Consider the following 57,541-nt stretch of genomic DNA (forward strand, 5'->3'; position numbering starts at 1 on the left):
TGAAAAAACATGGCTTAGGGAGCACTGGTCATCAACGTTATCGCTGCCAAGACTGCCGCCGAAGCTTCCAACTCGACTATGAGTATCGAGCCTGCCAGCCCGGTACCAAAGATAAAATTATCGACCTCACGATGAATAATGCCGGTATTCGTGATACCGCTAGAGCCCTTCATATCAGCATTAATGCGGTTGTTCGCACTTTAAAAAACTCTCGCCGAGGCAGGTAACCTCTTTACCTCTTGATAATCTGCACATTGAACTCCTTTGCAAAGTCGATGAACAGTGGTCTTTTGTAGCTAATAAGAAGCAACAACGCTGGCTTTGGTATGCGTGGGAGCCCCGCCTAAAACGGATTATTGCTCATACGCTTGGTCGTCGAAACAAAAGGACTCTTCGCCAGTTACTGGCTTTACTGTCTCGGTTTAATGTGGCTTTTTGGTGCACGGATAAGTTCAGTACTTATGAGATATTGCCTAAACAAAAACACGTAGCAAGTAAGTTTTATACCCAACGAATAGAAAGAGAGAATCTGAACTTAAGAAATCGCTTAAAGCGTCTTAACCGTAAGACGTTAGGTTACTCTAAGTCGCCCGAAATGCATGACAAAATCATCGGCACATTCATCGAGAGGGAGCATTACCTATTGTGATGATCTCTATATTGAATACACGACCCACTGTTATTACATGGAAAAATATTTTTAAAACAAGTACTCATTGTGGTGCTAGATGTACTTTGGCGGACATCATCGGCGAAGTTATTGTTCTGTTTATTCCTGTAATCATATTTGGAAGTTTTATCTATGGAAGCTGGCTTTTAGTTTTGTTTTGACCCTGATCATTGGCATTTATTTTCAATACTTACCAGGCCGTGAAATGGGATTAGGAAAAATAGAAACTTTAAAAAAGCCATTCAAGCAGATTTGCTATCCGTTATTGCATGGCAAGTAGGAATGTACATTTGGATGGGATTAGTTTTCTTTGTCTTTTTTACACCTTAAATAAGCAGAATGACTGCAGCATATTGATTTATGATGCAAATAGCCATGATATGTGGATTCATGACGACATACCCTATGAATTGGTATTTAGCTAAAAAAGGTATTAAACATGTAATGTAACCTGATATCAATTTAAGCCATTACTTGAATTTCTGTTTTTTCAGCATTTGAGATACTCAGTGATGGCTTTTCTGGTTTTAACCCAGAAACCCTCAATTCTCCAGTAAATTCAACATAAAACTCTGTCGGTTAAGCATTCAATGTATTGATGTTTATCAAATATTTTAATGAAAGTTTCCATATTTTTGTCATGCATTTCAGCAGCCTCTTTATTCAGTTTCTTAAATTAGGATTTTGACGTTCTATTCCCTGCGTAAATCGTTTACTCATCAAGTGCTTCTCCTTTGGTAATAACGGGTAAGCTCGGTAATATCGATACACCAAAACAGAATATCAAGCTTAGAAAGCATCCTTAATAATTTTTGCAGACTCTTGAGACTCCGTGCGCCCAGTATACGCTATTCTAGGTTTTAACTGAGATGACCAGTCATACCATAACTGTTGTCGATTTTTGTTACCGACAAGCGCTCAGATCCCGTCCATTTTTCTAAAAATGTAAACCTGTAAATTCTGCAAAGACAGTATTATTATCTGACAAGACTTGAGTTTTTAAAGTGCGCATGACCCTATCAATGCTGATATGCAAAATCCAAACCGTGTAACGGATGACCACATTATTCATCGTCAGTACAACTACTTACTCTCTGATACTGGACTAAAAGGTACGCCAACGGCGTCTGACAGCGGCAACTGGGATAACCGACATTGCCGGAGCCATGCTTTTTAACAGCCTCAATTAATCCTTCAGTGAAACGAGAGCAGCACCGAACCTCAACAAAAATGTATGGAATACTCGACCAGTTCAGAGGCTTTTAGGTTGTCATATATAAAATAATTAACATCCCCTCTGAGTTCAGCAATCATTGTTTAATATTAATCATTTTTTGTAGAATAAATCATTCAACCTATTAGAACATAAAGAGAATTGGCTATGAAAAAAACATTTTTAATGTCTATTTTTTGCATTGCAGCACTATCATTAAGCGCATTTGCAGTAAAAAATGACTCAACAGAATTCAAAGGTCTTGGCTTTACATATAACTCCAATATTGAAAAAACAGATGATGGCAACTATGTAGCTTCAGTAGAAGCCGCACCAGATGCAGGTCGAGAAAATGGCGCAGTAGCTTATGCAACTACAAACGCATCCAATTACTGCCAGAAACAAAATAAAGCACTAAAAGTGCTAAGTGATGAAAGAAGCTCAAATTAGAGAGATTGACCGATAATGGTTCAGCATATCTAACCCATGAAATGCGGTGGTTCGCTAAACAAGTTGGTTTATCCCCTAGACATACGGCGGTACATAGTCCCCAAAGTAACAGTATTTCAGAACTCTTTGTAAAAATCATGAAGCAAGACTACGTAAGTTTAATGCCAAAACCTAAGGAAGCTGCGATTAAGTGGTCCGCAGCTCCCGATATGACGCCCCAAACCGTCCTTTATCGACGTCCTGTGGCTCAATTTTCCAATTTTCAGCCCAAAATCGTCTCTTCGTGGCTGATTTTGGCCCTGTTTCAGGCCAATTTCCTCATTTCAGGTAGATCTCGCCTGTGCCCGTATCAATTGGTCAACTCGAACCAGGTTCGCCAGGGTGAATAACATCGCCAGTTGACTGTCATTTTTAGCCAGCCCCTTGTACCTGGCTTTGACGAAACCAAACTGACATTTTACTATCCGAAATGGATGCTCAACCTTCGCTCGGATACTCGCTTTCAGGTATTCGTAACGGATGGCCAGCTTGTTCTTGCGCGGGTGTTGCTTCAATGCATTCACTTTGCCGGGACGCTTGGCGATAAGCCAGTCTGCGCTGACATCGCTGAGCTCATCGCGCTTTTCGGCCCCCTGATAACCAGCATCGGCTGAGATAAACTCTTCATCGCCATGCAGTAACTTGCCAACCTGATTGAGGTCGTGCTCGTTAGCCGCCGTGGTCACCAGACTGTGGGTCAGGCCACTTTTGGCGTCCACGCCAATGTGCGCTTTCATGCCGAAGTACCACTGGTTACCTTTCTTGGTCTGGTGCATGTCTTCATCACGGCTGTTGTGTTTGTTTTTGGTAGAGCTGGGGGCTTGAATGATGGTGGCATCCACCAAGGTGCCCTGGGTCATTAGAACGCCACACTCTGCTAGCCAGTGATTAACGGTACTGAAGATTTTGCGGGCCAGTTCATGCTGCTCCAGCAAATGCCGGAAATTCATGATGGTAGTGCGGTCTGGAATGGCTTTATCCAGTGACAGGCGAGCAAATTGGCGCATGGAGGCGATTTCATAGAGGGCATCTTCCATGGCCTCATCGCTCAGGTTGTACCATTGCTGCATGCAGTGAATACGCAGCATGGTTTCCAGCGGATAGGGCCTGCGACCATTACCGGCCTTGGGATACACAGGCTCGATAACGCCAAGTAATTTGTCCCAGGGAAGCAAGTCATCCATTCTGCCAAGGAAAACTTCTTTGCGGGTCTGGCGGCGTTTACTGGAAAACTCACTATCGGCAAAAGTCAGTTGCTGGCTCATCCGGTTACTCATTCTGGGTTCAGGTTACAATACGATGATCTCACATCTCGGACTTATTCGCACCTTCCCTAGGGCCATTTGCTGCGAACCACGCCTTGCATCCAAGCCAGTAAGCCGACGCAGACCACACATGGGACTTGTTCGCACCTTCCCTAACCAGTGTGGTAAAGCGATTGATGATAATATTAAAAGAATACCGACTAAAAGGTATTGAAAAACATGAAGCATACGGATAAATAACTCTTTTAATATCATAGAGCGTCCCCCTTATTGCTAATGTTATTTTATTATCAAAATGAATAGCACCACCTAAAATATAGCAGCTCTTTTTAATTTGTCAGATATCATATCTCACTAAAGCACTTAGCTATTGCTTATAATCATCTATCACGTTACGCGGGTAGGATCACATATCGTTCCAATAAACAATCAAATTATTCTGCTATAATGAAAGACGACCTTTGTAGCTTATAACCTCACACAATGTAAGGAAGGAAGTATGATTAAAAAATTCAGTTTCCTCATATGCTCACTAGTTATCGTTATGAACTTGGCTGCCTGCAATACGACTAAAGGCGTAGGTAAAGATATAAAAGCTGGTGGAGAAGCAATACAAAGGGCTGCAGAGTAAAATCTTACTTTTACCCAACCCTTGAGGCTTAGATACAACCTCTTATGCCTCAATTTTCAAAAAATAAAATACCATGGCTAGCGTTAATTGATAAAATCAAATATTTCACTTAAGATGGATAGTTGAACTTATCATAGTGCGTTATTATTAACTGACTCTAACTTACAAGGGATATTACATATGAAAAGAAAAATAATTACAGCAATATTAATAACATTATTTATTCCAGTCATTGCGAGTGCTTCGTGCGAAAGCGTTGTTGAAGAAATTACGCAAAAAATTATTAACAATGGTGTCCCAAGCGATAGCTTTACCATTACTGTCGTTTCAAATGAAGAAGCAGCTTCACAACAAGGTACTGTTGTAGGTAACTGTTCTAATGAAACACAAAAGATTATTTATACAAAAAAATAATTTGCCCCAAAAGGGCTCGTCACGGAGCCCTTCCATTTTAAACGTAAAACATGGGCGTCTCAAATTATAGCTTAATAGAATTAGCTGAAAATCCCAACCAAAGTCACCCTTCTTGTTCTTGCTTCTGCATTATTCGCATTGATATCAATACAATTCTAGTTACCGCAAAAATATTCTGAAACCTCAAAAATACCTTTAAGACGGTCAAAATTATAATATCTGATTGAGATTACTACTTTTTTTATGTAGTAGTCACTTATAGTTAATGTATAGTGACGCTCTATTCATAAGCAGTTATTTTCTATTTTTCCCCGATATTTGGGGCTTTTCTTTGTTGTTCAATTTCTCGTATTGCTTTCCTATTGAAAATATACTTATACTATTAGATTAAACTTTCATTACATAAGAGAACTGTATCAATATATATATGTATAATCGCTATCAATGCGACAATAAATAACAATACGCTGACTTTATTCATGGCGATTACCATAAAGACGTTTAAAAATTAACTTGCCGACCTTTGTAATGCTCGATAGCTTTTTGGCAACGCTTCTCTAAACTTACCTTGTCAGTGCCACCACAAGTGTCGTCTCGAAGTGCGTATACACCAATTGCCCAGTAGATGGGTAGACAGATAATAAAGGAGGATACGCATAAGCAAACTCGCCAAGCCACACGGTTTTTTCTACCTCTCGTCTCGTCATTAGCCCTTTCCACGCCTTCCCCCTGCATATATCCAGCGTTTTAGTTCATGACATGCGCCAGCTTGGTCACCAGCATTAAGTTTTTTAAGTAATGTTGAGCGCGAGAAAGCACCTATTCCCACGTTATAAGTAAATGAATAAAGTCCCGCCCTGGTGTAATCAGGAATATTGATTTTAATTAAGGGATTTACTGCTTTAGCGACGATTGCTAAGTCTTTTTCCAGTAACTCGTCACACTCGACTTTTGTATAGGTTTTCGTCGGAATAATGTCAGAACCTGTATGCCCATAACACACAGTAAGAACACCGCCTACATCACGGTAGGGTTTGGGCGCATATCCCTCAAAATTAGTCACCATTGCAACAGTTAATGCCATCAGCCCACCTGTCACAGCGGCTATTTTTATTTTATTTGGTATCTTTGCCACTGTTATCCTCTCTTAATTTGAATTCTTTCCGTTTGTAGTACCAATTCACCAAGAAGGTAGCGACAGTACAGATAATCCCGATGAGCACCGCCCACTGGTCTAGTGATAACGCCCCAGCTGCAGTAGTGATAACTCCAAGAGCATAAGAAAAGGGGCTTGAGTATTTTTCGTGCATACACATATCCACCCCTGCGGAGTGTTCCAATATTTGGTTAATAGAAGTCCACCTGCTATAAAAACTAGAAGGTGTTAATGAAGTCAGTTGAAATTTAGGCAATAAAAAAGGTCACCGAAGTGACCTTAGTAAATTCTAGATAATTAATTTTTTTTCTTACCAGTTATAGCATCATAAACAACACTTAAACCATAAATAATAATGGCTAGAGGCAACCCCCACTTCACATCTCCGGAGATGACACCATAATTTTCGAGTAATGTAATTATGCCCGCGAAGACAATAAATATACCAAAAAACATAAATACCTCATTCATGTATATGTGAGGACACCATTATACATAAAGATTAATTTAGCTTACATCTTGAATAGAGATAGCCGCACACAATCACCATTCGTCAAATGAATTAGATTGATTAAAATATTGAGGTAATCGCGTATTTAGCGCACCAAAAAAGACTTAAATCTAAACAGTACAATTATGATTTACTAACTTTAGCTTTGAACGACGAATTCAAACAAAAAACTGCACTAGGTAGGATATTTTCATCGTATTACCTCGCACTTCTACTGGTGCAACATGCACATATTTTAATAAGGTTATATCCTGAAGCTTTAGCTGCTGCTATTGCATGTATAGCATTAAATAGGTTACCTAGGTAGAAACGATTTGAAGTCATCGGCATTTGTTTACAGCCAACTTTGTGTATTTTGTAATTACCTTTTGGTCCCATCGTCGTCTGAATGTAATAGTTCATACATCTCCGCATTTATATTGTACAAAAGATTTATAACTTATGGACCGCCATCGAGGTATCGAACCCCGACTCTTAGTTTTGCTAAGACTAAATACTCTTCCAATTGAGTTAATGGCGGAATGATTTTACATCCAGTAGACCAATGCAAGAGAGGCTAAAAGCAGCCCTAAAATAGTTAGTGCATTTTGCGTTAGTGACAAAATTCGTTGATAAAAGGTAGGTAAGTTCATAGGTGATCCCTTAGGAAATGAATCCTTTGGATACCGCATCTATTTTTAAAATAAAAACTCGCAACTGCAAGATTTGCTTTTATAGCAATGAGGTATGATGTCACAGCTATTGTAACACATAACTCTCTCACTGGGGGGATTGTAATGATATATAAAACAAAAAACCCCACTTTTGAGGGGTTTTATAATCTATATGTTATTTAAGCTGGCTTCATATTGGATTTACAAAAAATACATTTAGCGCCATATGGATTGCTTTTTGATACATCAAAGTGATAGCGTCTATATTGAGATCCCTTACAACAAGGGCATCTCATATTAATGTTGTCTTAAAGTGCCACCACATTAGCAGCCGCTGGACCTTTTGCGCCATTTTCTACCGAAAAGCTGACTTTTTGTCCATCATATAATGTTTTGAAATCATCGCTTTGAATCGCAGAGAAGTGAACAAATACATCTTTGCTCCCATCTTCAGGAGAGATGAAACCAAAACCTTTAGATTCGTTAAACCACTTTACTAAACCTGTCATTGTATTAGACATAGAATTTCCTTTAATTTTTTGATTGCCATAAGGCATAGATGAGGTTTGATTTTTATTTTTACTTATGGGAATTAATTATAAGGAATTCGCAATGAAGGGGTATCTTAGATAACGCTAAATGGTGAACAACTTTAAACTGACTAGCATAAATAGGCCTGTACTTCCAAACCGATGACTTGATTAAGCCATACAAACACTGGGATAGCAAATTTAATTTTCACTCTCACCATAAAAGCGTTGATTTTGCTTAAGACACCACACATTCATCATCAATAACTTTTCCAAACAAATCATATTGATAGCAAACTTATTATCAATCCAATTATTTTTGCAATAGTATTGATTTGATTAACTGAGGTTACATATGAAAAATCCTCGCTAGGTGACTTATGTAAATATGAATGATTTCGTTCATCCCGACAGTTATACGCTAACATAGCTTTTATGTTCAATATTCATATGACTGGAAGAACCAATCATATGAATAACTTTGAAATTCTGAGAATTATTTTTAATATCATAACCCATATCGCAGTCTTAATGACTGAGGATAAGGATGGAAATATTTTTGATTATTCAAATAGTTATCAGGGTACTCAGATAAATAGTGCGTAATTAATGTTAATGGAGCCAATAAAGGCTGTGTTCCTTGGCGGTATTCGAGGATTAACTTACTCAATGCTTGCCTTTGGTTTGATGTCAGATAGCGTTTAAAGTAACCTTGGATATGCATAAGCACATTAGTGTGATTGCGCCTAGTCGCTTGGTGTTGTAATAAATTCATAAACTTATTTCGATACTCATCAAAATAAGAGTCGATTGAATCCCATTCATTGTTACTAGCAACAAAACGACCAAGTTCTCGATAAAGAGGTTGTGAATGAGCCAATAAAAGGAGCTTATATCGAGTATGAAAGTCGATTAATGAGTGACGATTGAAGGCGTTTTTCTTTAGTTCATTTAGCTCATGAAGAGCAAATACCCGTATAATAAAATTTTCTCGAATATGAGGATCGCTTAACCTGCCATCTTCCTCAACAGGCAACCAAGGCATTGCTTTGAATAATTGTTCAGTAAAAAGCCCCATTCCAGACTTTTTATTACCATTGCCAACTGAATCATATACTCGAACCCTTTCCAAGCCACAGCTAGGTGAGTTTTTACATACAATATAACCACTTAAATCTGAAAGCCTACTCAAATAGTCAGTCGAAAACTGAAGCATCTCTTCAGTTAAATCGCCTTCACGACCATCGCTGAATTTGAGTCTAACGCTATTTTCGTCAGATTTAACTAGCCTCAATGCAGGTCTAGGTGTTGGTAAACCAATCGCCATTTCCGGGCATGCTTGTTGGTATTCGAAATAATCTGATAACTCATCTACAGCAAAGTGAAAGCGCTTATGACCACCATCAAATCTAACGCTATCACCCAATAAGCATGAGCTAATACCTACAGTGATTTTTTTATCTGATGTATTGCTTATATCACTAGAGGTAAGAAGATTAACCATTATTGCCACCTTATATGAAATCACTTATATACGAAATTGATTTATAATAATAATTGAATTCATATTAGTAACATTGCACTTTATTTACTAGCTTTATAAATCACTACTCCACACTCTAATAAAACAAACAAAAAAGCCCCTCTGAAGTGAGACTCATAAACTGCTGACGTTGTAGTCATTCTTAGGCTATTCTAGAGCTAATGAAACCACTCAGTAGTCATCGGGAGTTTATCTTCCCAAGCCGTATCAAGCCTACCCAACCAATGAACAGTCAAACCGTCAATGCGGCTTTAAAGCGTGCCGAATTCTGTGGTGTGTTGGTAGACTGGAGATCTAAGGGTCCAGTCTAAAAAGCAACCAATCGGGAATATAAATAATAATATTATCATCAAAAACTTAGCGCCTATTGTGTATCTCATTTTCTCTGCTCTACCTGAATAGAAAATATTAAATCGAGTGAACATCCCGCTGATAATCTGAAAACAAATATCAGTCGAACTAATATTCAAAGATAATCTTTTTCTGACGGAAATAGAGTAACCATTAACTCTTTTGGCGATATATCCAACACCTTGCAATAACGAAGTATTGTTTCAATTGAAAGACAGCATACCCCTCTTTCATATCGGGATATTTGTTGTTGGCTGACGCTCATTTTTTTCGCAACTTCTATTCCCGTCAATGATTCAGAAATACGTTTACTCCTAAAAAACTCACCTAATACAGCATTAATATTTCTCATATCATTTAAACCTATCTATATGACATTAAATGTTTTATGTATATTCTAAATTACCAAGGTTATTTTTGGTTGTGACTTTCAGTCTGTATGATAGCATAGTACACATTTTAGGTGTACCATTAATTGCAAATAAGGTGTATCAACTCGGACTATTCCAACCCAATAACCGCTTAAAAATGGCAACCCGCAATGATCTCTAACAAAACAAATAATTTTTTTGAAAGCCCTTTTAAGGGGATCCCTTTAGACAAACAATAACCAATAAAAATATCATCGTTGGTCGATACAGTTATTACTCCGGTTACTACCACGCCCATGACTTCAATGATTGTGTTCGCTATCTGCTGCCTGATACCGAAGTGGATAAATTAATCATAGTCAGTTTTTGCTCTATTGGATCGTGAGCTTCTTTTATCATGGCGGGAAACCAAGGTCATCAGCATGATTGAGTAAGCACATTCCCTTTTAACTGGCTAGAGGGTTATCCTGAGTTTGAATCTGCGAATAATGTTTACATCCCCTCTGGAGATACTGTCATCGGCAAGGATGTTTGGATAGTTACGGAATCGATGATAATGCTGGGTGTACATATCGGTGATGGTGCAATCATTGGTAGTAGGGCACTTATCACACACGATGTTCTGATCTGCTTTAATCAAACAGGACACTTTAATAATGGAATATAATCCAATTATTGAGGTGTTAAATAAAAAAACGAACAAATAGATTTTATACCGTTGAGTTTAAGCAAGAGGCGGTCGCATTAGTCACCGAGCAAGGTTATAGCTTGCCAAAAGCGGCAGATTCTTTAGGGATCACCGATCAATTACTTTATAACTGAAAAGCAAAATTTGATTCTGAGCAATCTGGTAGCAGCATGAATTCTGATGAGAGAGCTGAGCTATTAAGGCTTCGAAAGAAAAATAAAGAACTTAGGATGGAGAAAGAGATCTTAAAAAAAGCCTGCGCCCTCCTGCTAAAGGAAACCAAGAGCGTTTAAAACGATTAAGCAATTATCATCACAATTTCCCGTGATGAAGCTCTGCAAGTTAATGACAATAAGTCGTTCTGCCTACTATACGTGGCTTAAACGCCCAGCAAAGTTGATCACCGCAGAACAACTTAGTCTGTACCGTAAAGCCAAAGCCATCTTTGGAGAGAGTCGAAATAGCTTAGGTTATAGAACGTTACGTAAACGGGTCATGTATTCAATCCGGTGAATAGTCTGTAATATAGGGTCATTTACTGGAGAATATTCATGGCTAAAGTTGATGTAAGGTGCCCATTTTGTCAACAAACTCCCTCAGTGAAAAAACATGGCTTAGGGAGTACTGGCCATCAACGTTATCGTTGCCAAGATTGTTGCCGAAGCTTCCAAATTGATTATGAATATCGCACTTGCCAACCCGGTACTAAAGATAAAATTATCGACCTCACGATGAATAATGCAGGTATTCGAGATACCGCTAGAGCCCTTCATATCAGTATTAATGCGGTTGTTCGTACTTTAAAAAACTCTCACCGAGGCAAGTAACTTCTTTACCCTTAGATAATTTGCACATTGAACTCCTTTGCGAAGTCGATGAACAGTGGTCTTTTGTGGCTAACAAGAAGCAACAACGCTGGCTATGGTATGCTTGGGAGCCTCGACTAAAACAGGTTATTGCGCATATTTTTGGTTGTCGAAACAAGAAGATGCTACGCCAGTTACTGGGTTTACTCTCTCGGTTTAATGTGGCTTTTTGAAGTTGTCAACTAATATTGGGCACGCCATTAGACTGTTTGTAGGAGAGCATAAAAATGTGTGGGGTATTTACGCAGCCATTGTATCTAACTTAGTGCTACTTAGTTTAGGATACCAACGGTAAAAGATGTCCTCTAATTCATCATTTAAAACGGCCACTCGGGTTTGTAAAAGATAATGTGCGCCTTCTTGGCTCCACTGCATTTGCTGTTTTTTTTGCCATTCGTTTTGCAATAACTTCATTTACTGTTGATTCCACAAATGCCGTTGAAATGGATTCACCATAGTGATACCGTTCCACATAATTTGGGGTCATAGCTTGGTTATTATCAATATAAGTTATCATTTCCCCTAAATACCGTACCATTTTTTGTACACAAGACAGTCTTAGTTTGGGTTATTTTCCGTTTTCCAAGCGGCCCCCTTGATCGCCCGGAGCTGGGACGTTTATTGATGGACAGTCACAGCAATGATATTTTTGGTCGAGCAAATAGACCGCCTGACACGTCTTAGTAACAGCGACTGGATGACGCTGAAAAAGCAGATAGAACAACACGAGCTGCGGATTGTAAGCCTAGATGTGCCCACCTCATGGCAGACGCTGTCAGATAAAGGTCCTTCGCAGTCTGATCCGATCACCCGTGCCGTAATAACCGCCATCAATAACATGCTTATCGACCTGATGGCCGCAATGTCGCATAAGGACTGGCTGAGTCGCCGGCAACGTCAAAAACAGGGAATTAACGGGCACATACGCTGGGAAAATACCGGGGCAAACAGACCGATCAGGAACAACATAAGAAAGTCCTATATTACCGACAGGTCAAGAAACTTAGCATAAGAGAAACTGCTGAAGCCACCGGTTACAGCACATCTCAGGTCTGCAGAATTAAGGCCCTGTTCAGGCCTGAAAATTAAGCACATTTTCTGAGACTAGAAATCAACTCATGCTGACAACCGGAGCCTTTTGGCATGGTAAGCAATGTGCTCACCAATAAAGCTAGAAATGAAATAATAGCTGTGGTCGTAGCCAGTATGATATCGGAATGACGTGTTGATGTTCATTTCTTTGCACACTCTTTCAAGACTTTTAGTGCGTAACTGCTCTTCATAAAAGGCGTCACTTAATCCCTGGTCAATAAAAATTTCTGGTAATTTCGCACCCTGTAAAATAAGACTGACGGGATCGTAGTGCTCCCACGTTTTTTTATTTTCACCCAGGTATGCGGTGAATGCCTGTTGTCCCCATGGCACCTGAGAAGGTGATACTATTGGTGAAAATGCCGATACACTCACATATTCATCAGGGTTTCGCAGCGACAGAACCAACGCTCCCAGTCCCCCCATGGAGTGACCGAATATTGATTTCCTTGATGTTACAGGTAAATTCTTCATGACAACATCCGGAAGCTCATGGAGAATATAGTCATACATCCTGTAATGCGTATTCCACGGATGTTCCGTCGCGTTCAGATAAAATCCGGCACCCTGGCCCAGATCGTAGCTGTCAGCATCTGCGACATGCTCTCCACGGGGACTGGTATCAGGAACAACGACGATGATGTTGTTCTTGGCAGCATAATGCTGCATACCCGATTTGGTGATGAAATTCTGCTCCGTACAGGTCAGACCCGAGAGCCAGTATAGCACCGGTAGTTTTTCTGTTACTGCTTTGGGCGGAAGATAAACACCGAAATTCATCTCACAATTAAGTGTTTGTGAATTATGGCGGTATACGTTTTGCCAGCCGCCAACGCTGGCATGGTGCTCGATGAGTTCCATCAGTCTCTGTCTCATGGTTATTTCCCCTGACAGGAAGTCAGAGGAGGTATCTTTATAGCCAGACGTCAGATGAACGTATAAGCCGTGATTTTGTTACCCGCAGGGTCTCGCAGGTAGGCTGCATAAGCTCCAAGGAGATGGCTGCGCTGGCCAGGCTGACCTTCTTCTTTCCCTCCGGCGGCAAGGCCCGCGGCGTGGAAATCATCAACTTTTTCGGGACTTGCAGCTGCAAAGCCGACAGTTACGCCGTTGGCCAATGGCGCTTCACCATTGCCCGGACGTGCAATAATAAAGGCTGGCTTTTCGCGACCATAAAGTACCCAGCCATTACCAAACGGGCCGAAGTTATTGATGCCAAGCGTACCGAGGACAGCATCGTAAAAATCAGCGGATTTTTCAACATCGGATGCACCGATGAAGACGTGGGAAAAAACGTCATTACCAGAAATTACAGGTGTTGCCATGATCCATTTCCTTCAATTGGTTTGACTCAGTTAAGACGCTATCAGTAACGGATTACCGTACGGATTGATTTACCTTCATGCATAAGATCGAAGGCCTCATTTATTTCATCCAGCGTCATCGTATGGGTCACAAATGGCTCCAGTTCAATTTCACCCTTCATGGCATCTTCGACCATGACCGGAAGCTGCGTACGACCTTTCACTCCCCCGAAAGCAGAACCTTTCCATACGCGCCCGGTAACTAGCTGGAATGGACGGGTGGAAATCTCCTGTCCGGCGCCGGCCACGCCGATGACTATGGACTGGCCCCAGCCACGGTGAGCACTTTCCAGAGCCGCACGCATAACGTTGACGTTACCGATACATTCAAAGGTGTGGTCAATGCCCCATTTGTTGATTTCAAGCAGCACATCTTTAATCGGTTTGTCATGGTCGTTCGGGTTGATGCAGTCGGTTGCGCCGAACTGACGGGCAAGTTCGAATTTGGCCGGGTTGGTGTCAATAGCGATAATGCGTCCTGCTTTTGCCTGGCGAGCCCCCTGAACGGCAGCTAGACCGATTGCTCCAAGACCAAAAATAGCGACAGAATCTCCAGGCTGTACTTTTGCTGTGTTGTGAACAGCGCCAATCCCGGTAGTCACGCCACAGCCCAGCAGGCAGACGTGTTCATGGTTTGCCTCCGGGTTAATTTTTGCCAGAGAAACCTCGGCTACTACCGTGTACTCACTGAACGTGGAGCATCCCATGTAGTGGTAAAGAGGCTGGCCGTTGTAAGAAAACCGAGTGGTTCCGTCAGGCATCAGTCCTTTACCCTGAGTTTCGCGAACCGATACACAGAGGTTCGTTTTACCGGACTGACAGAATTCACACTCCCCGCATTCGGCGGTGTAAAGCGGAATCACATGGTCTCCCGGCTTTACGCTAGTCACGCCTTCACCGACCTCCACGACGACACCGGCCCCTTCGTGACCGAGAACCAACGGGAAAACGCCCTCAGGATCGTTCCCGGAGAGGGTAAAGGCATCGGTATGGCAGACACCGGTGTGGGTATTTTTAATCAGCACCTCGCCTTTTTTAGGTGGTGCAACATCAATTTCAACAATCTCCAGGGGTTTCCTTGGTGCAAATGCAACGGCAGCACGTGATTTCATATGTAAATTATCCTCAATGTGATGGCTTAGCTATTTAAGATAGGCACGAACCAGTTCAATCGTATCGTCAACGGATTTACTGATTTCATGACTGTAGCTGTCATTCTGGTCAAAGGTTTCCCGTATGTGGCTCTCAAGCACCTCTGCCATAAGACCGTTAGTTGCTCCGCGAACGGCAGCTATCTGCTGAAGAACGGAACGGCATTCAGCACCATTTTCCAGCGCTCTTTCCAGAGCATCAATCTGCCCCCGAATACGGCGAACCCGGGTCAGGACTTTTTTTTTCTCTTCAGGAGTACTGGGCATTGTTTACCTCACTATTTTTGACTTTATATACTATAGTAGAGTATGTTATTATTGTCAATATATACTCCACCATAGTATTTTGGCAAGGCATAACTTTTTATATTTATTGTATTAATCATTCGGTTATGTTGTTGCTTGCTGTAATTCGATCGGAAGGAAAGGTGCTTATCTATACGGATACAGAATTTTGGGCATAGGCGGTTCAGTTAAATTTCGCCAGAGATTGGCTCTTTGAGGGTCAAAAAATGAGCCTAACGTACAATGATTTTCGATATCCAAACTGACTCCCTACTTGAACGAATTGAGTTTGGAGCAAGCATAAGTGCTATTGCCTGGGAATTCAGTACAACACGACAAACAATTCTGAGAGTTAAAGCAAGATAGCAACCGCTTGTTTAAAAAATAGTCTTAGAACCTATCCCAAAAGGAATTATCGTATAATATAATTAATTACGATAATTTCTGAGGGCAACGTATGGCAGGCAACAAGTGACAAATTAGCGATGAACTCTGGGATAAAATAGCTCCTCTCATCCCGGAGCATAGTACTCAACACCCGCTGGGTATGCACCGCAAGCGGGTTGATAATCGCGCTGCAATGAACGCCATTTTCTTCGTACTCAGGACGGGTTGCCAGTGGAATGTGCTAAATGCCACCGGTATATGCTCGTCAAGCTCTGCTCATCGCCGATTTCAGGAGTGGCGGGATGCTGGAGTATTTGAACGCTTCTGGCAAAACGGGTTGCTTGCTTGCGAACAGTTGGACGCTATTGACTGGTCGTGGCTGTCGATGGATGGTTGTATGACCAAATCACCGCTGGCAGGCTCAAAAAAACAGGCAGGAACCCAACAGACCGGGGGGAACGGGGCGTAAAGCGCAGTCTGATGACCGATGCGAACGGATTGCCCCTCTCTGTGGTGGTAGCGGGAGCAAATACGCACGACATAAAGCTGGTTGCAGATACGCTCGATGCCCTCCAGACGGGCAGACCGGGCAAGAGGCTCCGGTTGTGCATGGACAAAGGGTATAAAGCGGAATGGTTGGGATCGTATCTGAAAAGTCGTCGCTATGAGCCTGATATCCAGTCACGGAAGTATGAATCAGAAGCCATCAAAAACACGGATTTTAAGGCCCACCGCTGGGTTGTAGAGAGAACACACAGTTGAATGAATCGCTACCGTCGTGTCCTGACTCGTTGGGAGAAAAAGGTCGAAAATTATGAGGCGATGCTGCATTTTGTCTGTGGTCTCATCGTCTGGAATAAAGTCCTATTGAGATAGGCTCTAAAGCGGAAAATATACCCGCAATAATACCAGCATATATTGCTATACAAATATGCTTAGAGCTTTTCTTTGTCAATTTAAATAGATCAATCATTATACATACACGCTTTATGAATAGATATTATGAATATAGTAGAGAAAAGAGAAATTGTTTATTATTAGTATAATTATTATTTTTAATATATTGGGATGCTTTAAGCATAGTAACAAAAGATGGCTCATTAAATATAAATAAAAAATCAACGACAATAAAAAATTCAATCGATACCCCTGCTCAGATCCCTGAGTAATTGTCATAGGGTTTAGCCAGTCAGCCTTGACATGCATCAGAATGAAAAAGTAACTCCTAGCTTTGCGTGTGGATTTCAAGAACGGCAGACCTACCACTTGAAATTACTTTATCGTTATAGAGAAAAATTGAAGATATATTTTTATTATTTCAATAATCCGACACATAATATTCATCAAAAAACAATATTCAAATATTGATTATTTTGTTTTTTAAAATAATAAGTTATATTAAAATAAGCATTAGGCAAGTCTCACTAAAAACAATGAGGATATTTTATGAAAAAAATATTATTTGCTAGCATCATTGCAACATCGTTAATGACCACTTCAGCTTTCGCCGCAACAGATGCAAAACCTGTATCTCAATGGACATGCGAAGATTTCTTAGCGATCGATGATGCATTTTATCCAACAGCAATTGGTGCTGCTGAGATTATTACCCAGAAAGGTAAGGTAGAAGATCCTACTTTAGATATTAGTGGTATTGAAACATCCACTCCGTTAATTGTTGAATCTTGCAAAAAAGCCCCCAAAGAATCATTTATTCAAAAAGTCGAAGCTCATTTGAAAAAAATGTAATCTAAAGACCCCACCCCTCTGGTGGGGTTTTCTTTTATTGTGCATAACTACACATGTAACTATGAACAATCTTAACAGCAAGTCTTATGTTTGTTTTAGGTATAAAGCCTGACATTACTGACGTGTCTATAACACGTGTAATATGATATGCTTATACTTCGGGATGCTATTCCTTTTAAGACTCACCGATCTGCATTAGTTCTATTTGTATCCATCCTCTTCACATTGTTCAATAACACTGCGATACTCACCACCTGCGGCTGCAATCAATGCATCAACAGTTCCTTCACCACCATCAGCAATCAGTAAACAAAGGTATTGGGCATCAGGGAATACACTTTTAAATCCTTTAGTTATAGCATTTGCGGTACATTCAGCATTCATGCTTTCCTTGAAATAATCAGGGGATATGATAATTTTCGGTCGTGTATTCAATATAGAGATCATCACAATAGGTAATGCTCCCGTTCTATGAATGTCCCGATGATTTTGTCATGCATTTCAGGCGACTTCGAATAACCTAACGTCTTACGGTTAAGACGCTTTAAGCGATTTCTTAAATTCAAATTCTCTCTTTCTATTCGTTGAGTATAAAACTTACTTGCTACGTGTTTTTGTTTAGGCAATATATCATAAGCACTGAACTTATCCGTGCACCAAAAGCCACATTAAACCGAGATAGTAAAGCCAGTAACTGGCGTAGCATCTTCTTGTTTCGACGACCAAATGTATGAGCAATAATCCGTTTTAGGCGAGGTTCCCAGGCATACCAAAGCCAGCGTTGTTGTTTCTTATTAGCCACAAAAGACCACTGTTCATCAACTTCGCAAAGGAGTTCAATCTGCAAATTATCAAGGGGTAAAGAAGTTACCTGCTTCGGCGAGAGTTTTTTAAAGTACGAATAACCGCATTAATTCTGATATGAAGGGCCCTAGCAGTATCACGAATACCGGCATTATTCATCGTGAGGTCGATAATTTTATCTTTAGTTCCGGGTTGGTAAGCACGATATTTATAATCGAGTTGGAAGCTTCGGCAGCAGTCTTGACAGCGATAACGTTGATGACCTGTACTCCCTAGGCCATGTTTTTGCACTGAGGGAGCTTGTTGGACAAAATGGGCTCCTTACATTGATTTTAGCTATGAATATTCTCCGGTAAATGACCCTATATTACAGGTTAATCACCAGATTGAATACATGACCATTTAAATAGCTTCCTCTAAGATGCCTTCTGGAACACAGACATTACCTTCAAATAATTTACGAGCAGTTCTGATCACGGCAGCCTGAGTATTTTCTATTCGATCCCCATCCTTTAATAAAGAAACAGTAATTTTCCCACTTGGATGTTCAATATTTACTATACTGTTTAGTCTATCTTGAGACTGACCACCTATGATTTTTTGAGCAATGGAGCCTTCAATTATTGTTGCTGTTGAAATACCTATAGAACCTGTAATTGCCAATGACTTATGGCAATTGTGTGGCATGAAATAGCGAACTTTAATCGTCCCCCCCGCTGTTGGTTTGCTCAGAAGAACAGGCTTTGGAATGACTTTATCAGTTACATCGCCAAACCCCATTGCTACGCCAGCTTCTAGGCGGATCTTCTCAAGACGTTTCATAAACATCAAATCAGAATCCAGTTCAGTTGGAGATTCACTACCGGTCTTCCCCATTTGATGTGCATCGATTAAAATCATTGGCATTGCCATATCAATACATGTGACCTCAATATCATCAAATACATCTATTGCATTACCTGTGGGAAGTAATTTACCCGTTTTACAACCTGCGGAATTTAGGAACGTCAAACCAATTGGAGCAGCTGCCCCCGGCACACCATCAATTTGTGTATCCCCTTCATAAGTCACTTTGAAATCAGGGGTCTGAACTTCAACATTAACTAATGTTCCAGTATTGAGATTCCGAATACACACTGTCGTAACTGGATTTTTCGGAGCAATTAGCCCCTTTTCAATAGCGAATGGACCAACTGCACATAACATATTTCCACAATTTGGAGTTGTATCGACCCTTCGTTCTTTCACCATAACCTGAGCAAAAAGATAATCAATATCAGCATCAGGGCTATCTGAAAGACTCACAATGGCTACTTTACTGGATTGCGGGCTACCTCCACCGATACCATCAATTTCAAGATCATGGCCTGAGCCCATCAAAGCTAGCAAAACGGCATCTCGTTCCTGAATATCATCTGGTAAATCAGTCGATAGAATAACTGGCCCTTTAGAAGTGCCACCGCGCATCAGAACACAGGGTATGCTGAACATACTTTTTCTCTTCCTACAGATTAAATGATACGCCAAGCGTCCCATATGCGGATAAATAACTCTAATGCAAAGAAACAAGAGATTAATGCATTTTACACATTAATAAGACTTCAGTTATTATGGTTTAATTTCTCTATAAGCCTGAGGGTTGAAAAATGCGGCAAGAATTACAGGGTATCCAATCTTTCGTAAAAGTTGCGGAAATGGGATGTTTTACAAAAGCATCTCATTTTTTACACATCTCTCAACCCGCATTGACGAGACGAATAAAAAAACTTGAGGATAGTTTAGGTACAGCACTATTTGAACGCTCAACAAGACGAGTAAAATTGACTGCTGTAGGGAGAGATTTTCTACCTCATGCAAAAAATCTCATCGATTTTTATGAAAGCTCGATACTCAGTATTAAAGAAATGGCAACACATCAAACAGGGACAGTGACTTTATCTTGTTTACCTACAGCAGCCTTCTATTTTTTACCTTCCGTTATTCGTGATTATAACGAACATTACCCGAATATACGTATCCGAATACTTGAACATAGTGCTAGCGACTGCCTTGAGTCGGTACTTAATGGGGATGCAGATTTTGGAATAAATATGATTAACATCACACATTCTAATATAGAGTTCACACCTCTGGTTAATGAGCCTTTCGTTCTTGCCTGTAAACGCGATCATGAGCTTGCAAAAAAAAATCTCGTGATGTGGGAAGATCTTGCCGGACTCAAACTTATTGGAGTCCGAAAATCGAGTGGTAATCGATATCTAATTGATCAGGCTTTAGAAGGATTTAACTGGAAACCAAACTGGTTTTACGAAGTAAGACACCTATCCACATCACTCGGGATGGTTGAAGCAGGGCTTGGTGTTGCTGTTGTACCAAGTCTGGCAATGCCTACGGATGAGCACCATATACTGGTTAGTCGACCACTTATAGAGCCTGTGATCAGGAGAACACTTGGATTAGTGTTTAGAAAGGATGATACCTTAAGCCCTGCAGCCGATAAATTTCGTGAAGTATTGATGAAGCTTTGGTCTCAGGACAATACCAGCCCTTGGGTCAGTAGATTCAGCCGCTAGTTACACCATCTATATGTCAGCTCTGTGCCCAGACTGTGTAAAAACCATGATTTCACCCAACAAACACCAATTTGAGTTGCATTTAAGCATCCGAATAGCTCTCATTACATTCATAATATTCTGATTAAGATTGGTGACTTGTAATATGAAGTCTTTTAAAAGCAGCGTGCCTTGAACGTTGGGGGACAGATTTTGGTTAAACTAAGCGACTTTATCACTTAGTTTAGATTGATAGCTGTCATCAAACCGACAGTTCCAAGTATGGTCATCATACGTTTCAGGTTGTAAGCAAGAACGCTAAGGCTGATTTCAGTGCTCACATTTTTGAGGCGTTTAGTCAAAAAGTGAGTCGCTCCCATCCACATTTTTATCGTACCAAACGGATGCTCAACACTCTGTTTCCTTGTCACTGGGAATTCCGGATTTTCGTCCAACCGTTTTTGCATATCATCAATAATCGATTCATGTACCCATCGTCTTATGCGGCGCGGTTCTTTTTTTGATGTCGTGCATTGAGATCGGATTGAACATTCATTGCACGCTAAATTGTTGAAGTAAACATCCAGTTCAACGCCTTTCTCCATTACCTTCATTCGCTTTTGTAAACTTTTATCCGCAGGACAAATGTATACATCACTGTCGTTGTCGTACTTGAAGAGAGATTTGTTAAAAATGCCTTTGCTCTTTGAACCTGAAGTATCCGTTTGTGGTACATTCACCGTGATACCTTGATCATATGCATTTTTGATATCATTTCGGCTGAAGTAGCCTTTGTCGGCTAACACTGTAATAGATTTCTTTCCCAAAACCTTTTGGACTTGCTCGGCAACTAATGTCAGTTGACCTCTGTCTGTTGTCATGACGATATCGTGGCAAACGATGAGATGGTGCTTTGTATCGACTGCGGTTTGCACGTTATAGCAGACTTGTCTTTCCATGTGGTGTGTTTTCATCAAGCGGGCATCAGGATCTGTCTGTGATATCTGTTTGTCCGGATGCTCATTAACTCGTTTTTCGAGTGATCTTAGTTCAACTAAGCGCTGCTTTAACCAAGCTAATTTCGATGCAGCGACGGTCGGATCAGACTCTTTTTCGTTCTCATCCTTGGCATCCATCAGGCTTAAATATTTTTCGATGTTTTTTTCAACCCGCTCGATATGAAACTGCACTTTACTGGGGGTATAATTTTTGGATTTATTATTGACGGCTTTGAATTTACTACCATCGATAGCGAACACTGCATCTTCAAACATGTTGAGTTGTTTGCATAACTCGACGAATTTGCGGCAAACATTTTTAATTCCCTTGCCATTATCTTTTCTGAAGTTTGCAATCGTTTTGAAGTCGGGAGATAAACGTTCAAGCAGCCACATTAACTCGACATTGCGGTTGCATTCCTTCTCCAACCGCCGCGATGATTGAATTCGATTTAAATAACCGTAAATATAAAGCTTGAGCATCATGGCAGGGTGATAACTAGGACGGCCAGTTGACTTGGGGTTCACGTTTTCAAAACCTAAGTCGAGTAAATCGAGATGTTCAACAAAGACATCTATAACTCGCACTGGATTATCTTCGCGAACAAAGTCGTCCATGATTTCTGGAAAGAGCGTGGATTGATGCCTTGATTGACCTGTAATATGGTGAGACATGTGAGAATCTCCATGATTATGCTTACCAATCAGATAATACTGGATTTTGCTTTGAAATTGGATCGGTAGCTAAGACCAATTGTTCATAAGTACATCGCACTTAGGCCAAAAGGTGATCAAGAGTTTTAACACAGTCTGTGCCAATAGCGGACGTTATTAAGCTCAGTCAGTATGGATTCACGAAAAACATAAGTTATATTTTGTCCTGATCTACACGGGATGAAAGCTCCTGATGGCTCTCCTTTCGCTCGCTGTAACGATCTGCAAGATAATCGGTTTGTCCCTTAAGCAGCAGCGTGACTTTAAACAGCTCCTCGGCTACATCGGCGATGCGGTCATACCATGAAGAAGGTTTCATTCGTCCGTTATCGTCGAACTCTTGCCATGCCTTGGCTACAGAGGACTGGTTGGGGATCGTAAACATCCGCATCCAGCGATCCAGAATACGCATCTGGTTCACAGCATTGAAGGACTGTGAACCGCCGCAGACCTGCATTACCGCAAGTGTTTTGCCCTGCGAAGGACGAACCGCGCCTTCACTTAAGGGTATCCAGTCAATCTGCGCCTTCATAACTGCGCTCATAGCACCGTGCCGTTCCGGAGAACTCCATACCATCCCGTCACACCATCTGACCAGACCGCGCAGCTCGGTGACTTTAGGATGCGTATCTGGCGCATCATCCGGCAGGGGTAAACCTGAGGGGTTAAAGAGTTTTACCTTTGCGCCCATCGCTGTCAGCAGACGACCAGCTTCTTCCGCAGCAAAGCGGCTGTAGGAGCGCTCTCTAACTGAGCCATATAGGATCAGAATCCGCGGCGGCTCGTGCATGTGCAGGCGCTCGGCGATGTGTTGATCAATGTATTCACTATTTAGAGCTGGAAAATGTTCCATTTTTCTACTCCGGAGATATCAGATGATTTCAAATTTAACACATGTGATTTACCATATGTATATTCTAAAGGAAACGGAGTGAAAAATGCTACAACCTGTTCAGCTTTTCAAAATCCTGTCGGATGAAACCCGGCTCGCCATCGTCATGATTCTCCAGGAGTCGGGAGAACTATGCGTCTGTGATATCTGCGCAGCCATTTCCGAATCGCAGCCCAAAGTCTCGCGACATATGGCTATTCTTCGCGAGGCCGGGTTGGTTCTAGATCGTCGTGAAGGCAAATGGATCCACTATCGTCTGTCACCCCACATACCGGCATGGGCAGCTGAGACAATCACAACGTCCTGGCAGTGTATGCGAGAGGATGTGCGTGAATGGCTGGATAAATCAGCCTGCACCTCCTGTTAAGAAAAGAAAACACATGTACATAATCATATATAAAGGAGTCTGAGATGCTTTTGGCAGGAAGTATATTTTTACTGACGCTGATACTAGTGATCTGGCAACCCAGAGGCTTGAGCATTGGCTGGAGTGCGAGTATCGGGGCTATGCTGGCGCTGGTAACTGGTGTCATCCATATCACTGATATTCCCGTTGTCTGGAATATCGTCTGGAACGCGACAGCGGCATTTATTGCGGTCATTATCATCAGCCTGCTGCTCGATGAGGCCGGCTTCTTTGAGTGGACCGCACTGCACGTCTCCCGCTTGGGTAACGGGCGTGGTCGCCTGCTGTTTACCTGGATAGTGTTGCTCGGTGCCGCTGTCGCTGCTTTGTTCGCCAATGACGGCGCCGCGCTGATCCTGACACCAATTGTGATTGCAATACTGCTTGCAATGGGATTCAGCAAGAGCACAACACTAGCCTTTGTGATGGCCGCAGGATTTATAGCAGATACGGCCAGCCTACCGCTCATTGTTTCTAACCTGGTGAATATCGTCTCGGCGGACTTTTTCGATCTGGGCTTTACTCAGTATGCCTCCGTTATGATCCCCGTAGATGTGGCAGCGATTGCGGCCACGCTGGTCATGCTGCATCTCTTTTTCCTCAGGGACATTCCGGCGACGTATGACGTTTCGCTACTGAAGACTCCTGCCAGTGTGATAAAAGATCCGGCAACGTTCAGGGTGGGCTGGATTGTCCTGTTATTGCTGCTTGTAGGTTTCTTTGTTTTGGAGCCTATGGGGATCCCGGTCAGCGCGATAGCGACTACTGGCGCAGCAGTACTGTTTATAGTGGCGAAAAGAGGTCATGCCATCAACACCGGAAAAGTCCTGCGCGGTGCGCCATGGCAGATCGTTATTTTTTCGCTGGGCATGTACCTGGTGGTTTATGGGCTCCGCAATGCAGGGTTAACGGAGTATCTGTCTGGTGTATTAAACCTGCTGGCAGAAAAGGGATTATGGGCAGCAACGTTTGGCACCGGTTTCCTGACCGCGCTCCTGTCGTCGATGATGAACAATATGCCGACAGTGCTGATTGGCGCGCTGTCGATTGATGGTAGTACGGCGACTGGCGTCGTCAAAGAGGCGATGATTTATGCCAACGTGATCGGCTGCGACTTAGGCCCGAAAATCACCCCGATTGGCAGTTTGGCAACCCTGCTTTGGCTGCATGTGCTTGCCCAGAAAAATATAACGATTACCTGGGGATATTACTTCCGCACCGGCATTATCATAACTCTTCCGGTGCTGTTGGTCACTTTGGCCGCGCTGGCGTTACGGCTCTCCATCACTTTGTAATGAGATACAGATATGAGCAACATTACCATCTATCACAACCCTGCCTGCGGTACTTCTCGCAACACGCTAGAGATGATCCGTAACAGCGGCAACGAACCAACGATAATTTATTATCTCGATACGCCACCGACCCGTGATGAGCTGATTAAACTTATTTCAGATATGGGAATTACGGTGCGTGAATTACTGCGTAAGAATATTGACCCTTATGAACATCTGGGTCTTGATGAAGAGAAATTTAGTGATGAGCAGTTGATTGATTTTATGCTTCAACATCCGATCCTGATTAATCGGCCGGTAGTCGTTACGCCGCTTGGCACTCGTCTTTGCCGCCCTTCAGAAATAGTGTTGGATATTCTACCGGAAGGTCAGAAAGGAGCGTTTACCAAAGAGGATGGCGAGAAGGTCATTGACGAAACGGGGAAGCGGGTTAAGTAATCTATCAACTTCAAAATATCGGACACCTGTTCCGCTATGCGGGCGTCCGCTTTTCGCTCAAAGCAGCCCACCAAATCTTATTGCTCACTTCACTAATCAACCATGTTAGAATAGCAAACAACTTTTTAGCTCACATCTCAAAAATATCAAAATAAACTTTAGGCCCAACAATAGGCCCAAATTAAAATTTGAATTGCACTTTGTTACTTAAAAATCAATAAAATAAAAGCCTAGTTCAGACTCCGCCAGCGCAAATTATCTTCTAAGGACGTCCTTAGAAGACTGAAAAGCCCGCTAATTCATAATCAGCGGACTTTTTTATATCCTAATCAGCCTAATATTACCTAACTCCCCTCAATCACTTTAGGCTGCCTCCAATAACCCATCAATGCTCCATCATTTCATGCACAATATCCTTACCGCTCATAGAATATGGATAATACGTTGGCCAATTCTCTAATTGAGTCAATAAAGCCTCCTGAGATTCATTCCCCATATAGAGATGAAAATGTCCGGCTTTCTCTGGCGCAATAATATGATCACTGAATTGGATAAACTTAGGAGCCTGGCTCTTTTTATCCTTACACTCAAATAAATAACGGACGCCCTTCTTACCCGAAGAATAATTTAAAACTCGGTAACCCGCGTAATCATATTGGCACTGAGCAACCTTATCCCCACGGTGGAATTCAATAATATTATTCTCAATACCAATCATATCCACATCAGTTTTATACCCTTTGGCATAATAATCTCGATACTCTTGCGCAGTTTTATCCTTATTCTTTGCAGCCTTATCCTGCATTACGGGATCTAACGTTCCATTAGCAAGATAAGGCTCCACTGATTGCCAAACACCATCCCAATCACTCAATTGACGATCTTTAACATCACTATTCTCAAAAATACCTTTTGCCGCATTGCGTTGCGCTTCCGTTTGCGGTTTATCATGATGATGTCCATGTGCCATCGCTGTGTGACTGAATAAACTGGCTAATACAAGCAGTGAAAGAATATTTTTTGTCATCATTTTTCCTCTCTGGTTTGAACAAAATTCCCAAAACGCTTATTAAAGCGAGCAACATTCCCTTCCTGTGAATGGGTTTTCTGTTTCCCGGTATAAAACGGGTGAGAATGCGAGGACACATCGAGAGGAACATACGGATAACTTTGCCCTTCAAACTCAATGGTTCTTTCTGTTTTTATAGTTGACCCAACCTTAAAATAAGCATCTGCCGCGGTATCGTGAAAGATCACCACTCGGTAATCTGGATGAATATTTGGCTTCATCGCCAGCTCCTTTTGTTATGTTATAATATAACATTAATATTTTTTGGAGCGATTGACCACTCTTTTTTAACCATGGATTTTATATGGGAAATACACGAGAAATATCGACTTAAGATGCACTGAAATAATCTGCACATAATCCCATCAACAATATATAAACTTGAATTTCCTTTACCTTGAATACTGATCATGAACTTTCTTCATGTTCGAAATGAAATTAAGTCGCTTTAACTCCCCGCTCCGCTCTGGCATAAATTAAACATATTAACTTACTGGCTACATAAAAATTGATTAGTGAGAAAACGTGCAACATCTCTGTAATCAAGAAATAAACGCCGTTTTCCTATTAGAGCTAGGATGCAAAATCATGAATACAGAATTTACCTTTAATATCACGCGCAGCATTTTTGATGAAAATTACAACCCATCGGAAAACACGCGAATTACGACCAACTTTGCAAATTTAGCCAGAGGCAAAAGCCGCCAAGAAAACCTGCGTAACGCATTAGTGATGATCAACAATCGCTTCAATTCACTCGCGTATTGGGATAACCCTAAAAGCTCGCGCTATGCTGTTGAGTTGGAAATTATCTCTGTCGAGATGAATGTTGAAGAAAACGGCAGCGCCTTCCCTGTCATTGAAATTTTAAAAACCAACATTATCGATAAAAAAACGCAGCAACGTATTGAAGGGATTGTGGGGAATAATTTTTCATCCTACGTACGGGATTATGATTTTAGCGTTTTACTGTTGGAACATAATAAAAACCAAGCAGAGTTTAGCATTCCGACTAAATTTGGCTGCCTGCATGGCAATATTTTTAAATCGTTTATTAATTCCAAAGAGTACAAAGCGAACTTTAATAAATCTCCAGTGATCTGTTTGAGTGTCTCAAATAGAGATACCTATCATCGCACTGGGAATCAACATCCTATATTAGGCATTGAATATCAGCCAAGTAACGCCTCTTTAACGGAGCAATACTTCGGAAAAATGGGCTTACAGGTTCGTTACTTTATGCCGAAAAATAGCGTTGCCCCTTTAGCCTTTTATTTTACGGGAGACTTGCTGAGCGACTACAGCAACCTTGAGTTAATCAGCACTATTAGCACCATGGAAACGTTCCAAAAAATTTATCGTCCTGAAATTTATAATGCCAACACGGTGGCGGGTGAATGTTATCAACCGAGCTTAAATCAGCAGGATTACTCATTAACCAAAATTGTTTATGACCGTGAAGAGCGCAGCCAACTTGCCATTGAACAAGGTAAATTTACTGAAGAGCACTTCATTAAACCTTACCAAACAATTTTGGAAAAATGGTCTGCAAGCTATTCCGTTTAATAGGAATAGGTCAATTTAATAAAATCGCGTATTTATAAAAAATAAAATAAAAGGTCACCTGCAATGAAAATATTATTACCCACTTCCACCGCCGGCAGCTTGCCGAAACCATCTTGGTTAGCAGAACCAGAAAAACTCTGGTCGCCATGGAAATTGAACAACGAAGAACTTATCGCTGGCAAACAAGATGCCCTGCGTTTATCTCTGGACGATCAATTACGTGCGGGCATCGACATCGTGAGCGATGGCGAACAAACTCGCCAACACTTTGTGACTACCTTTATTGAACACTTGAGTGGCGTGGATTTTGAAAAACGCCAAGTCGTCAAAATTCGTGACCGTTACGATGCCAGTGTACCAACCGTTGTGGGCGCTGTTGCTCGCCAAAAGCCAGTGTTTGTGGATGATGCCAAATATCTGCGTCAACTCACTGACAAGCCGATTAAATGGGCACTGCCGGGTCCAATGACCATGATCGACACGCTCTATGATAGCCACTATAAAAGCCGTGAAAAATTGGCGTGGGAGTTTGCTAAAATTCTTAACCAAGAAGCCAGAGAGTTAGAAGCCGCAGGCGTCGATATCATCCAGTTTGATGAACCGGCATTTAACGTATTTTTTGATGAAGTGAATGACTGGGGAATTGCTACCCTCGAAAGAGCCATTGAAGGACTAAAATGCGAAACTGCGGTACATATCTGTTATGGCTATGGCATCAAAGCCAATACCGATTGGAAAAAAACGTTGGGTTCTGAGTGGAGACAATACGAAGAAGCTTTCCCGAAACTGCAAAGCTCGAATATCGATATCGTTTCACTGGAATGCCACAACTCCAACGTTCCAATGGACTTGATTGAACTTATTCGGGGTAAAAAAGTGATGGTCGGCGCGATTGATGTGGCGACCAACACTGTCGAAACCCCAGAAGAAGTCGCCAATACATTGCGAAAAGCCCTACAATTTGTTGATGCAGACAAACTTTATCCATCAACTAACTGCGGCATGGCGCCATTATCTCGCGATGTTGCCAGAGGTAAACTCAACGCGTTAAGCGCAGGCGCGGAGATCATCCGAAAAGAACTAGGCGCAAAATAAATTAACCCAGATTTGGCGATCTCATCCATCGCCAAATCTCATCATTTTTAAACCCTTCATAGCCAATCACACCCCTTATTTGTATTTACTGAAAATCCTTGAAATTCTTTCAGCCATTATCACAGAAACCCTCTATCAATGTTGCTGTCTATGTATTTTCCCTCCTATACTTTTTTTGCTCAAAAAGTGACTAATAACAAAATAACTGGAAGGAAATAATCATGAAATTATCTCTACTAGGATGTTTATTGGCAGCTTCATTTTCTTTGCACGCTTATGCCGCAAGCGAGCCACCAATCCGATTAGTGATCCACGGGGGAGCAGGTACCATTACCAAAAGCACCATTACTCCAGAACAAGAAAAAGAGTATCAAGCAAAACTGACCGAAGCCTTAGAAGCAGGCTATGCGGTGCTCAACAAAGGCGGTAGTAGCCTTGATGCAGTACAAGCCTCTATTAACGTGATGGAAGATTCCCCACTATTTAACGCAGGAAAAGGCGCTGTATTTACCCATGAAGGTAAAAATGAAATGGATGCGTCGATTATGGATGGTAGCAACCGTAAAGCGGGTGCTGTAGCTGGCGTCACCAACATTAAAAACCCGATTAATGCCGCTTATGCTGTCATGACCAAAAGTCCTCATGTCATGATGGTTTCTAAAGGTGCCGAACAATTCGCTGCGGAACAAGGCCTTGAAATCGTTGACCCATCGTATTTCCGAACTGATTTCCGTTGGCAGCAACTTCAAAAAGCCAAAGAAAAAGAGAAAGTGGTACTCGACCATGACGGTAAAACTGCCGCTCTCTTTATTGACCCAATGATGTATGACTACAAATATGGCACCGTTGGCGCGGTCGCTCTCGATAAAAACGGTAATATCGCCGCAGGAACATCCACCGGAGGCATGACCAACAAACGCTTCGGGCGCGTCGGTGACTCCCCAATCATTGGTGCAGGGAACTACGCTGACAACAATACCGTCGCTGTTTCAGCCACAGGCTCCGGCGAAATGTTTATCCGTACCGCCACCGCCCACAATATCGCCGCCCAAGTCAAATACAACAAAACACCTATCGACCAAGCCGCCCGTAATGCGCTGGATGAAGTCAAAGAGCTGAACGGAAGTGGGGGTGTGATTGTGTTGGATAAAACCGGTAACTACGCGATGGAGTTTAACTCAGAAGGGATGTACCGCGGAACAATCGGTAATGATGGTAAACCGCAAGTCGCGATTTATAAAAACGATTAAGTTCCTAGTATTTAAATTTGCTATACCATAAAAATACAAAAGCCCACCAATGTGGGCTTTATAAACGACATTTCTATAAACTATATATCTATAAACCACGGCTCTCAGCCTAATGACTTTTCAACTGCGCCACTGGCCAAATACCCTTTATGGAACGCGGCTTGCCTTGGAGAAATACGCGCAACCGCCTCTGCTGAGCAAGAGGCATCCACCAGTACAAAACTGGCATCATCGCCTTTTGCTGGCCACACTTGCTGGCCCTTTTCATCCAGTGGCAATACGTTGCCCGTGGCGATAGCAAGGGAGCGAGATAATGCCAACTCATCAGGGCGCATGTACAACTGCGCATATAAATTGGCTTTTTCTAACATATCCCCGAGACCAAATGGCGACCAGTGATCAATCACACTGTCAGTCCCTGTCATCACAAACACACCATTTTTATTCAACGTTTTTAATGGCATATGTAATGTACCGATAGGCACGGTCGACGCTATAGTGATCTGCTGCTCAGCCAAGCGTTTTGCCATTGCATCGGCATCTTCAGGATTTAACATGGCTAACGCAAATGCATGACTAATTGTCACCTTGCCACGCAAGCTACGGTTTTCATCCACGGTTTTTATCATATAGTTGATAGCCGCAAGCCCCGCTGGGCTTGTCTCATGCAGGTGGATATCAACCCCTTTGTTATAATCCAGTGCAATCTGGAACATCGCATCAAGGGATTTTTCCATCGCACCATCAACATTGGTCGGATCTAGCCCGCCCACATAGTGCGCCCCCGCTTGCATCGCTTCTCGCATCAAAGGGACTGATTTGGATAGCAGTAAACCATGTTGTGGGAAAGCCACAATTTCGCACGTGAGATCTTGCTGACGCTTATCCAACACCGTTTGCAGTGCTTCAAGATTTTTCAATCCAGAAACAGGCTCAATGTTGCAATGGCTGCGTGCGATGGTCGAACCATGAGATTGAATTAAATCAATCAGCGCATGCGCCCTTTCTTGCGTAAAAGGCTGTAATTCAGGCAACATTTTTTGTTCAAGGGTTATCATATCCATAATGGTTTTTCCTTCACGGGACTGTGGCGCTTGCCAAGGTCCTCCGTAAAAGGTTTTATCCAGATGAATATGCATATCTCGAAATGCAGGAAGCATCAATTTGCCTTGCGCACTGTACGTATTCAAAACGGCATTTGGATGCTGTTTATTGGGTAACACCGCCACGATTTTTCCATCATTAATTTCGATGGTTTTTAGCTCAGTTTGCGTCCCAATCACCGTACTATCACGGAAATTAAAACCAGTTTCGAGTAGGGCATCATCAAGATAATAATGTTTATCTGTAATACGAGAAACACCGGACTTCGGTGCGCTTTGTGCCGCCGCTCCCGCAGATACTGAACCTAATAATGTACAAGCGGCCACCACTTTTGCACTTGTCGTCAGAAACTCTCTGCGACCAGACAACTGTTCTGAATTCATAGCAACTCCTTATCATCGAGAGTTCGACCTCATCGTATGAGGTCGAACGACTAGGCTTAGCCTTGAATAATATGGGTTCCCGTCTCGCCACGTAATGCTGCAGGCAGCGCTTCAGGAGTCGTGATAATCACGCGCTTACCGCCATTAGCGATAAACGATAAACTGGCTTCGATTTTCGGTAGCATGCTCCCCGCTGGGAAATGCCCCTCTGCCATATAACGTTGCATATCGGTCGTGGAAGTTTCACCAAGGGCTTTTTGTTCCGGTTTGCCAAAGTGAATACACACTTTTTCGACGCCCGTAGTGATGATCAAAATGTCCGCATTGAGCTCTTTCGCCAGTAGCGTGGTCGATAAGTCTTTATCAATAACGGCATCCACACTTTGATAACCGCCCTGCCCATTATTCACCACAGGGATCCCACCACCGCCTGCCGCAACAACTACATAATCATGTTCGGTCAATGTGCGAATTGCCGCTGATTCGATGACTCGTTTAGGTTCAGGGGATGCCACTACACGGCGATATCCACGCCCTGAATCTTCAACAAAGTGCCAATCTGGGTTTTCCTGCTGCAATACTTCCGCTTGTTCTTTACTGAAAAATGCGCCAATCGGCTTAGTCGGTGCCGCAAAGTTTGGGTCATTTTTATCGACTTCCACTTGGGTCACTACCGTTACCGCTTGGCGATGTTGCTGTTTAGCTAATACGTTAGTGAGTGCTTGCTGGACTAAATAGCCAATACCTCCTTGAGTATCTGCTACACAGTTAGCCAGAGGTGTTAACGGTAAGCCTTCCGTCACATGAGCGATTTCAGCGCGACGCAAATCCAACCCTACCTGCGGCCCATTACCGTGAGTCAGCACAATATTGTAATTACCTTTAAGCATATCGCTGATGTGCTGAGCCACTTCTTGAACTGCTTTTTCTTGAGCTTCAATGGATTGGCTGCTGTTATCTTTAATAATACTGTTGCCCCCGATGGCAACAACCACGAGTTCTTTCATGATTAAGGATCCTGATACCGAATATTTAGCAGATAGTGGGTGTACCGCGCACACCCACTATAAAGATTGGCGTATTACACTGATTTACTCAGCTTTTCAGTTTTTTCAGCTTGTTGCTGCTCCACTGATTGGCGACCATCTAAAAAGTGTTTGATAACAAACAAAGCCGCCATCATGAGGTATGCGTAGACAAACATCAATGCCGAACCTGTTGCAATACCTACAGCTGGGGAATGGATGATGCCAAAGAAGACCAATACCGCCCCCACTGCCGCCGCAATCGCACCACGTAACGGCTTGTTTAAGATAGCGAAGATAGCAATACAGCCCCATAACATACTTGCCAATGGTGCGCCGTTACCTAAGTGAACCAGACCTTGATAGTAAACACCTTTGTGTAACAGAACTTCCGTACCAATCGCGCTTGCAGACGTACCTGCCGCTCCCATCACACTGTTAACCATCGTCAATGCCCAGTTCGCAATCCATGGGAATAGACAGATGAAAATCACAGGCACTTCGACTTTCGGTGTTTCTCGCACCACTTGGTTGGCGGTCACCACACCAATAAACACTAAGATAGGAACAATGGCCGTCATTGGGATCACCGCGAGCATAAATGCGCCAATACCAAATAACGGTACAATAAACATAGTGATACCAGATGCTAAGGTATAACCAACACTCGCGCCCATCGCTTTCCAACCCGCATGCCCCACATACACAGTCACAGGGAATGGGTTGCCTAGCACGACACCCACGGTTGAAGATAAACCGTTTGCTAGCATCACTTTACGTGTGTTGTATTCATCACCCGCAGCGTGAGCACTTTCAATATTTTCAAGGTCAAAGATGTAGTTCGCTAAACCTAAAGGTACCGCTGAGGCTAAGTACGGCAGTGCGTGAGGTAAACCTTGGAAGAAGCTATCCACATGGATACTTGGCGGGTTAAAACCAAATGATGCCATTGACGCTGTAATCGCTTCTGGGCTTTGTAAACCCGAAATCCATGCTAAGGCAGAACCCGCAATAAGCAGCAGCAACCCTGTAGGAATACGTGCAAAGATAGGCTTTTTACCAAACCAGTTGATGAAAATTAACAGCAGGACAATAAACGAAACCGTTGGGGCTTCAAATGCTTGCAGCATCGGGTTCATTGCCAGTAATAATAATCCGAGACCCGATAAGCACGATAATAATACGGTACGTGGGATCATCTTACGGATGGTTTCACCTAGGAAAGATCCACCCACTAAAATCATCGATTCAACAAAACACCAAACCAACGCAATTTGCAGAGCAAATTCAGGATCTTTGGTGGTTTGGTAAACCGGCATGATCACTAAGAAGGTCACGGTGAAGATAGAAGGTGCGCTTGGCCCTGATGGCAGTGCCGTAACGTCATTTCGTCCCGTTTGTTTGATCATCTGCTGACCAAAATAAGCGTAACTTACACTGGCAAGCAATACAGCAAAACCAAACGCTGGCGCGATACGACCATAAACAATTTCCGCTGGGATGCCGACAACAAAAATCAGTAAGCCCATCATGGTGAGTAGGTTCGTGAGGTTATTGGTCATCAAACCAAAATAGGCCGCCAAATCACCACGTTTCCATTTAATATTTAATAGACTCATATTCTTACTCCCATTCCCCTCACACCTTAGCAGCACGTTGTTGACGGTCTATCTCTTATGCCACTGAACAATTCAGGGAATGCGTTGCTTTATTTTTATCGCCCGACCGAAGCCGGGCATTATTTTTTGCTTAGTGAGTTTTGGGCTCAATACCACTATGCATAGTGTTTCGCGTAAGACAGCATCGCTTTTTCGAAGCAATCAAACGGAGGGTGTACAATCCCTGCCCCAATCATTCCAATACCTGCATCTTTATGCGCAATCGCCGTGTTAATCACCGGAAGAATGCCACTAGCTGCGACTTTCGTGATATCAATCGCTGTCGGAATTCCCATAAAACCTAATAATGGAATGGTGACGTTCGGGTTCTCTCCAAGGGTGATCTCTCGCATTTGGCGAGAGAAATCCACCGCTTCCTCAACGGTTCCCCCTACGAGCGCCACGATAGCCGGTGCTGTTGCCATCGCAAATCCACCAATCCCGTAAGTTTCTGTGATAGCCGAGTCACCAATATCTAAACCTGAGTCTTCCGGTTTATAACCTGCGAACATTGGACCAATCACTTGCTGAGAAGGGCCTGTAAACCACTGCCCCGGCAAGCCGCTAATGCGTAAACCAAACTCATAACCATTACGCGCCATGGTGGTCACAACAGTACTGTATTCAATACCGTGTGCTGCATCCATTGACGCTTTACACATTGCCATCCATGTAGGGCCCGAGAAATAGTCGCTACTTGCCACGAAATCAAACACTTCTTTTTGCTGTGCAACCGTAAAATTGGTTTGAATAATTCCTGTTGTTAATGCTTGGATCAGCAATGTTGTTCCCGCATTGTTACGGTTATGGCATTCATCACCCATATGTAACGCTTGCGCCAACATTAAACGCAGGTCGATTTCACCCACGATTTTCATGGCGTCACGCAGCATTGGACCCAGCACATCACGCATCCAATTCAAGCGGTCAATAACGCTCTGGTCATTGGCGCCCATACGCAAGATTTTTGCCATCTGCTCACTCAAGTTAGTGAATGCGCGGTTACCGTAAGTTTTGTTTTCGACAATATGCATAAACATCGATGCCGATGTCACACCCGCCATTGAACCTACGCAATCATGTTCATGGCATGGAGAAAAGATAATCTCCCCAGATGCTGCAACACGTTCCGCATCCGCTAAATCTTTAGCTAGTCCTTCAAAAACTAATGCTCCTGTCACCGCGCCTTTCATCGCACCACACATATCTTTCCATGCCACTGGCGGGCCAGCATGTAGAATGGTGTTTTTCGTCATGCCCGGTACCACATTAATGGCTTGGTCATAACCCACGAGTACTGGCTGGGACTGAATAATGCGCTCAAGCGCTTGTGCGTTCGCTTCTGCGATTTTTTCTTGTAACGCTGCGTTGCCTTCAATTTGGTCAAGCGCGCGGATCACAGCAACGTTACCTTGACCCGGCGGCGTCCAATTCAGTTGAGTCACCGGAACGTGCTGTTTTTTCAGATCATCACTGAACATCTCAATGCCGATATTGATAACATTCAATGGTTGTTTAAATAATGAAGTCATTACGCTTTCTCCCCTTTCCAGACAAATTCACGTCCTAATAAACCTGTATTGGTACTGCTACTCGCCCAAATCACACCTGCGTCAGTGAGCATCTTGACCTGTGCATCCATCGATGGCGTATCTTGGTCAGTACCCAGCACATAGCCGAGGATCACCAGTTCACGTCCTTCTTGTTTCGCTATCTCTTTTGCTGTTTTGATAGCGTCAATCATCACACCGACCGGATCTTCATGAGAGCCAAAGCCAAGCACGAAATCCATCATGATCACGCCAACTTCTGGATCACGAGCTTCTTGCAGTAAACGCTCGATGCGGTTTGTTGGATCGATCATTGGGTGTGGCTTACCGTTGGTAAAATCATCATCGCCAAAGTCGAGGAAGGTATGGGCGACACTTTTATTGATATCTTTCAGACGGTAGTCAGGATTAGGTTGAATATTGCTGTAGACGTCATCGTATTTTTCCAGCGCTGCAAACATGGCTTCATCACACAATGTACCGCCACAGAAAAGACCACGAATGTATTTTTGTTCCGGTTTGAGTAACGCTCTAACTTCATCAATTAAAGGTAAGTTGAGAGGGTGAAGGTCTAAATCTTCTTTACGAATGCCAGTCAGTAAAACCGCTTTCAAAGCAGCTTCTTTGGTACCTTGGGCAAAAGTTAAGCCTGGTTTATCATCCGGCAACGGTTGACTACCTAAGAAACAAACCACCACTGGCTTATGGCATTTTTCAGCTTGTTCTAACACTTTTTTGGCAACCATAGGTGCTGGTGGCTTAGAAATGAGTGCAATGACTTGGGTTTCATCATCCGCATCCAGCATTTTGAGTGCATCAATCATCATGATGCCGCCAATTTTTTCACTTAGGTCACGACCCCCCGTACCGATTAGCTGAGAAACTCCGGCGCCAAATTCATGGATGCGCACACTCAGTTCTTGGCTCCCCGTACCGGATGCCCCAATAATTCCGATGCTACCGCGACGAACATTGTTACCAAAACACAGGGCTGTCCCATTGATGATCGCTGTCCCACAGTCTGGTCCCATCATCAACAGCCCTTTTTGGCTCGCTAACTGTTTCAGCGCCAGCTCCTCGTCAATCGAGACGTTATCGGAGAACAGCATCACGTTGAGATCATTTTCCAGTGCAATACGCGCTTCACGAGCCGCAAATTGCCCATTAACCGAAATAACCGCTAAGTTGGCATCAGGAATGTGTGTTTTTGCAGAATTGATTGTGGCGTATTTGGCTTCATGCTGCCCGCCACCTTGGTTTTTCTTGTTAAACAGCTCTTCGATAGCAATCAATGTCGCATCATTGGCTTCATCGCTAGGCCCTTTAATCACTATCATTAAATCGCCGTTTTTGGCTTCTTCTAATTCCGGTGTTAATAAACCTAAGTTTCTTAATACACCTTTATTCATTTCTGTTGCCATTGCCACAAAGGCTTGCTCAACATTTTCAAGTTGGTTGGCTTTGGTGGAAATAGACATCAATGACACGGAATCAAAATAGGTATTCTTTTTTATGACCACTTTAGTCGACATGTGTTTCTCCGAAATAATGAGTCAGAAACAGCGCATCGCGAATGCCAAATAGCATGTCGCAACCTGAACTAGACCCGATATTTAAAATCTCTAAAATTTGTGGATAAATATTTGTTTCTCGCCCATCAACTAAACATTGAATTAGTTGATACATATTTTCGCGATACTCTTGGTTTAATGCTTTTTCTAACGTGATGGCGCTGATGGGTGTTGTATTCGCCTTGCTTTGATAAATTCCTTGATAAAAACTCTGATAGAAGGAATTTGCAGGGTGATGTTTCAACAACAAAAAAGCCATCAGTCCCACTAAATAATCATCTCCCGAAGGTGTTAACCCAATTCCTAACCCAACAAACTGGCTCACAATATTAGTTAATGCTTGGTGCCGTTTATTGATTAATAAATTAATTAATCTGGAGCGTAATTCATTTAATTTTTTTGATGATTCAAGATAAAAACCATTGTCCCCTTGGTAGTTAAACAGAGAGTGTGTTTTATCATTTAAAATAGAATCAATTTCGTTAATTTTAGACTGAAGAAAATAACGGTATTTCTCTTCGGCTAATTTTTCATTAATAAAATAAACCGTTGGTGGGTTCCATTTCTTACATAATAAAAATGAAATAGCATATTTCTCACCAATATGAATTTCATTATTTAAATTACAAACAGAATCCCCCGCCATTATATTTAACGGTAAAAAATCCTTATTAATTATTCGGCAGCTATTAGGTGCATTATCCGCTTGCGAGCCAAGCAAAGTATAAAGCTGGTTATCAATAGAAAAATTAATGGCTTTATTAAAAACTTGCTCTACATTCCCTGTTAATAATGGCTGATGCAAAAGATCCAAGAAATGCGCATCAGCCGTTAACCCATAAATGCTTTGCCGCTGAGATTGGTGTCTGTCCACAATCCCCCTTATGGGTGGTTACGCACCCGCTGCAATCAGTAATTCAGCGATTTCGTGATAGCCTTTTTCCTGGGCCAGCTCTAACGGTTTTTTGCCATATTTGTCCGTCATATGTGGATTAGCACCGTGCTCTAACAGCATTTTTACGATTTGCTGCTGTTTTACACCACCATCATTCAGCACAATCGCTTCTAGCAATGGAGTCCAGCCGACAAAGTTGGTGTGATTAACATTAATGTCCGTGTTTTCCAGTAATTCACGCACAATTTCCACATGCCCTTTTTCACTCGCTGGCGTGATCCCAACACCACCAAAACGGGTTAACAAATCTAAATTAGGATTAGCCGGTAATACTAAACGTAATAATGTTAAATCATTATTTAGGCAGCTTAATAAAAATGGATTAAAACAAGTTTGGTCTTGTTTATTAATATCAGCACCCGCATGAATAAGAAAATCAACACACTCATAGTGCTGATTTAAACTCGCATTTACAATAGCAGTGCGACCTTGGCGATTGGTGCTATTAATATCAACACCTTTTTCAAGGCAACTTTTTAAAATAGCTAATTGGCCTTGTTCTGCGGCTTTAAGAAAATCTTGAACGAGTGTGTTTTCTGTCATAATGCTCTCCACATTTAGCTATTTAAATTTTCTGATAGCCAAATTAAACATGAATTAAAGATTATTTAGCATGGTTAGAGCATATCAATTGCTATTAATAAATAGAATCCATTTAAATTTAATTCATCAATCTGCCACCTTATTATTGATTTAAATTCAACAATCAAGCATTTTTGTGCGTGAAAGCATCCTTCACTGACCTTTATTGATGTTTTTTTGTCTATTTTCTATGCAATTTGACCAAATTATTTTGTTAATCTGTTTGCCAATTTATTCTTTCTTCAATTTTGTGACAGCCATCAAATCAAAGGTTTTTAAATTGTTAACATTGTGATTTTTTGTTTACAAACCCGATATCCTCCAATGGCTGTTTTTTCATTTAATTCAATAATATTAATTAGTTTGAATGTGAACATGCATTTCATTAGTTGCTTTTTGTGGTGACATAAATTAAATACTATTTATTGTACAGAATAGATAAATATCCCCGCAGAGGGCTATCAAAAACAATCAATAAAAAGCCTGTTTTTTAAGCTATTGAATTGTATTCACAGAAAACGTTATTTAGGCTAATTTTCACGCACTTTGGGACACAATACATGAACTCTATTTTTACCGAAGAAAATTTATTGACCTACACCACCGCGGCTAAATTTGCCAGTTTCAGTAAAGCGGCCGAAGAACTTGGAATTACCACTTCCGCGGTGAGCTACACTATAAAACGTATCGAAACCTATTTAGATGTCGCACTGTTTATCCGCGATACCCGTAATATTGAATTGACCGAAGCGGGATACTATTTTTATCGCAAAGCCACCGACCTTTTGAATAATTTTCATCTCATCAAAAAAAGTATCGATTCCATTGAACAAGGGATTGAAGCCCGTGTTCGCATCTGTATCAATCAGTTGATCTACACCCCTTACCATACGGCAAAATTGCTGCAAATCTTGAAAAAGCAATTTGGTACCTGCCAGATAACTGTGACCACGGAAGTGTATAACGGTGTTTGGGATGCCATTATCAATAACCATGCGGATATTGCGATTGGGGCGCCAGGTACACTCATGGATGGCGGCGGGATTGATTACACCGAAATTGGTGCCATACACTGGCAATTTGCCATAGCGTCTAGCCACCCTTTAGCCTTAATGCCTGAGCCCATTGCCGAAAGCCAACTGCGCCTCTACCCAAATATTATGGTGGAAGATACCGCGCATACCATCAATAAACGCGTTGGATGGTTACTACACGGGCAAGAGGCGATTCAAGTGCCCGATTTCAATACCAAATGCCAGTGCCAAATCTTAGGTGAAGGGATCGGATTCTTACCCGACTATATGGTCAAAGAACATGTGAAAACCGGTGTCTTAGTCACTAAGCAAATACAAAACCCAAGGCAGGATTCTCACATGCTATTAGCCACTCAACACTCTGCGACAGGGCTAGTCACCCAATGGATCAGGAAAGAATTTATGGCAAATGGAGTCTTAACGGAACTTTACAGTGATTTGCTCAAGCCCATCGCCAATTAACGCGGTTCTAATTGATGAGCTAACTGCGCCGCCAATACTGAAACCATCTCCGATGATTCTTTGTGGAAATGCATCGCCAGTTCCATCTCTTGGGCAGGAGGAAACCCCTCTTCTGCTGTCAAGATTCGATGCTGAGGTAATTTAGCGCGTACGGGTAACAGGCTAACACCTAATCCGTCGGTAATCGCACTTTGGATTCCCGCCAGACTGGTACAGGTGTATGTAATGTGCCAAGGGCGTTGCTCATTATCTAACAACCTAAACATATCATTCCGGTACAGCCCATTTTCTGGAAAAACAATCAGAGGAACAGAATCCGTGGGAAGAACATATTGCTGGCGACTCGCTAGCCAGCACAGAGGCTCTGACCAATGATACTCACTATGAAACTCCCCTTTTCGTTGTTTCACAATGATCAAATCCAACTCACCGTGCTGATAGCGTTGCTGTAGTTGGCGACTCAATCCGCTAGTCACCTCTAATCGGACATTCGGATGCGCTTGCATAAAGGCCGCCAACGTTGGTGTCACTAAGCCTGATGCCAAATCTTCAGGAAACCCTAATCGCAGAGTTTGAATAATCGCATTTCCTGTTATTTTCATAAAAAACGTATCATTAAGTGCCAGAATATTTTTCGCATATCCCAGCAACACTTCCCCTGTTTCTGTCAGGGTTAACACCCGGTGCCCCCTGACAAACAACGGTTGCCCAACAAGACTTTCCAATCGCTGAACTTGCTGGCTCAACGTCGATTGCGTTGAATTTAATTGCTGTGAAGCCACCGTAAAATTTCCCGTTTCTGCAACGGTAACGAATGTTTTCAATAGCACAAAGTTAAGCAACGAATTCATTTTTTTAATACCTGAGATTTAATTATTTAATTTTTAAATATCACAATTTTTGATTAGATTGAAGGGAACAACGCATTTGATGGACATTACTGAAATGACACCATGTCAACTCATCAGTAATCTTATTAGAATACTCGATAAATCAGGAGCACAAGTCATGCTCGATAAACAATTTTTACAACATGCAATCACCCTCGCCTCTGACAATGTCGCCGCAGGTGGACGCCCATTTGGTGCAGTGGTCGTCAAAAATGGGCAAATTATTGCCACTGGCGTGAACCAAATGTTGGAACGACACGACCCGACTGCACACGCTGAATTACTCGCATTACGCCAAGCGGGAGAGGCGCTAAATAGCATCAGACTCGATGATTGCACCGTCTATGCTAGCGGTCAGCCTTGCCCGATGTGCCTTGCTGCGATCCGGATGTCTGGCATTAAACGTGTCGTTTATGCCTATTCGAACCAAGATGCTGAACCTTTTGGATTGTCGACAGAGGCGATAGCTGAAGCATTAAGAGTTTCTCCTGACCAACAAAGTGGTTTGCAATTTATCCAATTAAAACCAAAGGATGAGACGCAATCCATGCTGTATCAAACTTGGTGGCAACGGCATCACGCGTAAACATGAAAAAACCACTTTCTGCCTCTTTTGGCTTGATTCTGACGATTGCCCTTGTCGGTATCAATTTACGCCCTTTTATGACAGGGCCTGGGCCAGTCATCGATAATATCATTCAAACCACCGGAATGAGCTACCAGAGCGTTTCGCTGTTAACGCTGATCCCCATGTTACTCATGGGTTTTGGGGCTTTGCTCGTCCCCGCGTTAAATCAAAAATTGGGCGATAAATTGGGGATTAGCCTCGCGATGTTACTGCTGCTGATAGGCTCTTTCTGCCGATTATTTGTTTCTGATGCGAACGCACTGTTAATGACCGCATTTTTGTGTGGAATGGGAGCAGCTTATATTCAAGCGGTTTTTCCCGGCTTGATAAAGTTTTCGTTTCCGCAAAAAATGGCCGCCATGACGGGGTTATATTCAGCCACGCTTATGGTCGGTGGCGCGCTGGGAGCGCAATTAACACCGCTAATTACCCACCTTTCTGGGAATTGGCAAAGTGGGCTTGCATGGCTTGCATTGCCAGCACTGATCGCTCTGATTGCCGTCATCATAAATATTCGTTCTTCAGACACGAAAAATATACCAGCTCAGTTGAGTGTATTAACCTATCTTAAGCAGCCCAGAGCGTGGCTATTAATGGCGGGATTTGGTTTAGTGAATGCGGGTTACGCAACTGCCGTGACATGGCTGGCGCCTTTCTTTCAACAACAAGGTTTCAGTGCTACAGAAAGCGGTTCTCTGGTAGCGGTTTTAACCATTTTCCAAGCGGCTGCGGCACTGATGATCCCGATATTAGCGTCCCATAATATTGACCGCCGTTTTTGGCTCACTGTGACGCTGGTAAGCCAAGCCTTGGGATTTGCCGGGTTAATCCTGTTTCCTAACACGCTACCGTTGCTGTGGGTGGGTCTATTGGGCTGTGGTTTGGGTGGCTGCTTCGCCTTAACCATTATTACCTCTTTAGATCATATCCCCCACCCTGCTAGCGCGGGGATCCTGACGGCCTTAATGCAAGCAGGCGGCTTTATCATCGCCGCTTTTGGACCTTTAGTTGCGGCAGCATTACAGCAATTTAGCCACAGTTTTACCCCTGTTTGGTTGCTGCACTGTGTCCTGGTTATGATGACTTTACTGCTATTTTTGCGTTTAAATCCTAAAGGATATCACCAGATTTTTAGCGTGAAATAAGCTTAATAACCAAGGAGATGGCATCATTGCCATCTCCTTCACTTTATGCAGTGGTTTCTTCTTGCGCCAATGCGGATTTTGGTAACCCAAAAATTTTGTCAAATGCCCAGTTAAAGAAAAAGGTATAAATCGGGATAAAGATAATCAGGGCAAAATCTAAAATAAGCGCCTGCCAGAGCGATATTGATAGCCACCATGCAATCAGTGGGATCAAAAATACCACCAGCGTTAGCTGGAATAACACCGCATGGGCGAAACGACGTCTAAACGTTCTAATTCTTGATTTCTGCTTTGATTCCCAATATTCAAATGCCACATTGAAAATAAAATTCCATGTCACCGCTATCGTGGTGATCACCAGCGCTAAAGGCCCCGTGGTTCCCGCGGAATTCCCCGAAAGAAAAGCCAGTGCCAACGATGAAATCATCCAGCCAATGACTTCGTAGCTCGTAATAAAAACCACTTTACGTTTAATACCTTGCATTTTTTATCTCATATTCTGTTTGCCGAAGACTGGTAAATTAAATCAACATTAATGATAATAAAAGTCAGCTACTATCAACAAAACTGAAAGGTCTAAGATGCCATTTAATAGCGAAAACCTGATGATTTTTCTCACCGTGCTCGATAAAGGCTCTTTTTCCGCAGCGGCTAGATCGCTGCATAAAGTCCCTTCCGCGGTTAGCATGGCGATTGCCAACCTTGAAGCTGAACTTGGTTTTTCGCTGTTTGAGCGCCATACGCGAGAACCCAAACCGACAGAACAAGCGCTTTCCCTCGCCCCTTATGCCCGAAATATTGTGGATAACTTGCGTCAGTTGAATGTTTTCTCACGGGAACTTACCCAAGGCGTGGAAAGCACGCTCACGATCGGTGTGGCTGAAGGGGTTAATCCCAATGTGTTAGTTGATGCCTTGCATACATTGAGCCAACGTTACCCCTTGATGCATGTGGAGCTGATCACTGCGCCTCAAGACGATATTTTGCCGTTACTGCACAGCGAACGTCTTCAGCTAGCTATTGCCTTCGGTGGGTTATATGTCAATGCTCAGGAACAATTCGAATGTATTGGTTATGAATCATTAACAGCGACCATCAGCGCCGATTACCCCTCTAATAAACCGAGTAATGCGCTGTATATCGAAGATCTCGTTCAAACACGCCAAATTATTGTCGCGAGCCCTCACCATCCTATCAGTGATTTTCGCTCTATCGTTTCTAGCCATTATTGGCGCACAGATAGTTTTACGATGGCGTTAGAATTGGTTAAAAAAGGGATGGGTTGGGGAAACTTACCCGCTTCATTAATCAAAACTGACTTAGAGGCAGGTTTACTCAAGCGTTTAGAATTTAAAAACACCCCGAATGGCTTAGTGCTTCCTGTCCATGTCGTTTGTTTAAAAGGCCAAGTACTCAAACGCGGCGCCCAAGAGTGTATAGAGCTTTTAAAAACAAATATGTACTAACAGTTTTGAGTCATTTCAGAATCGGTTCAATTCGCCATCAAAAAGTCAGGTAAATCTCTATTACATCATAAATGTAGCTCCTCATTTGTGATACGGCGCTTTTGTTGGTTAGCAATGTTTGTTGATCAATTGTGAAAATCACTTGATATTGCCAATGCTTTTAAAGATAATAATTATCAATATCATTCTTATTGACAACAAAATTTCTGTGGTGAACAACATGACCAAGCCACTTTCTGACATTATTGAAGAAACCACAAAATCAACCTCATTGACTGATTTTGCTGCTAAAAATGGGCTTATTGAAAGCCAAAAATTATTAGGTGCATCAGGCAAAATTTCCATTGAGCACCGAGGTGAAATTTATCAATTGCGCCAAACTCGCACAGGTAAATTAATTCTGACCAAATAGTTTTTAGTTTTCACAACGTAGTCTGCATTAAAAAGACGGTTTGTTTCAAAAATACAATTAGCTTTAAAAACACAATCTATCTCGCAAGCCACCTAAGTCGTCATACTAGGCAGCCAGCTTAACTCTATACATCAGGACACAGTTTCTTATGGTGTTTATTACGGGCTTTGCTGCTGTAAATCTGGATAACCTCAAGGCGAACTTTCGAACCCTATCATCGCTTGTTGGGTTCAAATACCCCTTTTCCCCTATTCCGTTGAAAGCGTCTTTGTCTCAACACCCTATAAACACGCCATAACGCTCTGATGATAAATCTGTTTTTAACGGTGCATCGCACTCATCAAAGAGTTAACAATTTTTAGGGAGTATCACCTGTATGTCTCAAGTATTACGCTTATCTGTGCTGGCGAGTGCCTTGCTGCCTCTAATGGCAACCGCACAGACTGAAAAATCTCCAACTAACAATAATCATTTAACTAACAGTCACCACGATGTGATGACGGTTTATGCCACGGGTAATGAGCGAGATAGCTTTAATACGCCGATGATGGTTACCGTCATTAAAAATGATTCACCAGAAACCAAAACAGCCAACAATGCTAACGATATTTTGCGCAAAGTGCCGGGTATTGCACTGACAGGAACTAGCCGTACTAACGGCCAAGATATCAGCATGCGCGGTTTTGACCGTCGTGGAATTTTGACGCTCGTCGATGGCGTTCGCCAAGGTACAGATACTGGGCACATTAACGGCACATTCCTTGACCCTGCGCTTATCAAACAAGTAGAAATTATTCGTGGTCCGTCCGCGCTTTTATACGGCAGCGGCGCTATGGGTGGCGTGATTGCTTGGGAAACCGTGAATGCGAAAGATTTACTGCGTGAAGGTCAAAACCAAGGTTTCCGTGTCTTTACTCAAGGCGCAACAGGGGATCACAGCTTTGGCTTTGGCGGCTCCGCTTTTGGTAAAACCGATGACTTTGACGGCCTATTCAGCTTTGTGACGAAAGAAAGCGGTGATGTTCGTCTTGGCGGCGGCGAAAAAATGGATAACAAAGAAACCATTGCCAATATGCTCGGTAAAGGCACATGGAAACTGGATGATGCGCAAACCCTGTCTGGGCAGATTCGTTATTACAATAATGATGCCTATGAGCCAAAAGACCCGCAACAACTCGCCACCAGCAAAGATAATAAACAGGTTAACCGTACGACGCGTCAGCGTGACTTGCAAGCCACCTATCAGTTAAATCCAGACGATAATTCATGGCTCAATTTAAAAGCGACTCCGTATTACTCTGATGTGAATATCACATCCAAAGGGAAAGAGTCTAACTACGAAGGTCGCAGCCAAAAAACGTATGGTATCAAGTTGGATAACCGCTCTGATATCTATGAGTTACCACTCGCTGCACATAACTTCACCTACGGTACTGAAGCATATCGTCAAAAACAGACTCCTTACGCTGGAACCACTCAGTTCCCTGATGCAGAGATCACCTTTGCCGCTGGCTTTATTCAGGATGAAATCACGCTAAAAGATTTACCTGTTTCCTTCATTTTGGGTACCCGCTATGACAACTACAAGTCCACCGCCAAGGGCAATAAAGATGTCAAAGAAGATCAATGGTCATCAAAAGCGGCGGTGAGCATCACTCCAACCGACTGGTCAATGCTGTTTGCATCATACTCTGAAGCTTTCCGTGCACCAACGATGATGGAGATGTACAACGATTCTCTTCACTTCAAAGGCGGCCCTATTTCCAACTATTGGCGCCCTAACCCAGACTTAAAACCTGAATCCACACGTACTGCAGAATATGGTTTTGGCTTACGTTTTGATGACCTACTCATGGCTCGCGATAACCTGCGCTTCAAAGCCAGCTATTTCGATACGAAAGCCAAAGATTACATTAACACCTACGTCAATACAGACCGTGTTAACTGGAATAATAACTACACCACATCCATCAATACCAAGCGTGCCAAAATTTGGGGAACGGATGTGTCATTGGATTACACCACCGACTACTTTGCGTGGGGGCTCGCTTATAACCACACTGTCGGCGTCAATGAATATACTGGCAAAGCCATTGAATCCATTAAACCAGACTCGCTTACCAGCAACCTCTCCGTTCCTATTGCGGACAGCGGTTTCTCTGTAGGTTGGTTAGGTGAGTTCACTACCCATACCGATTTCGATAAAACATCCAAATTGAAACAACAACCGGGCTATGCCGTTCATGATTTCTATCTAAATTATCAAGGCGATGGAAGTCTTAAAGGGTTAGGTACCAGTGTTGTTTTAAGAAATGCTTTTGACAAAGAGTATTACTCCTCTCAGGGGATTCCCCAAGATGGTCGTAATGCTAAGCTGCTCGTCAGCTTCCAATGGTAATTCACACTATATTGGTAATTCACACTACATAAAGGAGAAACCTGTGAATTCAGCACTTTTCGAACGTTATCAACAAGCCAAAGCAGATAATAAAGCTAAGTATGCGAGAGATCTCGCCGCTTATCTGAATGTTTCTGAAGGGGAATTATTACATAGCCGTGTTGGGCGTGATAAAGCTAAACGCCTGAGCATTGATGCGCCAACGTTATTAACTGCTTTGGAAGCTGTCGGTTCAGTCAAGGCTATTACTCGTAATGAGTATGTGGTTCATGAGCAAGTCGGTCGCTATGAAAATGCCAAATTTAGCCCTCATGGTGGTTTAATTCTCAACCCACGCGCACTGGATTTGCGTATGTTTTTCTCTCATTGGGACAGTATTTTTGTGCTCACTGAAGAGGCAAAACACGGTGAACGCCATAGTATCCAATTCTTTGATAAACATGGCGATGCACTGCACAAAGTGTATACCACTGATGAAACCGATATGGATGCATGGAATGCGCTTATCGAAAAATACACCACTACCGAAAACCCACTGTTAGCGGTTGAAAAAGTGCAGCCACATCACGCACAACCAATCAGCGATGAGCTAAAACAACAGCTTGACCAAGAGTGGCGCAATATGACGGATGTTCATCAATTTTTCATTTTATTGAAGAAGAATAACTTAAGCCGTCAACAAGTGTTCCGCGCGGTCAGTGATGATTTAGCTTGGCAGGTGCCAAATGATTCATTCAATCAGCTGGTTAATACTGCTTTCGCTGATCAAAACGAAATTATGATTTTCGTAGGTAACCGTGGGTGTGTGCAGATTTTCACAGGCAAAATCAAACGTTTGATGCCACATCAAACTGAAGGTTCTGACATCAAATGGCTGAACATTTTCAACCCTGATTTCACCCTGCATATGATTGAAAATGGCGTTGCAGAATGTTGGGTCACTCGTAAACCAACGGAAGATGGATTCGTTACCAGCCTTGAAGTGTTTGATGACCAAGGCAACCAAATCGCACAAATGTACGGACAGCGCACTGAAGGGACGCCAGAGCAAGAACACTGGCGCCAGCAAGTCATGTCCCTGCCAAGAATCTAACACAGGTATTTGACGATGAAACAATGGCTTCTAATGGTAATCACACTGGCAACCTCGTTGGTTGCCCATGGCGCTGACCGCTTAGTGACACTCGGCGGTGATGTAACTGAAATAGTCTATGCGCTTGGCGCACAAGGCAGTCTGGTTGGGCGCGACAGTAGCAGTTTACATCCAGAGCAAGCAACTAAATTGCCCGATGTCGGCTATATGCGAACACTGAATCCAGAAGGCGTACTCTCTTTGCGTCCAACGTTGGTGCTCGCCAGTGAGCTTTCCCAACCTTCAATCGCATTAACCCAAATTGAAAAAAGCGGCGTTAAAGTGATTAAAGTGACCGGAAAACCGAAATTAGAAGCCATTCCTGAAAAAATCACCACCATCGCTAATGCGGTGGGGTTACCCGAGAACGGAAAAAAGTTAGTCGAACAATTTAATACCGAGCTACTTGCCGTTCCAACCAGCCCTTTGAATAAAAAAGTGGTTTTCTTGATGAGTCATGGCGGCGTACAGCCGATGGCTGCAGGGCAACAAACTGCAGCAGATAGCATGATCACCGCAGTGGGCGCACAAAATGCCATGCATAATTTCACCAGTTACCGACCGCTTTCCCAAGAAGGTTTGATTTACAGCCAACCCGACCTCGTTGTCGTGTCTGAACAAGGTGTGAAATCACTCGGTGGTATTGATAAGGTTTGGGAATTACCGGGGTTAGCACTCACTCCGGCAGGAAAAAATCGCGCGATTTTAGTCGTGGATGATACTGGTATGCTGAGCTTCAGCTTAAGTACGCCCAAGGTCATGCAGCAGTTAAGAGAGGCGTTAGAAAAAAGCGAATGAGTCGTTTTAAGCACCCTTTATTTAAAATTCTAATGTTATTGGTGCTACTGGGGACAGTCACGCTGGCTGCCTCCACCGCTGGCGCAATTAACTTACCTTTAAAAGCGCTTTGGTTTGCACCATCAACCGATCCTGACTGGCAAATTTGGCTCACTATTCGTCTACCAAGAGTGTTACTCGCCATTTTAGTGGGGCTGGCTTTAGCGGTTTCCGGTGCGATGATGCAAGGGCTATTTCGCAATCCTCTCGCCGACCCTAGCTTATTAGGGATCAGTAGCGGAGCTGCATTGTGTGTGGCCGCATTCATCATTTTACCGTTATCCTTACCCACATTAATGCTCAATTACGGTCATCTTGGTGCAGCATTCGTTGGCAGTTTAGCGGTTTCGCTGATCATTTTTAGTCTCAATCGTATGTCTAATGGTAATTTGGCACGGCTGCTATTAGCAGGAATTGCCATTAATGCCCTGTGTATGTCGCTAATTGGGGTACTAAGTTATATGAGTAATGACCAACAATTACGCACATTTAGTTTGTGGATGATGGGGTCATTAGGCAATGTGAATTGGATATCGTTAGCAATTGCCGCCAGCGTGATTATCCCTACGTGCTTACTCTGCTTATGGCAGGGCAATACGCTAAATATTCTACAATTAGGGGATGAAGACGCACACTATTTAGGGATAAATGTTGAGCGTAGTAAGTTTATTTTATTATTCCTAAGCGCTTTATTAATTGGCTGCGCCGTTGCCATGAGTGGTGTGATTGGCTTTATCGGGCTCGTTGTCCCTCACTTAATCCGTATGACATTAGGGCCAGATCATCGTTGGCTTATTCCTGGTTCTGCCATAGTGGGTGCTTGCTTACTCTTAGCAGCTGATACCCTTGCTCGCACTTTAGCCGTTCCCGCAGAAATCCCCGTGGGCTTATTAACGGGTTTGATTGGCGGACCTTACTTTTTATGGCTCATACTGCGCCAACCTGCAGGAAGGATCTAACGGATGCCCAATTTACTCGACGCTAGAAACCTCAGTTATCGTATTAATAACCGAACATTAATCGACGATATCAGTTTATCTATACAACAAAATCAAATGGTGGTGATCATTGGCCCTAATGGTGCCGGCAAATCCAGTTTATTGAAATTGCTCACAGGCTACACTTCTCCCTCTCAAGGTGAATGCCAGCTAGAAGGTCGCCCACTACCGGAATGGGAGCCTCAAAACCTGGCTAAAAAACGCGCTGTAATGAAACAACATAGTCATTTACAGTTTGCGTTCAGTGTTGAGGATGTTGTGGCAATGGGAAGAACACCTTACGGTTCTGAACATAAGCAGCACGCCATTGATATTGCTATGGAACAAACCCATTGCACCCCACTACGCCATCACGATTATCGCCAATTATCCGGTGGTGAACAGCAGCGTGTTCAACTTGCTCGAGTGTTAGCTCAGTTATGGCAACCAGAGCCAACGCCAGCCTGTTTATTTCTTGATGAGCCCACTTCAGCCCTTGATTTATATCACCAGCAACACAGTTTACGACTTTTGCATCAGCTTACCCGTGAAAGGCCGCTAGGAGTTTGTTGTGTACTGCATGATTTGAACCTCACCGCGCTCTATGCCGATAAAGTGTATCTTATTCATCAAGGGAAATTAGTGGTGGCTGGAACGCCACAAGAAGTGTTAACTACCGAGAATTTGACTCGATGGTATCAAGCTGATTTAGGGGTTCAGCCGCATCCTGAAACGGCAACCCCCCATGTGTATTTACGCCATTAATAAATAGCCGCGGCTTTCATCATGCTATATTTCATAATGAAGGCCGCGAATTAACATCATAATAAATTAAAGTATTTATTAGGCTTAGGTGGTAGTGGTAACTGCTTAGCATCAATCATATCAAGAGCATTGCGTTCAAGCCCCGTACATAACGCATTCAGTGGCAAGCTGTTATCTAATACATCGAATGGGTCTTCCAATTGTTCCGCTAATGCATCCCACGCTAAAAACGTATAGGAAACAAACACGGAAACCAAAGGCGTCATATAATGTAAATCCCCCACCAGTGCAAACGGTAATAATGTACAAAATAAATAGACCGTACGTTGCAGGATCAGTGTATAAGCGAAAGGGATCGGCGTATTCGAAATACGTTCACAGCCGCCTAAAACTTCAGATAACCCGTTCACATCTTTATTGATGGACTGAAACAGAACATCACTGATCAGATTGTTATCTCGTAATGCCCCCACACTCAAACCAATATGCATAAGAATTCGGCTGGTCGGAAAAGGGCTTTTAATGACATCTAAAAAAACATCCCGTGGCAATAAACGATACAAATCGATATTTGGGTTAGTGCGTCTAAGTTCGTGATTTAAGCTCCAACTAAACGCAATCAACAAATTAGCAAATGTGCGATGCGCTTCAGGATCATTCGGTAATAATCCTTTTATGTTTCTTAAAATATTACGTTGATTGGTTAATATTGCGCCCCAAAGCGTTCTGGCTTCAACTAAACGGCTGTAGCAGGCGTTATTACGGAACCCCAAAAAGATAGCTATCGCTATTCCTAATAAGCTAAATGGGGCTATTGTCAGATGTATTCCTAATTGCTCGTACCATTGATAGATTAAAATAGCGACAATGGACATCATAATATTAAGCGATAATCTAAAGGTGATTTTAGACAACACGGAACCGTGCCAGTCGAACAACCTAAAGAACCAGTGTTGATGCGGGCGAATGACCATAAATTAATAATAATTGAAAGGATAGTTATGTGTGATGATTATCACATAAATTATTTCGGCAATCCATATGATGAGCTCATCGATTTACTCATCTTAAGCTAAATAGTTTAGTGATAAACTATTTTATCTATTCTATCATCTATTTATTATTTTTCGTTTTTTTAAGATTTCAGGTATTGACTCAAATTTATTTATAATTAACTTTACCTAGCCAATACTTGAATTTGAAATACTTATTTAATTTAAAATTAATTAATCAGTAAACTAAACAATTGATATACAGCATGCAAATATAATCAATTGATTAATTTTTGGCTATATTTTGATTAAATATCAGTTAACTAGCATTACATTAAATCAAATTCTTAAGGAACTCTTAATATTGGCGATAATATTACCGTTATCATTTAATCATCATTTAAAAAATGATTAATATAATTCCAATTATAAAAAAATTAATAAAATCTTAATTTATTAAGAATGGTTGCTTGTTTATGAAAAAAACAGAATATTTTCTAAAAAAATTCCGTGCGCTAATCATGAGTGACAAAAGTTATCTCACGAATAAATTTATTAAAAAACTAGGGTATTACCCTAACTTTAATGCACCGAAAAGCTTTAATGAAAAAGTGAATTTCCGTATGATCCATGACCGAAATCCACTGCATAGTCAATTCGCCGATAAACTCGCGGTGCGCGACTATGTTACACAGACTATCGGACAGGAACATATCGTCCCTATTCTCGCGACTTATCAACATGTGGATGAAATCGATATCACAAAGTTGCCCCAACGCTTTGTATTGAAATGCACCCACGACAGCGGCAGCAGTATTATTTGTACCGATAAATCCCGCTTTGATTTGCAAAAAGCCAAAGACAAATTGTCATTCCATTTACTCAAAAATCTCTATTACATTACTCGCGAGCGCCACTATAAAAATATTCCTGCGCAGATTATTTGCGAGGAATATATCGATTTGTTTGAGCAGAAAAAAAGAAAGCTGGTACCCGAAACCTGTCGTATTCACTGCTTCTCTGGTAAGCCCGCTTACGCAGAAATCGATTATACCGACGAAGATGGCACCGAGTTTATCAACCTTTATGACACGGAATGGCAATTGCAGCCGGTGAGTTTTGGTTATCCTCAAATGCTAGAACCAGTCAGTGAGCCAACCCAATTTAGAGAAATGCTGAGACTGGCCGAAATTTTAGTGACGCCATTTGATTACTGCCGAGCTGACTTTTTAATGGCAGAAAACAAACTCTATTTTAGTGAACTCACCTTTGCACCCAATGCGGGACGTACCGTGATCAGCCCACTCTCTTGGGACTTTAAACTTGGGGAGCTGTGGGAGCAGAAAATCACAACGCCAAACATGCTTCATTCACACCAACCTGAGCTTGCTCTCGCCAATCTTAATAAGAAAAAATAGCCATAAAAAAACGCGCTACTCATTCAAGATAGCGCGTTTTTTTGTTTTCATTGCTAGTAGCGAGCGATTTACCCAACTCGGTCAATTTGCCAATCCGATCAATTTACCAACACACTGGCCTTACGACGTAAACTTGCAATCAGCATATAAATTGCCGTCACTAATAGCACAATAAAGAAGAAGTTAGTTAACCCGCTATGTTGTTCTAACAAAGTACCCGCCGCGATAGGCCCCATCGCAGAGCCCACGCTATAACTAAATAACATCACTTGGGTCGCTGCCACAATAAATGACGAATCCAAGTTATCGCACGCTAAAGTGATCGCAATCGGATACAAGGCAAATGATGACATTCCTAGTAAAGCTAGTGCCACAATCATCACCACATAGTCTGATGAGATGTAAATCATGCCCATCGCAAAAACACCTAACAATGACACCATGGCCAATAATAAGGTTTTGCTCATCATTACCGACAGTTTACTGATCACTGGCTGAATTAACATGCCACCCAAAATAATGGATGCCATCAGAACGCCAACTTGATCCGTTGTAAAATTATCTTTCTTCAAAGACAGTGGCATTAACCCATAAATGGTTCCCATCACAATACCGGATACCATACAGCCTATAATGGCGGGCTTACTTAAACGAGTGATCTGCTTAAATGATAATTTTTGATGCAAACCACTTGCCGGTTGCCCTTGGCGTACCAATAAAGGCGGTAAAACTGCCACAAGCAGTAAACCGAGTACCACAATAAAGGGAACGACTCCCTGAGTACCAATCATACCAATAGCGAGCTGCCCGAGTGTCGTTCCCCCATATAATGAGGTCATATAGAAACTCAGTCGTTTTGCGCGCTCTTTTGGGTTATCGCCAATCAATAACCAAGATTCCACCACCACGAAAATCCCTGCTACCGCAATACCCGCAATTAAACGGTTTGGTAGCCAAGCTTCAATCGTCGGTGTCCATGGCAGTAAAACAACCGTTGCTGCCAACATTAATAGGAAACTAATAAAGGAGAGACGGTGACCAATTTTTGCGATCACGGGCTCAATCATCATTGAGCCAATTAATAAACCAATATAGTAGGCACTCGCTAACCAGCCTGCATATTGCGTATCAATGCCAAAGCTACCCATTGATAGCGGGATCAAGCTCATCAGGTAACCTGAAGCAATAGCAAATAACGTTAAGCCTGCAACAGGTACAAAGGTATTGTCGCCTTTACGCATTAACATGGTGGACATTTTCACGTCCTACTCTCCAAAAAATAAGGTAAATATTGTGCGCTGCAGACGTCGATAATCACGGCAAAATTATTCATGAAAATGAATATATTTTAGCGACTAGTGCAGTGATGAAATTAAATAGATGAGGCTAATTTGAGCGCAATATAGATCTTTCAAGACGGGAATGACAATGAGAAAAACTAATGATGACTAGTAAATTTATTTATGTGAGAAAAATCACGTTTTTTTATGCAGTAAAAACCCCTAAAAAATCGCCATAAAAACAATCAAATCATTTATTATCAATGAGATAAACCAATAAAACCAAAACTCCTATCGTTACTTTTTGAAACACAATTCCTTACTCCTATTCCCTCTTTCAAAATATATTTATCACTTTTCTTAAAAAGAAATCTATTCAAAACTAATTTTGCTAATTAATTAGCCTCAAGCTTATCAATATACTTAATTAGTGGTATTCATTATCTAAACACCCATTTTTATACATTATTATCTTACTTTAATAGTTACCTTCTAATTGCCTTTCTATTGTTTTTGGCAGTCTTTTGATCGCTTTCTAATAGTCTTCTAACTAGTTTTTGCTGTGGCAAGGCGGCAAATGAGCTAATCCCTAGGAGCATACACTAGTATGTGACTAGGGTTAGCGAGTGAAGCCAACACAGCCACAGTGAAAACTAGGACGAAGACAACCGGCGCCATAAAGTTGTACGACTGATACCAAAATACTCCGCCACCGCCTTACGATCCCCATTAAACCTTGCCATCACTTCCTCTAACGTCTCGGTTACTTCCCGAGACTTTGCCGGATTTACCTCTGTTCGCCTTTCTGGTGATAGCATCTTGAGCATGTCTGGGTTGATGCTTTTATCTGCATAGGCACTACAATAGAGCGCAACACGTTCCATCAAGTTACGCAATTCTCTTACATTTCCAGGCCATGAATAGGAGAGAAAAAAGTCTCGACAACTGAGAAGTTGCTGAACTCTAAAGGCTGGAAGCGGAAGCTGTAATCCAGCAAAAGCGAGTTTCAATAATCGCTCTGCCAGCGTGAAAATATCCTCGTTACGCTCTGATAATGCGGGAACTTTCATGCGAAGGACACCTAGGCGATAGAAAAGATCGCCACGGAATCTGCCTTGTGCTACCCATTCATCCAAATCACAATGGGTTGCACAAATCACACGAACGTTAACCTGTAGAGGTCGATACCCCCCAACTCGTACCACGGAACGCTCTTCCAACACACGCAATAACCGAGTTTGTAACGCTATCGGCATCTCACCGATTTCATCGAGAAAAAGGGTTCCGCCATTCGCTAATTCAAACAGCCCTGCACGACCGCCGCGACGCGAACCAGTAAATGCACCTTCTTCATAACCAAACAGTTCAGCTTCCAGTAATGTTTCAGGAATGGCACCACAGTTAACCGCCACAAACGGCATTTGCTGTTTACTGCGTTTTTGCTGATTAAACAAACTGTATTCGTGATGAATAGCTTGTGCCACCATCTCTTTCCCCGTGCCACTTTCACCTTGTATCAACACCGTAGCATCTGAACGGGCATACAACATAATGGTTTGCCTAATTCGCTCCATTGCAGGCGATAAGCCAATCAGGTCATTAATCGTGTGTCTAACTTTTGCTGTATTCTGCTGAGGGTAACGTGATTGTTCAGTTACATGGCGATGGGACATTCTGCTGAGTTCGATAGCATCAGAAAAGGCTTGTCGAATGGTCTGTGTAGAGTAGATAAAAATCCCTGTCATACCCATTTCTTCAGCGAGATCCGTAATTAATCCCGCCCCCACAACAACGTTTACCCCCATGGCTTTTAGTGCTTTTAGTTGTGCTCGAGCATCTTCGGCAGTGACATAACTGCGCTGTTCAATCTGTAATCCAAAACTATGTTGAAACTGCTCTAACGCAGGGATAATTTTTTGATAACTAATAATGCCAACTTTATGGCTAATTTCCCGAGCCTTCGCCAAGGCCTGCATCACATCAAAGCCGTTAATATTCACAATAATAACGGGAACTGAAACATGACTTTTTAAATAAGCCCCATTAGAGCCTGCGCTAATAATCGCGTCACAGTGTCCTTTTTTTAAACGGCGACGAACTTCTTCTGCGGCTTGCTCAAAACCGATATTCAGTGGAGTGATGTCTGCTTGTGCACTAAATTCAGGGCTAATATCACGAAATAACGTGTAAAGACGAGACACTGACACCGTCCAAATAATGGGCTTTTCCATTGTTCTTCTCCACTGAGTTTGCTCTGCTTGGGTTTGCTTAGCACTTTGATGTTTCACCTTTGTTTCATGAAACAATACATCGACCCAATGAAACACACCAATCCATTGATTAAAAAATGGCTTTCTTGTCACATAAAAATAAAAATTTTTATCCTATTGATATTTAAGGATTAATAATAATTTCTGTT

At 42.4% G+C, this 57,541-nt stretch carries 55 protein-coding genes, 1 tRNA gene and 12 pseudogenes (1 of these 68 running past the window's edge); 34 read left to right on the forward strand and 34 right to left on the reverse strand.

The window, feature by feature from the left end:
• From H0913_RS12690 to H0913_RS19015, 3 genes and pseudogenes are all read left to right on the forward strand, one after another.
• Window positions 1-649 (forward strand): IS1 family transposase gene (locus H0913_RS12690; RefSeq protein WP_181477364.1). Its coding sequence is split into 2 segments (ribosomal slippage): window positions 1-201 and window positions 201-649, totalling 699 coding nucleotides; it begins 49 nt to the left of the window's first position; the frame shifts between segments, so codons are not numbered across the junction.
• Complete coding sequence (locus H0913_RS19010) at window positions 649-831, forward strand: DUF4396 domain-containing protein (protein ID WP_420720247.1); 183 nt, start codon at window positions 649-651, stop codon at window positions 829-831. The genes H0913_RS12690 and H0913_RS19010 overlap by 1 nt, the downstream gene beginning before the upstream one ends.
• Window positions 832-922: 91 nt before the next feature.
• Window positions 923-1,120: pseudogene (locus H0913_RS19015) on the forward strand (DUF4396 domain-containing protein).
• A 213-nt stretch (window positions 1,121-1,333) separates the two neighbouring features.
• On the opposite strand, the gene H0913_RS19020 reads toward H0913_RS19015, so the two are convergent.
• Complete coding sequence (locus H0913_RS19020) at window positions 1,334-1,390, reverse strand: hypothetical protein (RefSeq protein WP_072037157.1); 57 nt, start codon at window positions 1,388-1,390, stop codon at window positions 1,334-1,336.
• A gap of 310 nt (window positions 1,391-1,700) precedes the next feature.
• Here H0913_RS19020 and H0913_RS12715 point away from each other — a divergent pair, with 310 nt between their 5' ends.
• The 3 genes and pseudogenes from H0913_RS12715 to H0913_RS18670 all read left to right on the forward strand — a co-directional run.
• Window positions 1,701-1,847, forward strand: coding sequence for a hypothetical protein (locus H0913_RS12715; RefSeq protein ID WP_181477367.1), 147 nt, complete (start codon window positions 1,701-1,703; stop codon window positions 1,845-1,847).
• A gap of 204 nt (window positions 1,848-2,051) precedes the next feature.
• Window positions 2,052-2,333 (forward strand): hypothetical protein, encoded by a 282-nt coding sequence (locus H0913_RS12720; protein WP_181477368.1) that lies wholly within the window; start codon window positions 2,052-2,054, stop codon window positions 2,331-2,333.
• A pseudogene (locus H0913_RS18670) lies at window positions 2,330-2,506 on the forward strand (IS3 family transposase); the annotation flags it as partial. The gene H0913_RS12720 and the pseudogene H0913_RS18670, both read left to right, overlap by 4 nt.
• 150 nt (window positions 2,507-2,656) lie before the next feature.
• On the opposite strand, the gene H0913_RS12730 reads toward H0913_RS18670, so the two are convergent.
• On the reverse strand, window positions 2,657-3,637 hold the full coding sequence (locus tag H0913_RS12730) for an IS5-like element ISEc68 family transposase (protein ID WP_000082736.1): 981 nt from the start codon (window positions 3,635-3,637) through the stop codon (window positions 2,657-2,659).
• 499 nt (window positions 3,638-4,136) lie between these two features.
• On the opposite strand from H0913_RS12730, the gene H0913_RS12735 reads away from it, so the two are divergent.
• Both H0913_RS12735 and H0913_RS12740 read left to right on the forward strand, forming a co-directional pair.
• Window positions 4,137-4,268 (forward strand): entericidin A/B family lipoprotein, encoded by a 132-nt coding sequence (locus H0913_RS12735; protein WP_181477370.1) that lies wholly within the window; start codon window positions 4,137-4,139, stop codon window positions 4,266-4,268.
• Window positions 4,269-4,448: 180 nt separating this feature from the next.
• Window positions 4,449-4,682: a DUF1161 domain-containing protein gene (locus tag H0913_RS12740; protein WP_181477371.1), complete on the forward strand. Its 234-nt coding sequence runs from the start codon at window positions 4,449-4,451 to the stop codon at window positions 4,680-4,682.
• Window positions 4,683-5,245: 563 nt separating this feature from the next.
• Here the strand turns inward: H0913_RS12740 and H0913_RS18705 are convergent.
• The 7 genes and pseudogenes from H0913_RS18705 to H0913_RS12765 form a co-directional block, all read right to left on the reverse strand.
• On the reverse strand, window positions 5,246-5,389 hold the full coding sequence (locus H0913_RS18705) for a hypothetical protein (protein ID WP_269749710.1): 144 nt from the start codon (window positions 5,387-5,389) through the stop codon (window positions 5,246-5,248).
• The gene (locus tag H0913_RS12745) at window positions 5,389-5,817 is read right to left on the reverse strand and encodes a lysozyme (protein WP_282552285.1); all 429 of its coding nucleotides are present in this window, start codon (window positions 5,815-5,817) and stop codon (window positions 5,389-5,391) included. The genes H0913_RS18705 and H0913_RS12745 overlap by 1 nt, the downstream gene beginning before the upstream one ends.
• Entirely contained in the window at window positions 5,798-5,998 is a 201-nt protein-coding gene (locus tag H0913_RS12750) for a phage holin family protein (protein ID WP_181477372.1), read from the reverse strand. The genes H0913_RS12745 and H0913_RS12750 overlap by 20 nt, the downstream gene beginning before the upstream one ends.
• 793 nt (window positions 5,999-6,791) lie before the next feature.
• A tRNA-OTHER gene (locus H0913_RS12755) sits at window positions 6,792-6,869 on the reverse strand.
• Between the two features lie 324 nt (window positions 6,870-7,193).
• Window positions 7,194-7,298, reverse strand: a pseudogene (locus H0913_RS18675) (cold-shock protein); the annotation flags it as partial.
• A gap of 12 nt (window positions 7,299-7,310) precedes the next feature.
• Window positions 7,311-7,523: an RNA chaperone/antiterminator CspA gene (gene cspE / locus H0913_RS12760; RefSeq protein ID WP_036952486.1), complete on the reverse strand. Its 213-nt coding sequence runs from the start codon at window positions 7,521-7,523 to the stop codon at window positions 7,311-7,313.
• A 517-nt stretch (window positions 7,524-8,040) separates the two neighbouring features.
• Window positions 8,041-9,036 carry a YbgA family protein gene (locus H0913_RS12765; protein WP_181477373.1) on the reverse strand — a complete coding sequence of 332 codons (996 nt, stop codon included), beginning with the start codon at window positions 9,034-9,036 and terminating at the stop codon, window positions 8,041-8,043.
• 185 nt (window positions 9,037-9,221) lie between these two features.
• Here H0913_RS12765 and H0913_RS12770 point away from each other — a divergent pair.
• Window positions 9,222-9,359, forward strand: a pseudogene (locus tag H0913_RS12770) (integrase); the annotation flags it as partial.
• 182 nt (window positions 9,360-9,541) lie between these two features.
• On the opposite strand, the gene H0913_RS12775 reads toward H0913_RS12770, so the two are convergent.
• Complete coding sequence (locus H0913_RS12775; RefSeq protein WP_181477374.1) at window positions 9,542-9,778, reverse strand: helix-turn-helix domain-containing protein; 237 nt, start codon at window positions 9,776-9,778, stop codon at window positions 9,542-9,544.
• A 189-nt stretch (window positions 9,779-9,967) separates the two neighbouring features.
• Here H0913_RS12775 and H0913_RS12780 point away from each other — a divergent pair.
• The 3 genes and pseudogenes from H0913_RS12780 to H0913_RS12790 all read left to right on the forward strand — a co-directional run.
• A pseudogene (locus tag H0913_RS12780) lies at window positions 9,968-10,419 on the forward strand (type B chloramphenicol O-acetyltransferase); the annotation flags it as partial.
• Window positions 10,420-10,484: 65 nt separating this feature from the next.
• Window positions 10,485-10,619, forward strand: a complete 135-nt coding sequence (locus H0913_RS19025) for a transposase (protein ID WP_112837557.1) — start codon at window positions 10,485-10,487, stop codon at window positions 10,617-10,619.
• Window positions 10,620-11,036: 417 nt separating this feature from the next.
• Window positions 11,037-11,521, forward strand: a pseudogene (locus H0913_RS12790) (IS1 family transposase); the annotation flags it as partial.
• A 70-nt stretch (window positions 11,522-11,591) separates the two neighbouring features.
• Here the strand turns inward: H0913_RS12790 and H0913_RS12795 are convergent.
• Window positions 11,592-11,919: pseudogene (locus H0913_RS12795) on the reverse strand (ISKra4 family transposase); the annotation flags it as partial.
• Window positions 11,920-11,945: 26 nt separating this feature from the next.
• Between H0913_RS12795 and H0913_RS12800 the strand changes: the two are divergent.
• A pseudogene (locus H0913_RS12800) lies at window positions 11,946-12,440 on the forward strand (recombinase family protein); the annotation flags it as partial.
• Between the two features lie 27 nt (window positions 12,441-12,467).
• On the opposite strand, the gene fghA reads toward H0913_RS12800, so the two are convergent.
• From fghA to frmR, 4 genes are all read right to left on the reverse strand, one after another.
• Entirely contained in the window at window positions 12,468-13,304 is an 837-nt protein-coding gene (fghA, locus tag H0913_RS12805) for an S-formylglutathione hydrolase (RefSeq protein WP_181478783.1), read from the reverse strand.
• Between the two features lie 65 nt (window positions 13,305-13,369).
• Window positions 13,370-13,768, reverse strand: a complete 399-nt coding sequence (locus H0913_RS12810; RefSeq protein WP_181477375.1) for a VOC family protein — start codon at window positions 13,766-13,768, stop codon at window positions 13,370-13,372.
• Window positions 13,769-13,809: 41 nt separating this feature from the next.
• Window positions 13,810-14,919 (reverse strand): S-(hydroxymethyl)glutathione dehydrogenase, encoded by a 1,110-nt coding sequence (gene frmA / locus H0913_RS12815; RefSeq protein WP_181477376.1) that lies wholly within the window; start codon window positions 14,917-14,919, stop codon window positions 13,810-13,812.
• A 30-nt stretch (window positions 14,920-14,949) separates the two neighbouring features.
• Complete coding sequence (gene frmR, locus H0913_RS12820) at window positions 14,950-15,225, reverse strand: formaldehyde-responsive transcriptional repressor FrmR (protein WP_006814901.1); 276 nt, start codon at window positions 15,223-15,225, stop codon at window positions 14,950-14,952.
• A 291-nt stretch (window positions 15,226-15,516) separates the two neighbouring features.
• Between frmR and H0913_RS12825 the strand changes: the two are divergent.
• From H0913_RS12825 to hdeA, 3 genes and pseudogenes are all read left to right on the forward strand, one after another.
• Window positions 15,517-15,609: pseudogene (locus H0913_RS12825) on the forward strand (helix-turn-helix domain-containing protein); the annotation flags it as partial.
• Between the two features lie 112 nt (window positions 15,610-15,721).
• Window positions 15,722-16,506 (forward strand): annotated as a pseudogene (locus H0913_RS12830) (IS5 family transposase).
• Window positions 16,507-17,076: 570 nt separating this feature from the next.
• Window positions 17,077-17,379 (forward strand): acid-activated periplasmic chaperone HdeA, encoded by a 303-nt coding sequence (gene hdeA, locus H0913_RS12835; protein ID WP_181477378.1) that lies wholly within the window; start codon window positions 17,077-17,079, stop codon window positions 17,377-17,379.
• Window positions 17,380-17,613: 234 nt separating this feature from the next.
• Here the strand turns inward: hdeA and H0913_RS12840 are convergent.
• From H0913_RS12840 to H0913_RS12850, 3 genes and pseudogenes are all read right to left on the reverse strand, one after another.
• Window positions 17,614-17,826: pseudogene (locus H0913_RS12840) on the reverse strand (glycerate kinase); the annotation flags it as partial.
• Window positions 17,826-18,523 (reverse strand): annotated as a pseudogene (locus H0913_RS12845) (IS1 family transposase). The pseudogenes H0913_RS12840 and H0913_RS12845, both read right to left, overlap by 1 nt.
• A 62-nt stretch (window positions 18,524-18,585) precedes the next feature.
• Window positions 18,586-19,674 (reverse strand): 4-oxalomesaconate tautomerase, encoded by a 1,089-nt coding sequence (locus H0913_RS12850; protein ID WP_126461173.1) that lies wholly within the window; start codon window positions 19,672-19,674, stop codon window positions 18,586-18,588.
• Window positions 19,675-19,829: 155 nt separating this feature from the next.
• Here H0913_RS12850 and H0913_RS12855 point away from each other — a divergent pair, with 155 nt between their 5' ends.
• Window positions 19,830-20,756, forward strand: a complete 927-nt coding sequence (locus H0913_RS12855; RefSeq protein WP_181477379.1) for a LysR family transcriptional regulator — start codon at window positions 19,830-19,832, stop codon at window positions 20,754-20,756.
• A gap of 218 nt (window positions 20,757-20,974) precedes the next feature.
• Here the strand turns inward: H0913_RS12855 and H0913_RS12860 are convergent, their stop codons facing one another.
• Together H0913_RS12860 and arsH are read right to left on the reverse strand one after the other, a co-directional pair.
• Complete coding sequence (locus tag H0913_RS12860; RefSeq protein WP_126461179.1) at window positions 20,975-22,408, reverse strand: IS1182 family transposase; 1,434 nt, start codon at window positions 22,406-22,408, stop codon at window positions 20,975-20,977.
• A 193-nt stretch (window positions 22,409-22,601) separates the two neighbouring features.
• Window positions 22,602-23,300, reverse strand: coding sequence for an arsenical resistance protein ArsH (gene arsH / locus H0913_RS12865; protein WP_181477380.1), 699 nt, complete (start codon window positions 23,298-23,300; stop codon window positions 22,602-22,604).
• An 85-nt stretch (window positions 23,301-23,385) separates the two neighbouring features.
• On the opposite strand from arsH, the gene H0913_RS12870 reads away from it, so the two are divergent.
• The 3 genes from H0913_RS12870 to arsC are packed head-to-tail and all read left to right on the forward strand — an operon-like array spanning window position 23,386 to window position 25,478.
• The gene (locus H0913_RS12870; protein WP_126461184.1) at window positions 23,386-23,706 is read left to right on the forward strand and encodes a transcriptional regulator; all 321 of its coding nucleotides are present in this window, start codon (window positions 23,386-23,388) and stop codon (window positions 23,704-23,706) included.
• A gap of 44 nt (window positions 23,707-23,750) precedes the next feature.
• Window positions 23,751-25,040, forward strand: coding sequence for an arsenic transporter (locus tag H0913_RS12875; RefSeq protein ID WP_181477381.1), 1,290 nt, complete (start codon window positions 23,751-23,753; stop codon window positions 25,038-25,040).
• 12 nt (window positions 25,041-25,052) lie between these two features.
• Window positions 25,053-25,478, forward strand: a complete 426-nt coding sequence (gene arsC / locus H0913_RS12880; protein WP_004911718.1) for a glutaredoxin-dependent arsenate reductase — start codon at window positions 25,053-25,055, stop codon at window positions 25,476-25,478.
• A 385-nt stretch (window positions 25,479-25,863) separates the two neighbouring features.
• Here the strand turns inward: arsC and zinT are convergent, their stop codons facing one another.
• Window positions 25,864-26,505, reverse strand: coding sequence for a metal-binding protein ZinT (gene zinT, locus H0913_RS12885; protein WP_420720248.1), 642 nt, complete (start codon window positions 26,503-26,505; stop codon window positions 25,864-25,866).
• Complete coding sequence (locus H0913_RS12890) at window positions 26,505-26,768, reverse strand: type B 50S ribosomal protein L31 (protein ID WP_154602595.1); 264 nt, start codon at window positions 26,766-26,768, stop codon at window positions 26,505-26,507. Before H0913_RS12890 ends, zinT begins: the two co-directional genes overlap by 1 nt.
• A 367-nt stretch (window positions 26,769-27,135) precedes the next feature.
• Between H0913_RS12890 and H0913_RS12895 the strand changes: the two genes are divergently transcribed.
• The 3 genes from H0913_RS12895 (at window position 27,136) to H0913_RS12905 (ending at window position 30,458) form a co-directional block, all read left to right on the forward strand.
• Window positions 27,136-28,113 carry a DUF1852 domain-containing protein gene (locus H0913_RS12895; protein ID WP_181477383.1) on the forward strand — a complete coding sequence of 326 codons (978 nt, stop codon included), beginning with the start codon at window positions 27,136-27,138 and terminating at the stop codon, window positions 28,111-28,113.
• A gap of 63 nt (window positions 28,114-28,176) precedes the next feature.
• Complete coding sequence (locus H0913_RS12900; RefSeq protein WP_181477384.1) at window positions 28,177-29,208, forward strand: methionine synthase; 1,032 nt, start codon at window positions 28,177-28,179, stop codon at window positions 29,206-29,208.
• Between the two features lie 221 nt (window positions 29,209-29,429).
• Entirely contained in the window at window positions 29,430-30,458 is a 1,029-nt protein-coding gene (locus tag H0913_RS12905; protein WP_154602592.1) for an isoaspartyl peptidase/L-asparaginase family protein, read from the forward strand.
• Window positions 30,459-30,562: 104 nt separating this feature from the next.
• Here the strand turns inward: H0913_RS12905 and H0913_RS12910 are convergent, their stop codons facing one another.
• The 7 genes from H0913_RS12910 to H0913_RS12940 all read right to left on the reverse strand — a co-directional run bounded on the left by H0913_RS12910 (window position 30,563) and on the right by H0913_RS12940 (window position 39,247).
• The gene (locus H0913_RS12910; RefSeq protein WP_181477385.1) at window positions 30,563-31,945 is read right to left on the reverse strand and encodes an amidohydrolase family protein; all 1,383 of its coding nucleotides are present in this window, start codon (window positions 31,943-31,945) and stop codon (window positions 30,563-30,565) included.
• Between the two features lie 56 nt (window positions 31,946-32,001).
• On the reverse strand, window positions 32,002-32,952 hold the full coding sequence (locus H0913_RS12915) for a carbamate kinase family protein (RefSeq protein WP_154602590.1): 951 nt from the start codon (window positions 32,950-32,952) through the stop codon (window positions 32,002-32,004).
• A gap of 74 nt (window positions 32,953-33,026) precedes the next feature.
• Window positions 33,027-34,589, reverse strand: a complete 1,563-nt coding sequence (locus tag H0913_RS12920; protein ID WP_181477386.1) for a xanthine permease — start codon at window positions 34,587-34,589, stop codon at window positions 33,027-33,029.
• Window positions 34,590-34,744: 155 nt separating this feature from the next.
• On the reverse strand, window positions 34,745-36,160 hold the full coding sequence (locus H0913_RS12925) for a DUF1116 domain-containing protein (protein ID WP_181477387.1): 1,416 nt from the start codon (window positions 36,158-36,160) through the stop codon (window positions 34,745-34,747).
• Window positions 36,160-37,710, reverse strand: a complete 1,551-nt coding sequence (gene fdrA / locus H0913_RS12930; protein ID WP_154602588.1) for an acyl-CoA synthetase FdrA — start codon at window positions 37,708-37,710, stop codon at window positions 36,160-36,162. Before fdrA ends, H0913_RS12925 begins: the two co-directional genes overlap by 1 nt.
• Window positions 37,700-38,623, reverse strand: coding sequence for a DUF2877 domain-containing protein (locus H0913_RS12935; protein ID WP_181477388.1), 924 nt, complete (start codon window positions 38,621-38,623; stop codon window positions 37,700-37,702). Before H0913_RS12935 ends, fdrA begins: the two co-directional genes overlap by 11 nt.
• An 18-nt stretch (window positions 38,624-38,641) precedes the next feature.
• Window positions 38,642-39,247 carry an ankyrin repeat domain-containing protein gene (locus H0913_RS12940; protein WP_154602587.1) on the reverse strand — a complete coding sequence of 202 codons (606 nt, stop codon included), beginning with the start codon at window positions 39,245-39,247 and terminating at the stop codon, window positions 38,642-38,644.
• A 599-nt stretch (window positions 39,248-39,846) separates the two neighbouring features.
• Here H0913_RS12940 and H0913_RS12945 point away from each other — a divergent pair.
• Entirely contained in the window at window positions 39,847-40,782 is a 936-nt protein-coding gene (locus H0913_RS12945; protein ID WP_154600026.1) for a LysR substrate-binding domain-containing protein, read from the forward strand.
• Here the strand turns inward: H0913_RS12945 and H0913_RS12950 are convergent.
• The gene (locus H0913_RS12950; protein WP_181477389.1) at window positions 40,779-41,633 is read right to left on the reverse strand and encodes a LysR substrate-binding domain-containing protein; all 855 of its coding nucleotides are present in this window, start codon (window positions 41,631-41,633) and stop codon (window positions 40,779-40,781) included. The genes H0913_RS12945 and H0913_RS12950 overlap by 4 nt on opposite strands.
• A 157-nt stretch (window positions 41,634-41,790) precedes the next feature.
• Between H0913_RS12950 and H0913_RS12955 the strand changes: the two genes are divergently transcribed.
• A complete protein-coding gene (locus H0913_RS12955) occupies window positions 41,791-42,258 on the forward strand; it encodes a nucleoside deaminase (protein ID WP_154638145.1) in 468 nt (155 codons plus the stop codon).
• A 2-nt stretch (window positions 42,259-42,260) separates the two neighbouring features.
• Window positions 42,261-43,445, forward strand: coding sequence for a cyanate transporter (locus H0913_RS12960; RefSeq protein WP_181477390.1), 1,185 nt, complete (start codon window positions 42,261-42,263; stop codon window positions 43,443-43,445).
• Between the two features lie 43 nt (window positions 43,446-43,488).
• Here the strand turns inward: H0913_RS12960 and H0913_RS12965 are convergent, their stop codons facing one another.
• Complete coding sequence (locus tag H0913_RS12965; protein ID WP_154602585.1) at window positions 43,489-43,929, reverse strand: PACE efflux transporter; 441 nt, start codon at window positions 43,927-43,929, stop codon at window positions 43,489-43,491.
• Between the two features lie 97 nt (window positions 43,930-44,026).
• On the opposite strand from H0913_RS12965, the gene H0913_RS12970 reads away from it, so the two are divergent.
• The 7 genes from H0913_RS12970 to H0913_RS13000 all read left to right on the forward strand — a co-directional run bounded on the left by H0913_RS12970 (window position 44,027) and on the right by H0913_RS13000 (window position 51,432).
• Window positions 44,027-44,911, forward strand: a complete 885-nt coding sequence (locus tag H0913_RS12970) for a LysR family transcriptional regulator (protein WP_181477391.1) — start codon at window positions 44,027-44,029, stop codon at window positions 44,909-44,911.
• 220 nt (window positions 44,912-45,131) lie between these two features.
• Entirely contained in the window at window positions 45,132-45,323 is a 192-nt protein-coding gene (hemP, locus tag H0913_RS12975) for a hemin uptake protein HemP (RefSeq protein WP_154602583.1), read from the forward strand.
• Window positions 45,324-45,699: 376 nt separating this feature from the next.
• Window positions 45,700-47,721, forward strand: coding sequence for a TonB-dependent hemoglobin/transferrin/lactoferrin family receptor (locus H0913_RS12980; protein ID WP_181477393.1), 2,022 nt, complete (start codon window positions 45,700-45,702; stop codon window positions 47,719-47,721).
• 43 nt (window positions 47,722-47,764) lie between these two features.
• Window positions 47,765-48,814, forward strand: coding sequence for a hemin-degrading factor (locus tag H0913_RS12985; RefSeq protein ID WP_181477394.1), 1,050 nt, complete (start codon window positions 47,765-47,767; stop codon window positions 48,812-48,814).
• Window positions 48,815-48,829: 15 nt separating this feature from the next.
• Complete coding sequence (locus H0913_RS12990) at window positions 48,830-49,651, forward strand: heme/hemin ABC transporter substrate-binding protein (RefSeq protein ID WP_154602581.1); 822 nt, start codon at window positions 48,830-48,832, stop codon at window positions 49,649-49,651.
• Window positions 49,648-50,649, forward strand: a complete 1,002-nt coding sequence (locus tag H0913_RS12995; RefSeq protein ID WP_181477395.1) for a FecCD family ABC transporter permease — start codon at window positions 49,648-49,650, stop codon at window positions 50,647-50,649. Before H0913_RS12990 ends, H0913_RS12995 begins: the two co-directional genes overlap by 4 nt.
• A gap of 3 nt (window positions 50,650-50,652) precedes the next feature.
• Window positions 50,653-51,432: a heme ABC transporter ATP-binding protein gene (locus H0913_RS13000; RefSeq protein ID WP_154602579.1), complete on the forward strand. Its 780-nt coding sequence runs from the start codon at window positions 50,653-50,655 to the stop codon at window positions 51,430-51,432.
• Between the two features lie 56 nt (window positions 51,433-51,488).
• On the opposite strand, the gene H0913_RS13005 is transcribed toward H0913_RS13000, so the two are convergent.
• The gene (locus H0913_RS13005; protein ID WP_154602578.1) at window positions 51,489-52,406 is read right to left on the reverse strand and encodes a bestrophin family protein; all 918 of its coding nucleotides are present in this window, start codon (window positions 52,404-52,406) and stop codon (window positions 51,489-51,491) included.
• 494 nt (window positions 52,407-52,900) lie between these two features.
• On the opposite strand from H0913_RS13005, the gene H0913_RS13010 reads away from it, so the two are divergent.
• Window positions 52,901-53,842 carry an ATP-grasp fold amidoligase family protein gene (locus tag H0913_RS13010; RefSeq protein ID WP_154602577.1) on the forward strand — a complete coding sequence of 314 codons (942 nt, stop codon included), beginning with the start codon at window positions 52,901-52,903 and terminating at the stop codon, window positions 53,840-53,842.
• 98 nt (window positions 53,843-53,940) lie between these two features.
• On the opposite strand, the gene H0913_RS13015 is transcribed toward H0913_RS13010, so the two are convergent.
• Window positions 53,941-55,083 carry an MFS transporter gene (locus H0913_RS13015; protein ID WP_181478785.1) on the reverse strand — a complete coding sequence of 381 codons (1,143 nt, stop codon included), beginning with the start codon at window positions 55,081-55,083 and terminating at the stop codon, window positions 53,941-53,943.
• 692 nt (window positions 55,084-55,775) lie between these two features.
• A complete protein-coding gene (prpR, locus tag H0913_RS13020) occupies window positions 55,776-57,353 on the reverse strand; it encodes a propionate catabolism operon regulatory protein PrpR (protein ID WP_181478787.1) in 1,578 nt (525 codons plus the stop codon).
• Window positions 57,354-57,541 lie beyond the last annotated feature (188 nt).

Origin of the sequence: Providencia rettgeri, from assembly GCF_013702265.1 — a bacterium.
Taxonomy (GTDB): Bacteria; Pseudomonadota; Gammaproteobacteria; order Enterobacterales; family Enterobacteriaceae; genus Providencia; species Providencia zhijiangensis.

Coding starts and splice junctions, on each gene's coding strand:
- H0913_RS12920 (WP_181477386.1), bottom strand. CDS start 34,589: ATGAGTCTATTAAATATTAAATGGAAACGTGGTGATTTGGCGGCCTAT.
- H0913_RS12870 (WP_126461184.1), top strand. CDS start 23,386: ATGCTACAACCTGTTCAGCTTTTCAAAATCCTGTCGGATGAAACCCGG.
- H0913_RS12955 (WP_154638145.1), top strand. CDS start 41,791: ATGCTCGATAAACAATTTTTACAACATGCAATCACCCTCGCCTCTGAC.
- H0913_RS12850 (WP_126461173.1), bottom strand. CDS start 19,674: ATGTTCAGCATACCCTGTGTTCTGATGCGCGGTGGCACTTCTAAAGGG.
- H0913_RS13010 (WP_154602577.1), top strand. CDS start 52,901: ATGAAAAAAACAGAATATTTTCTAAAAAAATTCCGTGCGCTAATCATG.
- H0913_RS12915 (WP_154602590.1), bottom strand. CDS start 32,952: ATGAAAGAACTCGTGGTTGTTGCCATCGGGGGCAACAGTATTATTAAA.
- hdeA (WP_181477378.1), top strand. CDS start 17,077: ATGAAAAAAATATTATTTGCTAGCATCATTGCAACATCGTTAATGACC.
- fghA (WP_181478783.1), bottom strand. CDS start 13,304: ATGGAACTCATCGAGCACCATGCCAGCGTTGGCGGCTGGCAAAACGTA.
- H0913_RS12960 (WP_181477390.1), top strand. CDS start 42,261: ATGAAAAAACCACTTTCTGCCTCTTTTGGCTTGATTCTGACGATTGCC.
- H0913_RS12735 (WP_181477370.1), top strand. CDS start 4,137: ATGATTAAAAAATTCAGTTTCCTCATATGCTCACTAGTTATCGTTATG.
- H0913_RS12925 (WP_181477387.1), bottom strand. CDS start 36,160: ATGACTTCATTATTTAAACAACCATTGAATGTTATCAATATCGGCATT.
- H0913_RS12990 (WP_154602581.1), top strand. CDS start 48,830: ATGAAACAATGGCTTCTAATGGTAATCACACTGGCAACCTCGTTGGTT.
- H0913_RS12810 (WP_181477375.1), bottom strand. CDS start 13,768: ATGGCAACACCTGTAATTTCTGGTAATGACGTTTTTTCCCACGTCTTC.
- H0913_RS12940 (WP_154602587.1), bottom strand. CDS start 39,247: ATGACAGAAAACACACTCGTTCAAGATTTTCTTAAAGCCGCAGAACAA.
- H0913_RS12945 (WP_154600026.1), top strand. CDS start 39,847: ATGAACTCTATTTTTACCGAAGAAAATTTATTGACCTACACCACCGCG.
- zinT (WP_420720248.1), bottom strand. CDS start 26,505: ATGACAAAAAATATTCTTTCACTGCTTGTATTAGCCAGTTTATTCAGT.
- H0913_RS12750 (WP_181477372.1), bottom strand. CDS start 5,998: ATGTGTATGCACGAAAAATACTCAAGCCCCTTTTCTTATGCTCTTGGA.
- H0913_RS12895 (WP_181477383.1), top strand. CDS start 27,136: ATGAATACAGAATTTACCTTTAATATCACGCGCAGCATTTTTGATGAA.
- frmR (WP_006814901.1), bottom strand. CDS start 15,225: ATGCCCAGTACTCCTGAAGAGAAAAAAAAAGTCCTGACCCGGGTTCGC.
- H0913_RS12970 (WP_181477391.1), top strand. CDS start 44,027: ATGCCATTTAATAGCGAAAACCTGATGATTTTTCTCACCGTGCTCGAT.
- H0913_RS12910 (WP_181477385.1), bottom strand. CDS start 31,945: ATGAATTCAGAACAGTTGTCTGGTCGCAGAGAGTTTCTGACGACAAGT.
- H0913_RS12995 (WP_181477395.1), top strand. CDS start 49,648: ATGAGTCGTTTTAAGCACCCTTTATTTAAAATTCTAATGTTATTGGTG.
- H0913_RS13000 (WP_154602579.1), top strand. CDS start 50,653: ATGCCCAATTTACTCGACGCTAGAAACCTCAGTTATCGTATTAATAAC.
- H0913_RS12965 (WP_154602585.1), bottom strand. CDS start 43,929: ATGCAAGGTATTAAACGTAAAGTGGTTTTTATTACGAGCTACGAAGTC.
- H0913_RS13015 (WP_181478785.1), bottom strand. CDS start 55,083: ATGCGTAAAGGCGACAATACCTTTGTACCTGTTGCAGGCTTAACGTTA.
- hemP (WP_154602583.1), top strand. CDS start 45,132: ATGACCAAGCCACTTTCTGACATTATTGAAGAAACCACAAAATCAACC.
- H0913_RS12775 (WP_181477374.1), bottom strand. CDS start 9,778: ATGAGAAATATTAATGCTGTATTAGGTGAGTTTTTTAGGAGTAAACGT.
- arsC (WP_004911718.1), top strand. CDS start 25,053: ATGAGCAACATTACCATCTATCACAACCCTGCCTGCGGTACTTCTCGC.
- H0913_RS12740 (WP_181477371.1), top strand. CDS start 4,449: ATGAAAAGAAAAATAATTACAGCAATATTAATAACATTATTTATTCCA.
- cspE (WP_036952486.1), bottom strand. CDS start 7,523: ATGTCTAATACAATGACAGGTTTAGTAAAGTGGTTTAACGAATCTAAA.
- H0913_RS12720 (WP_181477368.1), top strand. CDS start 2,052: ATGAAAAAAACATTTTTAATGTCTATTTTTTGCATTGCAGCACTATCA.
- H0913_RS12765 (WP_181477373.1), bottom strand. CDS start 9,036: ATGGTTAATCTTCTTACCTCTAGTGATATAAGCAATACATCAGATAAA.
- H0913_RS12875 (WP_181477381.1), top strand. CDS start 23,751: ATGCTTTTGGCAGGAAGTATATTTTTACTGACGCTGATACTAGTGATC.
- frmA (WP_181477376.1), bottom strand. CDS start 14,919: ATGAAATCACGTGCTGCCGTTGCATTTGCACCAAGGAAACCCCTGGAG.
- H0913_RS12890 (WP_154602595.1), bottom strand. CDS start 26,768: ATGAAGCCAAATATTCATCCAGATTACCGAGTGGTGATCTTTCACGAT.
- H0913_RS12730 (WP_000082736.1), bottom strand. CDS start 3,637: ATGAGCCAGCAACTGACTTTTGCCGATAGTGAGTTTTCCAGTAAACGC.
- prpR (WP_181478787.1), bottom strand. CDS start 57,353: ATGGAAAAGCCCATTATTTGGACGGTGTCAGTGTCTCGTCTTTACACG.
- H0913_RS12715 (WP_181477367.1), top strand. CDS start 1,701: ATGCAAAATCCAAACCGTGTAACGGATGACCACATTATTCATCGTCAG.
- arsH (WP_181477380.1), bottom strand. CDS start 23,300: ATGGAACATTTTCCAGCTCTAAATAGTGAATACATTGATCAACACATC.
- H0913_RS13005 (WP_154602578.1), bottom strand. CDS start 52,406: ATGGTCATTCGCCCGCATCAACACTGGTTCTTTAGGTTGTTCGACTGG.
- fdrA (WP_154602588.1), bottom strand. CDS start 37,710: ATGTCGACTAAAGTGGTCATAAAAAAGAATACCTATTTTGATTCCGTG.
- H0913_RS12860 (WP_126461179.1), bottom strand. CDS start 22,408: ATGTCTCACCATATTACAGGTCAATCAAGGCATCAATCCACGCTCTTT.
- H0913_RS12855 (WP_181477379.1), top strand. CDS start 19,830: ATGCGGCAAGAATTACAGGGTATCCAATCTTTCGTAAAAGTTGCGGAA.
- H0913_RS18705 (WP_269749710.1), bottom strand. CDS start 5,389: ATGACGAGACGAGAGGTAGAAAAAACCGTGTGGCTTGGCGAGTTTGCT.
- H0913_RS12950 (WP_181477389.1), bottom strand. CDS start 41,633: ATGAATTCGTTGCTTAACTTTGTGCTATTGAAAACATTCGTTACCGTT.
- H0913_RS12900 (WP_181477384.1), top strand. CDS start 28,177: ATGAAAATATTATTACCCACTTCCACCGCCGGCAGCTTGCCGAAACCA.
- H0913_RS12905 (WP_154602592.1), top strand. CDS start 29,430: ATGAAATTATCTCTACTAGGATGTTTATTGGCAGCTTCATTTTCTTTG.
- H0913_RS12980 (WP_181477393.1), top strand. CDS start 45,700: ATGTCTCAAGTATTACGCTTATCTGTGCTGGCGAGTGCCTTGCTGCCT.
- H0913_RS19010 (WP_420720247.1), top strand. CDS start 649: ATGATCTCTATATTGAATACACGACCCACTGTTATTACATGGAAAAAT.